Origin of the sequence: Pseudomonas sp. UMAB-08 (genome assembly GCF_900095225.1) — a bacterium.
Classification (GTDB): domain Bacteria; phylum Pseudomonadota; class Gammaproteobacteria; order Pseudomonadales; family Pseudomonadaceae; genus Aquipseudomonas.
This window is the reverse complement of sequence record NZ_LT607421.1, coordinates 211,055-251,881: the sequence shown is the minus strand read 5'-3', so window position 1 is coordinate 251,881 and position 40,827 is coordinate 211,055. Positions and strand designations below refer to the sequence as shown.

The window sequence follows — 40,827 nt, the reverse complement described above, 5'->3', positions numbered from 1 at the left end:
GTGAGAGTAGGTCATCGTCAAGATTAAATTCCGAAACCCCTGTCTGCTTATGCAGACAGGGGTTTTGTTTATGCGCTTGATAAACATTTTTCGTTTCTAGGCATTAGCGGGCCGGGTGGCTATTATGCGTGCCTCATTGTTAGGCGATATCCGCATGCTGACGTTATTGAAGCTTCTCAAGGATGGCAATTTTCATTCGGGGCAAGCCCTGGGCCATGCTCTTGGAGTCAGTCGTAGTGCTGTATGGAAGCAGCTGCAGCAGCTTGAAGCGGAGTTGAGTCTTGAGATCCATAAAGTAAGAGGTCGAGGCTACCGCCTGGCCGATCCGATATCTCTACTGGACCGGGATGAAATCTCAATCGCGGGCTCTTCTCCTGCGTGGCCAATCCTGACCTTCGACTCAATCGACTCAACCAATGCAGAGGCTCTGCGCGCAATTGAGCGCGGCCATGAGATGCCTGTGCTTGTACTCGCTGAGCGGCAAACTGCCGGTAGAGGGCGGCGCGGGCGTAAATGGGTAAGCCCATTTGCGGAGAATATCTACTACAGCCTGGTCTTGAGGGTTGAGGGCGGTATGCGCCAGCTTGAAGGCTTGAGCCTGCTTGTTGGGCTGGCGGTGATGCAGACCCTCCGTGGAGTAGGTGTCGAGAATGCCGGCCTGAAATGGCCGAACGATATCCTGGTCGGGCAGCGTAAAATTGCCGGCGTTCTATTAGAGTTGGTTGGAGATCCGGCTGATGTCTGTAACGTTGTAATAGGTATAGGCATCAACGTGAATATGCAGGCGGCGTCCGAAGTCGACCAGCTTTGGACTTCTGTTCGACTTGAAACCGGCGTCTTGTCAGATCGTAATGACTTGATCGCACGGCTGAATCGCACACTTGAGCGCTATTTAAGTATTCATCAGCAAAGTGGATTCCCCGCTTTTCAGGCTGAGTGGGAGCGGGGTCACTTGTGGCAAGGGCGAGCCGTGACGCTACTCGCGGGAGCCGGTAGCGTTGAAGGTGTCGTTTTGGGGGTTGATGCGCAAGGTGCACTGCGCCTGAAGGTGGGTGCGGAGGAGAAAATTTTTAGTGGTGGCGAGCTTAGTTTGAGGCTGCGTGATGATTCTTGAGCTTGATTGCGGTAATAGCTTCATCAAATGGCGGGTAACCCACGAGGATGCTCTGTCGGTAGTCGTGGGAGGTATTGTCGATTGTGATGAGGCGCTGCTACAGGCTCTTCATCAGGTACCTGGTCTGCGTTTGGCTCGCTGTAGATTGGTAAGCGTGCGTAGCAGCGAGGAAACTGCTCAGTTGGTCGCTGTTCTGGTCAAAGCCTTTTCTATAGATGTCATGTATGCAGCTCCTGCAAGGCACATGGCTGGTGTAACAAATGGTTATGACGAATATGAGCTTTTAGGTCTGGATCGGTGGCTTGCCATCGTGGGTGCGTATCATCTGGCGCGTGGCGCGTGCTTGGTGCTGGATCTGGGCACTGCTATCACGTCAGATTTTGTTGCGCCCGATGGGCAACACCTGGGAGGTTTTATCTGTCCGGGTATGCCCTTGATGCGCAATCAGCTGCGTACACATACACGACGGATACGCTACGACGATGCTGCTGCAGAGCGCGCACTGATCAGCTTCGCCCCGGGGCGTTCGACAGCTGAGGCGGTGGAGCGTGGGTGTTCGCTGATGGCGCGTGGTTTTGTACTTACTCAATTGAGTATGGCTCGCGACCATTGGAAGGACGATTTCACCGTTTTTGTTACGGGCGGCGACGCAGATTTGGTTGGGGAGATTTTGCCGGACGCGCGAATGATGCCTGATCTGGTTTTCGTGGGGCTGGCCCTGGCCTGTCCATTGCCTTGAGGTTGCTATGCGTTGGCTATTTCTTTTGCTGTTGATGCTTAATTCTTTCTATTACATATGGCATCAGCAGGAAGCTCCTCTGCGGGCCAAGGAAGTTATTTCCCTGTCGTTGTATCGAGGTTCGCAGCAGGATATTCATCTGCTGAGTGAGTCTGATGCGGCGCGGGAAAACCCTTCGGCTCCCCGTGAGGGGGAGGAGAAGTGCCTGTATCTGGGTGGTTTTGTTCGTCAGGAGGATGCGCGCCTGGTTGAGCAGCGGTTAACGAGCCTCGATATACAGGCGCAGTTTCAGCCTCTGGGTGCGGGTTCTACAGCTGCTTATTGGTTGAAGGTTGCCCCTTCGAGTCGGCGGCTTGTGGATGAAGGCCTGATTCGTGAGCTCACTCAGGACTTCTCGCAGCTAAAAAACAAAATAATGCCTTGTGAAGGCATTGCAACTGCGGATTAGTTTGCATAGAATGGCGCCCGCTTCGCAGCGTAGCGTTAATCGCGTCACCTGTAGAGTTGTTGTCAGCGGATGTAACCTCAGGTTTTTAATGAGAAAATAGTTGACAGAAGGGCAGCATGAGTTGAAAATGCTGCCTCGTTCAGGAGGGGTTCCCGAGCGGCCAAAGGGATCAGACTGTAAATCTGACGTCTACGACTTCGAAGGTTCGAATCCTTCCCCCTCCACCAAATTTAAGCGTTAGCAGCAAGCGCCGCGGGTATAGTTTAGCGGTAGAACCTCAGCCTTCCAAGCTGATGATGCGGGTTCGATTCCCGCTACCCGCTCCAGGTTTGCTGTTAGTGCAATGTGTTTCGCTCTTGTAGCTCAGTTGGTAGAGCACACCCTTGGTAAGGGTGAGGTCAGCAGTTCGAATCTGCTCAAGAGCTCCATTACCAAGGCAGATATGAAAATATCTGCCTTTGTTTTAAGCGGTCAAGATTCATTCTTCTATTGGAGATGGTGTCGATGGCTAAAGAAAAGTTCGAACGCAAGAAGCCGCACTTGAACGTTGGTACCATTGGTCACGTTGATCATGGAAAAACGACCTTGACTGCAGCTCTGACCAAAGTATGCGCTGAAGCATTCGGTGGTTCTGCTCGCGACTTCTCTCAAATCGACAATGCTCCTGAAGAAAGAGCGCGCGGCATTACAATTAACACGTCGCACGTTGAATATGATTCTGCGATCCGTCACTACGCTCACGTCGACTGTCCAGGTCACGCTGATTATGTGAAAAACATGATTACCGGTGCTGCACAGATGGATGGCGCGATCTTGGTGTGCTCTGCAGCTGATGGTCCTATGCCGCAGACTCGTGAACACATTTTGCTGTCTCGTCAGGTTGGGGTTCCATACATCGTTGTCTTCCTGAATAAGGCTGACATGGTCGACGATCAAGAGTTGCTTGAACTGGTCGAAATGGAAGTTCGTGATCTGCTGAGTGCGTACGGTTTTCCGGGGGATGAAACCCCGATCGTGATTGGTTCCGCCTTGATGGCGTTGAATGGTCAGGATGAAGGCGGAATGGGCACAACTGCCGTCCGTAAATTGGTTGATACTCTGGACAGTTATATTCCAGAGCCTGAGCGTGCAATCGACAAGCCATTCCTGATGCCGATCGAAGATGTTTTTTCGATCTCAGGTCGCGGTACGGTAGTAACGGGTCGGGTTGAGCGTGGCATCGTCAGGGTGCAGGAAGAGATCGAGATTATCGGTATCGTTCCCACCATAAAGACGACGTGTACGGGTGTTGAAATGTTTCGGAAGCTGCTCGATGAAGGTCGGGCGGGCGAGAACGTCGGAGTACTGTTGCGCGGCACCAAGCGTGATGATGTTCAGCGAGGTCAGGTTCTGGCCAAGCCGGGCTCTGTCAAGCCGCACACCAGGTTCGAAGGCGAAGTGTATATTCTGAGCAAGGAAGAGGGTGGTCGTCATACGCCATTCTTCAAAGGTTACCGTCCGCAGTTTTACTTCCGTACAACGGATGTGACCGGTAACTGTGAATTGCCAGAGGGCATTGAGATGGTAATGCCTGGTGACAACGTGAAAATGGTTGTCACCCTGATTCAACCGATTGCGATGGAAGATGGTCTTCGTTTCGCTATTCGTGAGGGCGGTCGTACCGTCGGCGCGGGTGTCGTGGCTAAAATCATCGAGTAAGTTGTTGAAAAACTCTTGTTGGGCCGGCATAATGGTCGGCCTAATTTTGCTTTTAGGTCAGTAGCTCAATTGGCAGAGCGACGGTCTCCAAAACCGTAGGTTGGGGGTTCGATTCCCTCCTGACCTGCCAGATTCACTCGGTGTTAATCTGGCTTTCTTTTCACAGGATCCTCGTAGATGACTCCCAAGGCTGAAGCCCAAGACTCTCGCTTTGACCTGCTTAAATGGCTCCTGGTAGCCGTTTTGGTGGTCGTAGGTGTTGTCGGCAATCAGTACTACTCAGCGGAACCGATCCTGTACCGCGTGCTTGTATTGCTTGCTATTGCTGCTGCTGCTGCGTTTGTTGGTTTGCAGACAGGAAAAGGTAAAGCTTTCTTCGTGTTGGCAAAGGAAGCTCGTACCGAGATTCGTAAAGTCGTTTGGCCTACTCGCCAAGAAACTACGCAGACCACATTGATTGTTGTGGCTGTTGTGTTGGTTATGGCGCTGCTGTTGTGGGGTTTAGATTCCCTGCTCGGTTGGCTTGTTTCTTTGATTGTCGGCTAAGGGTGTCCCGTGGCTAAGCGTTGGTACGTAGTGCATGCTTACTCCGGTTATGAGAAGCATGTCATGCGCTCTCTGCTTGAGCGTGTGAAGCTGGCTGGCATGGAAGAAGGCTTCGGCGAAATTCTGGTTCCCACTGAAGAAGTGGTTGAAATGCGTAATGGCCAGAAACGCAAAAGCGAGCGCAAATTCTTTCCAGGCTATGTGCTGGTACAGATGGATATGAATGAGGGTACTTGGCACTTGGTCAAGGACACTCCTCGTGTGATGGGTTTCATCGGCGGTACCGCTGATAAGCCTGCACCGATCACTGATAAAGAGGCAGAAGCGATTCTGCGTCGTGTCGCTGATGGTAGCGACAAGCCGAAGCCAAAAACACTGTTCGAGCCAGGTGAAGTTGTTCGTGTCACCGATGGTCCGTTCGCTGATTTTAACGGCACGGTTGAAGAAGTTAACTACGAAAAAAGCCGGATCCAAGTGGCTGTGCTTATTTTCGGTCGCTCTACTCCGGTAGAGTTAGAGTTCAGCCAGGTCGAAAAGGCATAGCTGAACGAAAATCCCAACCCCGCAGCCTTAGGCTGTGGGGTTTTGTCGTCACTGGGATAAACGCGCAAGTAACCGGGGAGCCTTTTTAGGCGTCTGAACCCGTAATTGGAGTGCCTCATGGCCAAGAAAATTACCGCTTACATCAAGCTGCAAGTGAAGGCCGCTCAGGCTAACCCAAGCCCACCTGTTGGTCCTGCACTGGGTCAGCATGGCGTGAACATCATGGAATTCTGCAAGGCTTTCAACGCCCGTACTCAGGGTCTTGAAGCAGGTCTGCCGACTCCAGTGATCATCACTGTCTACAGCGACCGTAGCTTCACTTTCGAAACCAAATCCACACCTGCTTCGGTTCTGCTGAAGAAAGCTGCTGGTCTGACTAGCGGTTCAGCTCGTCCGAACACCGTTAAGGTTGGCACCGTGACCCGTGCTCAGCTGGAAGAAATCGCGAAAACCAAAAACGCGGATCTGACAGCAAGTGATATGGACGCCGCTGTGCGTACCATCGCTGGCTCTGCTCGTAGCATGGGCCTTAACGTGGAGGGTGTGTAATGGCTAAGTTGACTAAGCGCCAAAAAGCTATCGCGGCTAAAATTGAGCCGGGCAAAGCTTATAACTTCGCAGACGCAGCTGCTCTGTTGACCGAGCTGTCCACGGTCAAGTTCAGCGAATCTGTTGACGTTGCGGTTAACCTTGGTGTTGACCCGCGTAAATCCGATCAGGTTGTTCGCAGTGCAACCGTGCTTCCGCACGGCACTGGCAAAACTGTTCGCGTTGCTGTGTTCACTCAGGGCCCTGCTGCTGAAGCTGCTCTGGCTGCTGGCGCTGATCGCGTTGGTATGGACGACCTGGCCGCCGAAATGAAAGCCGGCAACCTGAACTTCGACGTTGTTATCGCCTCCCCGGACGCGATGCGTGTTGTTGGTCAGTTGGGTCAGATCCTCGGCCCACGTGGCCTGATGCCTAACCCTAAAGTCGGCACCGTGACGCCAGACGTAGCCACAGCGGTTAAAAACGCCAAGGCTGGTCAGGTTCGTTATCGCACCGACAAAAACGGCATCATCCACACTTCCGTTGGCAAAGTCGGTTTCGACGCTGTCAAGTTGAAGGAAAACGTTGAAGCGCTGATCGCTGATTTGAAGCGTATCAAGCCAGCTTCTTCGAAAGGTATTTATGTCAAGCGCGTTACCCTGAGCACCACTATGGGCCCAGGTCTGGTCATCGACCAAGGCTCGCTGGACGCGTAAGACAAATGGGTGCAGGCGACTGCACCTATGAAAGATTGGGGTCCCTGCCTGGCGGGGGCTATCCAAGACCGTAGGCGGCGAAAGTCTTAAACCTCAAGCCTACGCAGATGGTGCTCCCGGTTCCTTACCGAATCAGACACCAAAACGACATCCGACCTCGGTTGGATGAAACGGTAACAAGCAGGAGTTAACCCGTGGCAATTAAACTCGAAGACAAGAAGGCCATCGTCGCTGAAGTCAACGAGGCTGCCAAAGTAGCTCTGTCCGCTGTCGTGGCTGATGCCCGCGGTGTGACAGTAAGCGCTATGACCGGACTCCGTAAAGAGGCCCGTGAAGCAGGCGTGTACGTACGTGTTGTACGTAACACCTTGCTGCGACGCGCCGTTGCAGGCACTCAATATGACGTGCTCAACGACGTGTTCACAGGCCCGACCTTGGTTGCGTTCTCCAACGAACATCCTGGCGCTGCTGCCCGTTTGTTCAAGGAATTCGCCAAAGGTCAGGATAAGTTCGAGATCAAGGCAGCTGCGTTCGAGGGCAAGTTCCTCGCAGCTAATCAGATCGACGTACTGGCAACTCTGCCGACCCGTAACGAAGCTATTTCTCAGCTGATGAGCGTGATTCAAGGCGCTACCAGCAAGTTGGCTCGTACTCTGGCGGCTGTTCGCGAACAAAAAGAAGCTGCCGCAGCTTAAGGCTGAGCACTTCTTCTCGCGTATTTTTGTTTATTTCGATGGCCGCGTAGGCCGTCCCCAAATCAGGAATTAGAGTCATGTCTATCTCTCAAGACGATATCCTCAACGCCGTAGCTGAAATGTCCGTTCTGCAGGTTGTTGAGCTGATCAAAGCTTTCGAAGAAAAATTCGGCGTTTCTGCTGCCGCTGCTTCGGCCGGCCCAGCTGCTGCTGCTGCTGTTGTTGAAGAACAGACTGAATTCAACGTTATGTTGACCGAAACTGGCGAGAAAAAAGTTAACGTGATCAAGGCTGTTCGTGAACTGACTGGCCTGGGCTTGAAAGAAGCCAAAGCTGTAGTTGACGGCGCTCCTGGCATCGTTCTGGAAGCTGTATCGAAAGATGCTGCTGACAAAGCCAAAGCTGTTCTGGAAGAAGCAGGCGCTAAAGTCGAGCTGAAATAAGCATCGACTTTGCGTATCCAGCCCAAGCGTTAAGCGAAAGGCTGATGGCTGGTGGCTCTTGCCACCGGCCTTTTTCCGTTATAGATGGCTGGCCTGGTCAGCATCTGTAACGTGTAAGAGCCACCCGATGCGGGTGGTGCAAACCAAGGGGTTTGCACGATTTTCTGGCTGCTCCCGTCGGGAGAAGCCAAACAAGCAGGTGACCAAGCTGGGGAACGCTGATGGCTTACTCATATACTGAGAAAAAACGTATCCGCAAGGACTTTAGCAAGTTGCCGGACGTAATGGATGTGCCGTATCTCCTGGCCATCCAGCTGGATTCGTATCGCGAATTCCTGCAAGCGGGAGCTACCAAAGATCAGTTCCGCGACGTCGGTCTGCATGCAGCCTTCAAATCCGTTTTCCCGATCATCAGCTACTCCGGCAATGCTGCGCTGGAGTATGTGGGTTATCGCTTGGGCGAACCGGCATTTGATGTCAAAGAGTGCGTGCTGCGCGGTGTGACTTACGCTGTGCCTTTGCGGGTCAAGGTCCGTTTGATCATTTTCGACAAAGAATCGTCGAACAAAGCGATCAAGGACATCAAAGAGCAAGAAGTCTACATGGGTGAAATTCCCCTGATGACTGAAAACGGTACCTTCGTAATCAACGGTACCGAGCGCGTAATCGTTTCCCAGTTGCACCGTTCCCCGGGCGTGTTCTTCGACCACGACCGCGGCAAGACGCACAGCTCCGGTAAGCTGCTTTATTCCGCGCGTATCATTCCGTACCGCGGCTCGTGGCTGGACTTCGAGTTCGACCCGAAAGACTGCGTGTTTGTTCGTATCGACCGTCGTCGTAAGCTGCCTGCGTCCGTATTGTTGCGCGCGCTCGGCTATACGACTGAGCAAGTGCTCGATGCGTTCTATACCACCAACATTTTCCATGTGCAGGGTGAAAACCTGAATCTGGAGCTGATTCCTCAGCGTCTTCGTGGCGAAATTGCGGCTATTGATATCCTTGACGACAAAGGCAAAGTCATTGTCGAGCAAGGCCGTCGGATTACCGCTCGCCATGTAAACCAGATGGAAAAAGCCGGGATCAAAGAGCTGGAAGTGCCTCTGGACTATGTCCTGGGTCGCACTACCGCCAAGATCATCGTGCATCCAGCTACCGGTGAAATCATTGCCGAATGCAATACAGAGCTGAACACCGAGATTCTGGCAAAAATCGCCAAGGCTCAGGTTGTCCGTGTCGAAACGTTGTACACCAACGATATCGATTGCGGTCCGTTTGTCTCTGACACGCTGAAGATCGACTCCACCAGCAACCAATTGGAAGCGCTGGTCGAGATCTATCGCATGATGCGTCCTGGTGAGCCACCGACCAAAGATGCAGCCGAAACGCTGTTCAACAACCTGTTCTTCAGCCCTGAGCGCTATGACCTGTCTGCGGTCGGCCGGATGAAGTTCAACCGTCGTATCGGTCGTACCGAGATCGAAGGTTCGGGTGTGTTGTGCAAAGAAGATATCGTTGCCGTCCTGAAGACGCTGGTTGATATCCGTAACGGTAAAGGCATCGTCGACGACATCGACCACTTGGGTAACCGTCGTGTTCGTTGTGTTGGCGAAATGGCTGAAAACCAGTTCCGCGTTGGCCTGGTACGTGTAGAGCGTGCGGTCAAAGAGCGTCTGTCGATGGCGGAAAGCGAAGGTCTGATGCCTCAAGACCTGATCAACGCCAAGCCAGTCGCGGCCGCGGTCAAAGAGTTCTTCGGTTCCAGCCAGCTTTCGCAGTTCATGGACCAGAACAACCCGCTGTCCGAGATCACCCACAAACGTCGTGTCTCTGCACTCGGCCCTGGTGGTTTGACTCGTGAACGTGCCGGCTTCGAAGTTCGTGACGTACACCCGACTCACTATGGTCGCGTATGCCCGATTGAAACGCCGGAAGGTCCGAACATCGGTCTGATCAACTCCTTGGCCGCCTATGCGCGTACCAACCAGTACGGCTTCCTCGAAAGCCCGTACCGTGTGGTTAAAGACGCACTGGTGACTAACGAGATCGTGTTCCTCTCGGCTATCGAAGAAGCGGATCACGTTATCGCTCAGGCTTCGGCCACGATGAACGACTCCGGTCACCTGATCGACGAATTGGTTGCGGTACGTCACCTCAACGAATTCACCGTCAAGGCGCCTGAAGACGTGACGCTGATGGACGTTTCGCCGAAACAGGTAGTTTCGGTAGCGGCCTCGCTGATCCCGTTCCTCGAGCACGACGACGCCAACCGTGCGTTGATGGGTTCGAACATGCAGCGTCAGGCGGTACCGACCCTGCGTTCCGACAAGCCGCTGGTCGGCACCGGGATGGAGCGTAACGTAGCCCGTGACTCCGGCGTTTGCGTCGTGGCTCGTCGTGGCGGCGTGATCGACTCGGTTGATGCCAGCCGTATCGTGGTTCGTGTTGCTGATGATGAAGTTGAAACCGGTGAAGCCGGTGTAGACATCTACAACCTGACCAAATACACCCGCTCCAACCAGAACACCTGCATCAACCAGCGTCCGCTGGTGAGCAAGGGTGATCGGGTTGAGCGCAGTGACATCATGGCTGACGGTCCGTCCACCGATATGGGTGAGCTGGCGCTGGGTCAGAACATGCGCATCGCATTCATGGCGTGGAACGGCTACAACTTCGAAGACTCCATCCTCCTTTCCGAGCGTGTTGTTCAAGAAGACCGTTTCACCACGATCCACATTCAGGAACTGACCTGTGTGGCTCGTGACACCAAGCTTGGGCCTGAAGAGATCACTGCAGACATCCCGAACGTGGGTGAAGCTGCACTGAACAAGCTTGATGAAGCCGGTATCGTTTATGTTGGTGCTGAAGTCGGCGCTGGCGACATTCTGGTCGGTAAAGTCACTCCGAAAGGCGAGACCCAGCTGACACCAGAAGAAAAACTGTTGCGTGCGATTTTCGGTGAGAAAGCGAGCGACGTTAAGGACACTTCCCTGCGCGTACCTACAGGTACCAAGGGCACTGTCATCGACGTTCAGGTCTTCACTCGTGACGGTGTTGAGCGTGATGCTCGTGCTCTGTCCATCGAGAAGATCCAGCTCGACGAAATCCGTAAGGACTTGAACGAAGAGTTCCGTATCGTCGAAGGCGCTACGTTCGAACGTCTGCGTTCCGCTTTGGTAGGCCGTACGGCTGAAGGCGGCGCAGGTCTGAAGAAAGGTCAGGACATCACCGACGAAATTCTCGACGGTCTTGAGCATGGTCAGTGGTTCAAACTGCGCATGGTTGAAGATGCTCTGAACGAGCAGCTCGAGAAAGCTCAGGCTTACATCGTTGATCGTCGCCGCCTTCTGGACGACAAGTTCGAAGACAAGAAACGCAAGCTGCAACAGGGCGATGACCTGGCACCTGGCGTTCTGAAGATCGTCAAGGTTTACCTGGCAATCCGTCGTCGCATCCAGCCGGGTGACAAGATGGCTGGTCGTCACGGTAACAAAGGTGTGGTCTCCGTGATCATGCCGGTTGAAGACATGCCGCACGATGCCAATGGCACGCCGGTCGATATCGTCCTCAACCCGCTGGGCGTACCTTCGCGTATGAACGTCGGTCAGATCCTCGAAACCCACCTGGGCCTTGCTGCCAAGGGCTTGGGTGAGAAGATCAACCGTATGCTTGAAGAGCAGCGTAAAGTCGCAGACTTGCGCAAGTTCCTCAACGAGATCTACAACGAAATCGGCGGTCGCCAGGAAAACCTGGAAGACTTCACCGACAAGGAAATCCTGGATCTCGCGAAGAACCTTCGTAACGGCGTGCCAATGGCAACTCCGGTGTTCGACGGTGCCAAGGAAAGCGAAATCAAGGCAATGCTTAAACTGGCTGATATGCCAGAAAGCGGCCAGATGCAGCTGTTCGACGGTCGTACCGGCAACAAATTCGAGCGCCCGGTAACCGTTGGCTACATGTACATGCTGAAGCTGAACCACTTGGTGGACGACAAGATGCACGCGCGTTCCACTGGTTCTTACAGCCTGGTTACCCAGCAGCCGCTGGGTGGTAAGGCACAGTTCGGTGGTCAGCGTTTCGGGGAGATGGAAGTGTGGGCGCTGGAAGCATACGGCGCGGCTTACACTCTGCAAGAAATGCTCACAGTGAAGTCGGACGATGTGAACGGTCGGACCAAGATGTACAAAAACATCGTGGACGGCGATCACCGTATGGAGCCGGGCATGCCCGAGTCCTTCAACGTGTTGATCAAAGAAATTCGTTCGCTCGGTATCGATATCGATCTGGAAACCGAATAACACGTGACGCGAATTGGGAGCGGGGCTGTATTGCCTGCTCCCTGCTCCGCCAGGAGGAAAGGCCTTGAAAGACCTACTGAATTTGCTGAAAAACCAGGGTCAAGTCGAAGAGTTCGACGCCATCCGTATTGGATTGGCATCGCCTGAGATGATCCGTTCGTGGTCGTTCGGTGAAGTTAAAAAGCCGGAAACCATCAACTACCGTACGTTCAAACCTGAGCGTGACGGCCTGTTCTGCGCCAAGATCTTTGGCCCGGTAAAGGATTACGAGTGCCTGTGCGGTAAGTACAAGCGCTTGAAGCATCGTGGTGTGATCTGCGAGAAGTGCGGCGTAGAAGTCGCGCTGGCAAAAGTTCGTCGCGAGCGTATGGCTCACATCGAACTGGCCTCGCCAGTTGCCCATATCTGGTTCCTGAAATCCCTGCCGTCCCGTATCGGCTTGCTGATGGACATGACCCTGCGTGATATCGAACGCGTTCTCTATTTCGAGAGCTATGTCGTTATCGATCCAGGCATGACCACCCTTGAAAAGGGTCAGCTGCTCAACGACGAGCAGTATTTTGAAGCGCTCGAAGAGTTCGGCGATGACTTCGACGCCCGTATGGGTGCTGAAGCTGTCCGCGAACTGCTGCACGCTATCGACCTGGAACACGAGATTGGCCGTCTGCGCGAAGAAATTCCGCAAACCAACTCCGAAACCAAAATCAAGAAGCTGTCCAAGCGCTTGAAGTTGATGGAGGCCTTCCAGGGTTCCGGCAACCTTCCTGAGTGGATGGTGCTGACCGTTCTGCCGGTTCTGCCGCCAGATCTGCGTCCGTTGGTTCCGCTTGACGGTGGTCGTTTCGCGACGTCCGACCTTAACGATCTGTATCGTCGAGTGATCAACCGTAACAACCGTTTGAAGCGCCTGCTTGATCTGTCCGCTCCGGACATCATCGTGCGCAACGAAAAGCGTATGTTGCAGGAAGCGGTCGATGCCTTGCTCGACAACGGCCGTCGTGGCCGTGCCATCACAGGTTCGAACAAGCGTCCTCTGAAGTCCCTGGCTGACATGATCAAGGGTAAGCAGGGTCGTTTCCGTCAGAACTTGCTCGGTAAGCGTGTTGACTACTCGGGTCGTTCGGTAATTACCGTAGGCCCGGCTCTGCGTCTGCATCAGTGCGGTCTGCCGAAGAAGATGGCTCTCGAGCTGTTCAAACCGTTCATTTTCGGCAAGTTGGAAATGCGTGGCCTCGCCACCACCATCAAAGCCGCTAAGAAAATGGTTGAGCGCGAGTTGCCAGAGGTTTGGGACGTTCTCGCTGAAGTGATTCGCGAACACCCGGTCCTCCTCAACCGTGCACCGACCCTTCACCGTCTGGGTATCCAGGCGTTTGAGCCGGTTCTGATCGAAGGTAAAGCTATTCAGCTTCACCCGCTGGTCTGCGCTGCGTACAACGCCGACTTCGACGGCGACCAAATGGCCGTTCACGTACCGCTGACGCTGGAAGCCCAGCTCGAAGCGCGTGCGCTGATGATGTCGACCAACAACATCCTGTCGCCAGCCAACGGTGAGCCAATCATCGTTCCGTCGCAGGACGTTGTATTGGGTCTGTACTACATGACGCGTGAAGCGATCAACGCCAAGGGCGAAGGTCGTGTGTTCGCGGATCTGCAGGAAGTTGACCGTGTATTCCGTGCCGGCGAAGCCGCGCTGCATGCCAAAGTCAAAGTCCGCATCCACGAAACCGTCAACGATCGTGATGGTGGCAGCGTCAAGAACACCCGTATCGTCGACACAACCGTCGGCCGTGCGCTGTTGTTCCAGGTGGTTCCGGCCGGCCTGTCGTACGACGTGGTCAACCAGCCGATGAAGAAAAAAGCGATCTCCAAACTGATCAACCAGTGCTACCGCGTGGTTGGTTTGAAAGAGACCGTTATTTTCGCTGACCAATTGATGTACACCGGTTTTGCCTACTCGACTATTTCGGGTGTTTCCATTGGTGTTAACGACTTCGTTATCCCTGATGAAAAAGCTCGCATCATCGACGCCGCTACCGAAGAAGTTAAAGAGATCGAAAGTCAGTACGCCTCAGGCCTGGTAACCCAGGGCGAGAAGTACAACAAGGTGATCGACCTCTGGTCCAAGGCCAACGACGAAGTCTCCAAGGCGATGATGTCGAACCTCTCGAAAGAGAAAGTCATCGACCGTCATGGCGTCGAAGTTGATCAGGAATCCTTCAACTCGATGTACATGATGGCTGACTCCGGCGCACGGGGTTCTGCTGCACAGATTCGTCAGCTCGCCGGTATGCGTGGTTTGATGGCCAAGCCGGATGGCTCGATCATCGAAACGCCGATCACTGCGAACTTCCGTGAAGGTTTGAGCGTACTTCAGTACTTCATCTCCACTCACGGTGCTCGTAAAGGTTTGGCGGATACCGCGTTGAAAACTGCGAACTCCGGTTATCTGACGCGTCGTCTGGTAGACGTGGCTCAGGATCTGGTGGTTACAGAAGTCGACTGCGGTACCGAGCACGGTCTGCTGATGACGCCGCACATTGAAGGCGGCGATGTTGTTGAGCCATTGGGTGAGCGCGTACTGGGTCGAGTTATCGCCCGTGACGTGTTCAAGCCGGGTACCGACGATGTCATCGTTCCTGCTGGCACCCTGGTTGACGAGAAGTGGGTTGAGTTCATCGAGCTGAACAGCATCGACGAAGTGATCGTGCGTTCGCCAATCAGCTGCGAAACCCGTTTCGGTATCTGCGCCAAGTGCTACGGTCGTGACCTGGCTCGCGGGCATCAGGTGAACATCGGTGAAGCTGTCGGCGTAATCGCTGCACAGTCGATCGGTGAGCCAGGTACTCAGCTGACCATGCGTACGTTCCACATCGGTGGTGCTGCAAGCCGGACCTCTGCTGCTGACAGCGTTCAGGTGAAGAATGGCGGTACTGTCCGCCTGCACAACCTGAAACACGTTGAGCGAGTTGATGGTTGCCTGGTGGCAGTGTCTCGTTCCGGTGAGCTGGCTATCGCGGATGACTACGGTCGTGAGCGTGAGCGTTACAAGCTGCCGTACGGTGCTGTGATTTCGGTGAAGGAAGGCGACAAGGTCGACGCTGGCGCAATCGTGGCCAAGTGGGATCCGCACACTCACCCAATCGTCACCGAGATGAAAGGTACCGTGACCTACGTGGGCATGGAAGAAGGCATCACGATCAAGCGTCAGACAGACGAATTGACCGGTATGACCAACATCGAAGTACTCGACGCCAAAGACCGTCCTGCAGCCGGTAAAGACATCCGTCCTGCCGTTAAGATGGTCGGTGTGGACGGCAAGGATCTGTTGCTGCCAGGTACAGACGTACCGGCTCAATACTTCTTGCCAGCCAACGCCCTCGTCGGTGTTGCGGATGGTGTGCAGGTTGCGATCGGTGATGTTATCGCCCGTATCCCGCAAGAGACTTCGAAGACCCGTGACATCACCGGTGGTCTGCCGCGTGTTGCCGACTTGTTCGAAGCGCGTCGTCCGAAAGAAGCCTCCATTCTGGCTGAAGTCAGCGGCACCATCGCGTTCGGTAAAGAGACCAAAGGCAAGCGCCGTCTGGTCATTACCCCGAACGATGGCAGCGATCTGTACGAAGAGCTGATTCCAAAGTGGCGTCACCTGAACGTCTTCGAAGGCGAACAAGTGAACCGCGGTGAAGTTATCTCCGACGGCCCGAGCGATCCACACGATATCCTGCGTCTGCTGGGTGTGAGTGCGCTGGCCAAGTACATCGTCAACGAGATTCAGGACGTTTACCGTCTGCAAGGCGTGAAGATCAACGATAAGCACATCGAAACGATTCTTCGTCAGATGCTGCGTAAAGTTGAGATCGCCGAGTCTGGCGATTCAACCTTCATCAAGGGCGACCAGATGGAGTTGACGCATGTGCTGGTCGAGAACGAGCGCCTGAGTGCAGACGAGAAATTCGTTTCCAAGTTCACTCGTGTGTTGCTGGGTATTACCAAGGCATCGTTGTCCACCGAGTCGTTCATCTCTGCAGCCTCCTTCCAGGAGACAACGCGGGTACTGACCGAAGCGGCTGTAACCGGCAAGCGCGACTACTTGCGCGGCCTGAAAGAAAACGTGGTCGTGGGTCGTTTGATCCCGGCCGGTACCGGTCTGGCTTATCACAGCGAGCGCAAACGTCGCCGTGAAGCAGACAAACCGTTGCGTGTTAGCGCCAGTGAAGTCGAAGCTGCACTGACCGAAGCGTTGAACTCAAGCGGTAATTGAGATTGAAGCCCTGGCCCTCCCGGCCAAAAGACAATAGCGTTATGCTGTTGTCTTCATGGTCGGGGAGGTTGGGGCTTTGTCTTGACTGGGGGCAGGATCCTCTTTAGACTCTTGTACCCCTAAATTTGGCGGGACTCGTGTCCTGCCATTTTGCTTTTCTTGTAAGACAATAGCGTCGCAAGACAACAGTGGAGCTAGTAGATGGCAACTATCAACCAGCTGGTACGTCAGCCGCGTAAGCGTATCGTCGAGAAATCCGACGTACCTGCGCTGCAGAACTGCCCGCAACGTCGTGGCGTATGCACTCGTGTGTATACAACTACGCCGAAAAAACCTAACTCGGCACTGCGTAAAGTATGCCGTGTGCGCCTGACCAACGGTTTCGAGGTTTCCTCGTACATCGGTGGTGAAGGTCACAACCTGCAAGAGCACAGCGTCGTACTGATTCGTGGCGGTCGTGTAAAAGACTTGCCAGGTGTTCGTTACCACACCGTTCGCGGCTCCCTGGATACTTCCGGCGTTAAAGGTCGTAACCAAGGTCGTTCGAAATACGGTACCAAGCGTCCGAAGTAATCGGCCGTTTTTTGCTATAAATTGCAGATTTCTATTTTTCTGAGTCGATAAGAGTAAGGTCGGGCGCACCTCGCAAGAGCGCTGTGGTCCCGAGCTAACCTGAAGACCGTTTGAGGGCTTATCCATGCCAAGAAGACGCGTAGCAGCCAAGCGCGATGTGCTTGACGATCCAAAATACGGCAGCCAGATTCTGGCCAAGTTCATGAACCACGTGATGGAAAGCGGCAAGAAAGCCGTTGCCGAACGTATCGTTTATGGCGCGCTGGAAAAAGTTAAAGAACGCAAGAACAGCGACCCCCTGGAAATCTTCGAGAAAGCTCTCGACGCCATCGCTCCGCTGGTCGAAGTGAAGTCGCGCCGTGTAGGCGGTGCTACTTACCAGGTTCCGGTCGAAGTTCGTCCGTCCCGTCGTAACGCCCTGGCAATGCGCTGGTTGGTAGACTTCGCGCGCAAGCGTGGCGAAAAGTCTATGGCCCTGCGTTTGGCTGGCGAATTGATGGACGCTGCTGAAGGTAAAGGTGCTGCAGTTAAGAAGCGTGAAGACGTGCACCGTATGGCTGAAGCCAACAAGGCTTTCTCGCACTACCGCTTCTAATTTCAGCGTCACTAATTTTGCGAGGGCTTTATGGCTCGTACTACTCCGATTAACCGCTACCGTAACATTGGTATCGTAGCTCACGTGGATGCTGGTAAAACCACCACCACCGAGCGCGTCCTTTTTTACACCGGCGTAAACCACAAAATGGGCGAGGTGCATGATGGCGCCGCGACCATGGACTGGATGGTGCAGGAGCAGGAGCGTGGTATCACTATCACCTCCGCTGCAACCACGGCCTTCTGGTCGGGTTCTGCCAAGCAATTCGACAAGTATCGCTTCAACATCATCGATACCCCAGGCCACGTTGACTTCACTATTGAAGTAGAGCGTTCGCTGCGCGTACTCGATGGCGCTGTCGTTGTGTTCTGTGGTACCTCGGGTGTTGAGCCTCAGTCGGAAACCGTATGGCGTCAAGCCAACAAATACGGCGTTCCGCGTCTTGTTTACGTAAACAAGATGGACCGTGCGGGTGCTAACTTCCTGCGCGTTGTCGCTCAGATCAAGCAGCGCCTGGGTCACACTCCAGTCCCTATTCAGCTCGCTATCGGCGCTGAAGATAACTTCCAGGGTCAGATCGATCTGATCAACATGGAAGCGGTCTACTGGGATGACGCTGACAAGGGCATGGCTCCTCGTCGCGAAGCAATTCCGGCGGACATGCTTGAGCTGGCTGAAGAGTGGCGCGGCAACATGGTAGAAGCTGCGGCCGAAGCCAACGAAGAGCTGATGAACAAGTACCTCGAAGGTGAAGAACTCACCATCGACGAAATCAAGTCTGCTCTGCGTCAGCGCACTATCGCTGGTGAGATCGTTCTTGCTGTCTGCGGTTCTTCGTTCAAGAACAAGGGCGTTCCCCTGGTTCTCGACGCCGTTATCGATTTCCTGCCGGCTCCAGCCGACATTCCAGCCATCAAGGGTTCTGACCCGGATGACGAAGAAGTCGCAATGGAACGTCATGCAAACGACGACGAACCGTTCTCGGCTCTGGCTTTCAAAATTGCTACCGACCCATTCGTGGGTACTCTGACTTTCGTGCGCGTTTACTCGGGCGTGTTGAGCTCCGGCGACGGCGTGATCAACTCGGTCAAGGGCAAGAAAGAGCGCGTTGGTCGTATGGTGCAAATGCATGCGAACACTCGTGAAGAGATCAAGGAAGTACGCGCTGGTGACATCGCGGCCTTGATCGGTATGAAGGACGTCACCACCGGTGACACCCTTTGCTCGAGCGACAAGCCGATCATCCTCGTTCGTATGGACTTCCCGGAACCCGTTATTTCGGTTGCCGTTGAGCCAAAGACCAAGGATGACCAGGAAAAAATGGGTATCGCTCTGGGCAAACTTGCTCAGGAAGATCCATCTTTCCGCGTCAAAACTGATGAAGAGACTGGTCAAACGATCATCTCTGGCATGGGCGAGTTGCACCTGGACATCCTGGTAGACCGGATGCGCCGTGAGTTCAACGTCGAAGCCAACATCGGTAAGCCACAGGTTTCCTATCGTGAAAAAATCACGAAGGCCTGTGAGATCGAGGGCAAGTTCGTTCGCCAGTCCGGCGGTCGTGGTCAGTTCGGCCACTGCTGGATTCGTTTTGCTCCTGCTGACGAAGGTCAGGAAGGTCTGCAATTCGTGAACGAAGTAGTGGGTGGTGTGGTTCCTAAGGAATTCATCCCGGCTATCCAGAAGGGTATCGAAGAGCAGATGAAGAACGGCGTTGTTGCCGGCTATCCGCTGATCGGCCTGAAGGCTACCGTGTTCGATGGTTCTTACCATGACGTCGACTCCAACGAGATGGCGTTTAAGGTGGCTGCTTCCATGGCGACCAAGCAGTTGGCCACTAAAGGTGGTGGTGTGCTGCTTGAGCCGGTCATGGCTGTAGAGGTTGTTACACCTGAGGACTATATGGGTGACGTGATGGGCGACTTGAATCGTCGTCGCGGCATGATCTTGGGTATGGAAGATACGGTTTCCGGCAAAGTGATTCGCGCCGAGGTTCCGTTGGGTGAGATGTTCGGTTATGCGACCGACGTCCGTTCCATGTCCCAGGGTCGCGCGAGCTACTCTATGGAATTCAAAAAATACGATGTAGCTCCGGCGCATATCGTCGAAGCTGTCACTAAAAAACAAGGCTGATTCAGCCCCTTTAGGCTAGGAGTTAATTGTCGTGGCTAAAGAAAAATTTGAACGTACCCTCCCGCACGTCAACGTTGGCACCATTGGTCACGTTGACCATGGCAAAACCACGCTGACTGCTGCTCTGACTCGAGTGGCTGCAGAAGCGTTTGGTGGTAAAGCAGCTGATTTCGGCAGCATCGATAGCGCGCCGGAAGAAAAGGCTCGTGGTATCACCATCAACACTGCTCACGTTGAATATCACACCAAGATCCGTCACTACGCTCACGTTGACTGCCCAGGTCACGCTGACTATGTGAAGAACATGATCACTGGTGCTGCGCAGATGGACGGCGCTATCCTGGTTTGCTCGGCTGCTGATGGTCCTATGCCTCAGACCCGCGAGCACATCCTGTTGTCCCGTCAGGTAGGTGTTCCGTACATCGTGGTTTACCTGAACAAGGCTGACCTGGTAGACGACGCTGAGCTGCTGGAACTGGTTGAGATGGAAGTGCGCGATCTGCTGAGCACTTACGACTTCCCGGGCGACGACACTCCAATCATTATCGGTTCCGCGCGTATGGCGCTGGAAGGTCTGGACGATAACGAAATGGGCACCACTTCGGTTCTTAAACTGCTTGAGACTCTGGACAGCTACATTCCAGATCCAGTACGTGCGATCGACAAGCCGTTCCTGATGCCAATCGAAGACGTGTTCTCGATCTCTGGTCGTGGCACCGTGGTAACAGGCCGTATCGAGCGTGGGATCATCAAGATCCAGGAATCGATCGAGATCGTTGGTCTGCGTGACACCGTCACCACTACCTGCACCGGCGTTGAAATGTTCCGTAAGCTGCTCGACGAAGGTCGTGCTGGCGAGAACTGCGGCGTGCTGTTGCGCGGTACCAAGCGTGAAGACGTTGAGCGTGGCCAGGTTCTGGTCAAGCCAGGTTCGGTTAAGCCGCACACTACGTTCACCGCAGAAGTTTACGTTCTGAGCAAGGAAGAAGGCGGTCGCCACACTCCGTTCTTCAAAGGCTACCGTCCACAGTTCTACTTCCGTACAACTGACGTGACCGGTAACTGCGAATTGCCAGAAGGCGTTGAAATGGTAATGCCAGGTGATAACATTCAAATGACTGTTACCCTGATCAAAACCATCGCGATGGAAGAAGGTCTGCGTTTCGCCATTCGTGAAGGCGGTCGTACCGTCGGCGCTGGCGTAGTAGCCAAGATCCTCGCGTAAGCGTTGATTGATAAAAGGGCCCCCGCTTGCGGGGGCTTTTTTATTGGGTTGACACTAGGTTGGGCCGTCTATAGAATTGCGCCTCCTTTTAACGGGCGTATTGCGTCCGGTGGGAATAGCAGCTGGGAGTCTGAAATCCAATGCAAAATCAGCAAATCCGTATCAGGTTGAAGGCTTTTGACCATCGTCTGATCGACCAATCCACCCAGGAAATCGTGGAAACCGCGAAACGTACTGGTGCACAAGTGCGTGGTCCGATTCCACTTCCTACCCGTAAAGAACGGTTCACTGTTCTGGTTTCTCCGCACGTCAACAAAGACGCGCGCGACCAGTATGAGATCCGTACTCACAAGCGCGTTCTGGACATCGTCCAGCCAACGGATAAAACCGTTGACGCACTTATGAAGCTTGATCTTGCGGCCGGTGTGGAAGTACAGATCAGCCTCGGCTAAGACTCGGGTCTTAGTCGTGTAACGCTCTGAAATGGGCGGCCATAGCGGGTGAAAGCCCCGTACACTCATGAGGTTTACAACATGACTATTGGTGTAGTCGGTCGTAAATGCGGTATGACCCGTATTTTCACCGAAGAAGGTGTCTCCATTCCGGTTACGGTCATTGAGATCGAGCCGAATCGCGTCACCCAGTTCAAAACCGAAGAAACTGATGGCTATCGTGCAGTGCAAGTCACTGTCGGTGTGCGTCGTGCTTCGCGTGTGACTGCTGCTCAAGCAGGTCACTTCGCAAAAGCGAACGTTGCTGCTGGTCGCGGTGTTTGGGAGTTCCGTCTTGAAGAAGGCGACTACCAGGCTGGCGACGTAATCAATGCAGAAATCTTCGCCGCTGGTCAGATGGTCGATGTGACCGGTCAGTCCAAAGGTAAAGGTTTCCAGGGTACGATCAAACGCCACAATTTCCGTGGCCAAGACAATACTCACGGCAACTCCGTATCCCACCGCGTCCCAGGCTCAATCGGCCAGTGCCAGACTCCTGGTCGTGTATTCAAGGGCAAAAAAATGTCCGGTCATATGGGCGCTGAGCGCGTGACCGTGCAGTCCCTGGAAGTGGTGCGCGTGGACGCTGAACGCAATCTGTTGTTGGTCAAGGGTGCTGTTCCTGGCGCTACTGGCGGCAACCTGGTTGTACGTCCGGCAGCCAAGGCTCGCGGTTAAGGGGAAGCTGACATGCAATTAAATGTAAATGACGCTCAGGCGATCGAAGTTTCCGAACTGACGTTCGGCGGCGAGTTCAACGAGACGCTGGTTCACCAAGCAGTCGTGGCCTACATGGCCGGCGGCCGTCAAGGTAGCAAGGCCCAGAAGACCCGTTCAGACGTTTCCGGTGGCGGTAAGCGCCCATGGCGTCAGAAAGGTACTGGTCGTGCTCGTGCCGGTACTATCCGTAGCCCAATCTGGCGTGGCGGCGGTACCACTTTCGCTGCTCGTCCTCAGGATCACTCCCAGAAACTCAACAAGAAGATGTATCGCGCAGCATTGCGCTCCATCCTTGCTGAGCTGGTACGTACTGATCGTCTGGTCGTGGTTCAGGACTTCGTAGTTGAAGCGCCGAAAACCAAAGACCTGCTGAACAAGCTGAATGGCATGGGTCTGACTGATGTCTTGATCGTGTCTGATGCTGTTGATCAGAACCTGTACCTGGCTGCTCGTAACCTGCCGCACGTTGATGTTCGTGACGTACAGGGTTCCGATCCAGTTAGTCTGATCGCATACGACAAGGTGTTGATCACCGTGTCGGCCGTGAAGAAATTCGAGGAGCTGCTGGGATGAACCAGGAACGCGTATTTAAAGTTCTACTCGGCCCGCACGTTTCCGAGAAGGCTACGGTTCTGGCTGACAAGAAAGGCCAGTTCGTTTTCAAGGTTGCTACAGACGCAACCAAGCTGGAAATCAAGAAGGCCGTCGAAAGCCTGTTCAGCGTGAAAGTAGAGCGTGTTACTACCCTGAATGTTCTGGGTAAGAGCAAACGTACTGCTCGCGGTCTGGGCAAGCGTAATGACTGGAAGAAGGCGATTATTTCCCTTCAACCGGGCCAAGATCTCGATTTCAGCAGCAGTGCTGAGTAAGGAAGGGGTGCATCATGGCAATCGTTAAATGCAAACCGACTTCCCCTGGCCGCCGTTTTGTGGTCAAGGTGGTCAACCAGGAGCTGCATAAAGGCGCTCCTCACGCACCGCTGCTCGAGAAGAAATCGAAGACTGGTGGTCGTAACAACAATGGCCGTATTACCACGCGTCACATCGGTGGTGGTCATAAGCAGCATTATCGTTTGGTCGATTTCCGTCGTAACGACAAAGATGGCATCACTGCCACCGTTGAGCGTATCGAATACGATCCAAACCGTACTGCTCACATCGCCCTGCTGTTGTACGCAGACGGCGAGCGCCGCTACATTATTGCCCCTAAAGGCATTAGTGCTGGCGACCAGCTGATCGCAGGTGCCTTGGCACCGATCAAGCCGGGCAACGCTCTTCAGTTGCGCAACATTCCAGTGGGTAGCACCGTACACGGCATCGAGTTGAAGCCGGGTAAAGGCGCGCAAATCGCTCGTTCCGCTGGTGCTTCTGCTCAGCTGATCGCTCGTGAAGGTGTCTACGTGACCCTGCGTCTGCGCTCTGGTGAAATGCGTAAAGTATTGGCTGAATGCCGTGCAACGCTTGGCGAAGTCTCGAACTCCGAGCACAGCCTGCGTTCGCTGGGTAAAGCTGGTGCCAAACGCTGGCGTGGCGTTCGCCCAACCGTTCGTGGTGTTGCCATGAACCCGGTTGACCACCCACATGGTGGTGGTGAAGGTCGTACCTCTGGTGGTCGTCATCCGGTATCGCCGTGGGGCTTCCCGACTAAGGGCGCGAAGACTCGTGGTAATAAGCGTACCGACAAAATGATCGTCCGTCGTCGCAAGTAAATAGAGGGATACGACAGTGCCACGTTCTCTGAAAAAAGGTCCTTTTATCGATCTTCACCTACTGAAGAAGATCGAAGTGGCGGCGGAAAAGAATGATCGCAAACCAGTTAAGACCTGGTCGCGCCGTTCTATGATCCTGCCGCAAATGGTCGGTTTGACCATTGCTGTGCATAACGGTCGTCAACATGTCCCAGTTCTTGTGAACGAAGACATGGTCGGCCATAAACTAGGCGAGTTTGCCGGTACCCGCACTTATCGTGGGCACGTGGCAGACAAGAAAGCCAAGCGTTAAGGGGTAAGGAACGATGGAAGTAGCCGCTAAGTTGTCGGGCGCTCGAATCTCCGCCCAGAAAGCCCGCTTGGTCGCCGACCAGATCCGCGGGAAGAAGGTGGGCGAAGCGCTCAACCTGTTGGCTTTCAGCAGTAAGAAAGCCGCCGAGATCCTGAAGAAAGTGCTGGAGTCGGCCGTAGCCAACGCCGAGCATAACGAAGGCGCAGACGTTGATGACCTTAAGGTCTCCACCGTTTTCGTCAACGAAGGGCGTTCGCTGAAGCGAATCATGCCGCGTGCCAAAGGCCGCGCTGATCGCATCGTCAAGCGGTCTTGCCATATCACTGTCAAGGTTGCTGACAAGTAACGGAGTCGAAGAGATGGGTCAGAAAGTACATCCCATTGGCATTCGCCTGGGAATCGTCAAGGAGCACACCTCCGTCTGGTACGCAGACGGTCGGACTTATGCGGACTATTTGTTCGCTGATCTGAAGGTGCGCGAGTATCTCCAAGACAAACTAAAAAGCGCGTCCGTAAGCCGTATCGATATCCATCGTCCGGCTCAGACTGCACGTATCACCATCCACACCGCTCGTCCCGGCATCGTGATCGGCAAGAAAGGTGAAGATGTTGAGAAACTGCGTCAGGACCTGACCAAGCAAATGGGTGTGCCTGTGCACATCAATATCGAAGAGATCCGCAAGCCGGAGCTCGACGGTATGCTGGTTGCGCAGAGCGTAGCTCAGCAGCTGGAGCGTCGCGTAATGTTCCGTCGCGCTATGAAGCGCGCTGTTCAGAACGCCATGCGCATTGGTGCCAAAGGCATCAAAATCCAAGTGAGCGGTCGTCTCGGCGGTGCTGAAATCGCACGTACTGAATGGTATCGCGAGGGTCGTGTGCCACTGCACACCCTGCGTGCTGACATCGACTATGCCAACTACGAAGCTCACACCACTTATGGTGTGATCGGTGTAAAGGTTTGGATCTTCAAAGGCGAAGTAATTGGTGGTCGCCAAGAAGAGCTGAAACCACAAGCACCAGCGCCTCGTAAAAAAGCTGCTAAGTAAGGGGTACGCCAAATGTTGCAACCAAAGCGTACGAAGTTCCGCAAGCAGATGACAGGCCACAACCGTGGCTTGGCTCAGCGCGGTAGCAAAGTCAGCTTCGGCGAATATGCGCTGAAGTCTGTTGCTCGTGGTCGTCTCACCGCTCGTCAGATTGAGTCAGCGCGTCGTGCTCTGACCCGTCACGTTAAACGTGGCGGCAAAATCTGGATCCGTGTATTCCCGGACAAACCTGTAACCAAAAAGCCACTCGAAGTTCGGATGGGTAAAGGTAAGGGTAACGTTGAGTACTGGGTTGCCCAGATTCAGCCAGGCAAAGTCCTGTATGAAATCGAGGGTGTTACTGAAGAGCTGGCGCGTGAGGCTTTCGCCCTGGCTGCTGCGAAGCTGCCACTCGCCACCTCCTTTGTTAAACGGACGGTGATGTGATGAAAGCGAATGAACTTCGTGAAAAATCAGCACAGCAGCTGAACGAGCAATTGCTCGGCCTGCTGCGCGACCAGTTCAATCTGCGTATGCAGAAAGCAACTGGCCAGTTGGGGCAGTCTCACCTGCTCTCGCAAGTTAAACGTGACATTGCTCGCGTGAAGACTGTGCTTAACCAGCAGGCAGGTAAGTGATCATGGCTGAAGCCGAAAAAACCGTCCGTACGCTGACTGGCCGTGTTGTCAGCGACAAGATGGACAAGACCATCACCGTTCTGATCGAGCGTCGCGTAAAGCACCCGATCTACGGTAAATATGTTAAGCGTTCGACTAAGCTGCACGCGCACGACGAAACCAATCAGTGCCACATCGGCGACAAAGTCACGATTCGTGAAACTCGTCCGCTGGCCAAGACCAAGTCTTGGGCGTTGGTTGATATTCTCGAACGCGCTGTGGAAGTCTAAGGACTAGGGGTCGGAGAAATTATATGATTCAGACTCAATCCATGCTCGATGTGGCCGATAACAGCGGCGCACGCCGCGTTATGTGCATCAAGGTGCTGGGTGGCTCCCATCGTCGTTACGCTGGTATCGGTGACATCATCAAAGTGACCGTCAAGGAAGCAATTCCGCGCGGCAAGGTGAAAAAAGGCCAAGTGATGACTGCAGTAGTAGTCCGCACTCGCCATGGTGTTCGTCGCGCTGACGGCTCCATCATCCGCTTTGATGGCAACGCTGCTGTTCTGTTGAACAACAAGCAAGAGCCGATCGGCACCCGTATCTTTGGGCCAGTGACCCGTGAACTTCGTACTGAGAAGTTCATGAAGATCGTCTCGCTCGCCCCAGAAGTGCTGTAAGGAGATCCGACATGCAAAAGATTCGTCGTGACGACGAGATCATCGTGATCGCCGGCAAAGACAAAGGTAAGCGCGGTAAGGTGCTTAAGGTTCTCGTTGACGACCGTCTGGTCGTTGGTGGGCTTAACCTGGTTAAGCGTCATACCAAGCCTAACCCGGCGTCGGGCGTTCAGGGCGGTATCGTCGAGAAAGAAGCGCCATTGCACGCTTCTAACGTCGCCATTTTCAACGGCGCAACCAACAAGGCTGACCGCGTTGGTTTCAAAGTTGAAGACGGCAAGAAAATTCGTGTCTTCAAGTCGACCCAAAAAGCGGTTGATGCTTGAACACTGCTAGGTAGAAGACCATGGCACGACTAAAAGAGATTTACCGGAAGGAAATCGCTCCGAAACTTAAGGAAGAACTTAAGCTTTCGAACGTGATGGAAGTTCCGCGCGTTACAAAGATCACCCTGAACATGGGTCTTGGCGAAGCGGTCGGTGACAAAAAAGTCATCGAGCACGCTGTTGCTGACCTGGAAAAGATCACCGGTCAGAAAGTCGTTGTGACTTACGCTCGGAAATCCATCGCTGGCTTTAAAGTCCGTGAAGGTTGGCCGATCGGCGTTAAAGTCACTCTGCGTCGCGATCGTATGTACGAATTCCTGGATCGTCTGCTGTCGATCTCCCTGCCTCGGGTCCGCGACTTTCGCGGCCTGAATGCCAAGTCCTTCGATGGTCGTGGTAACTACAGCATGGGCGTTAAAGAGCAGATCATTTTCCCGGAAATCGATTACGACAAGATCGATGCTCTTCGCGGTCTGGACATTACCCTGACCACCACTGCTCGTACGGATGACGAGGGTCGCGCATTGCTGCGTGCCTTCAAGTTCCCGTTCCGCAACTGATTGGAGTAGGACAATGGCCAAGATGAGCATGAAAAACCGCGAGCTGAAACGTCAGCTCACGGTTGCCAAGTACGCCAAGAAGCGTGCAGAACTGAAAGCTATCATCGTTGATCTGAACGCAAGTCCAGAAGCGCGTTGGGAAGCTCAAGTAGCTCTGCAGAAGCAGCCACGTGACGCAAGCGCTGCGCGCATGCGTAACCGCTGCCGCATCACTGGCCGTCCACACGGCGTCTATCGCAAGTTCGGCCTTGGCCGTAACAAGCTGCGTGAAGCAGCAATGCGTGGCGACGTTCCTGGTCTGGTCAAGGCTAGCTGGTAAGGCGTCCATCCCGTCTCGCACGGGTCAATCTTGTAAAAGATTGGTCTGTGTGAAGCGTGATTTTGAATCAAGCCCCTTTTGGGGCTTGATTCATTTCCGGGGTGTGTCTAGAATGATCGGCTCGCCTGAGCCCGTGCTTTCATTTGCCCGGAGTTTCTCGGCGACAAGCTGTAGCCGCAAGGCTAATTATTTTTGTAACAGGAGCGTCTAGCCCATGAGTATGCAGGACCCGTTAGCGGACATGCTAACTCGTATCCGTAATGCCCAGATGGCTGAAAAGCCCGTCGTAAGCATGCCATCTTCTACGTTGAAGGTAGCTGTAGCCAAAGTCCTGAAGGACGAAGGTTACATTGCGGGTTATCAGATCAGCAGCGAAATCAAACCGCTGCTATCCATCGAGCTGAAGTACTTCGAAGGCCGTCCAGTCATCGAAGAAGTGAAGCGCGTTAGCCGTCCAGGCCTGCGTCAGTACAAGTCCGTCGATGATCTGCCAAAAGTTCGTGGCGGTCTCGGTGTGTCTATCGTCTCCACCAACAAAGGTGTGATGACGGATCGTGCTGCGCGCGCTGCCGGTGTCGGCGGCGAAGTTCTTTGCACAGTGTTCTAAGGGGGGATAAGCATGTCACGCGTAGCTAAGAACCCCGTTAAGTTGCCAGCAGGCGTCGAAGTTAAACTCGTCGGCCAGCAGCTTTCGGTGAAGGGTGCCAAGGGCACTCTAGATCTGAACATCCATTCGTCCATTGAGATTGTTGAAGAAGCTGGTGAGCTGCGTTTCGCTGCTCGCAATGGCGATCAACAAACTCGCGCAATGGCCGGCACCACTCGTGCACTGGTTAACAACATGGTCCAAGGCGTAAGCCAAGGCTTCGAGCGTAAGCTCCAGCTGGTCGGTGTTGGTTATAAAGCGCAAGCAAAAGACAAAGTGCTGTCCCTGGCTCTCGGCTTTTCGCATCCAGTGGAATACGACCTGCCGAATGGCATCACCGCTGAGACTCCCAACCAGACCGATATCTTCATCCGAGGTATCGATAAGCAGTTGGTTGGTCAAGTGGCCGCTGAGATCCGCGACTTCCGCCGTCCTGAGCCATACAAAGGCAAAGGTGTGCGTTACGCGGACGAAGTCGTCCGCCGTAAAGAAGCCAAGAAGAAGTAGGGCATAGCAAATGACCGTCAAAAAAGTTACCCGACTGCGTCGCGCTCGCAAAGCACGCTTGAAAATGCACGAATTAGAAGTCGTGCGTCTCTGCGTGTTCCGCTCTTCGCAGCACATTTATGCCCAGGTCATCTCGGCCGACGGCAGCAAAGTCTTGGCGAGCGCCTCGACTTTGGACAAAGAACTGCGTGATGGAGCCACTGGCAACATCGACGCGGCCACTAAGGTTGGCCAGCTGGTCGCTGAGCGTGCGAAAGCCGTAGGCGTCTCGCAAGTGGCTTTTGACCGTTCTGGCTTCAAGTACCACGGCCGCGTCAAGGCGCTGGCTGATGCTGCTCGTGAAGGCGGGCTGGAGTTCTAAGTTATGTCAAATAACGACCAAAAACGCGACGAAGGCTACATTGAGAAGCTGGTTCAAGTGAACCGCGTTGCTAAAACCGTTAAAGGCGGCCGTATCTTCACTTTCACCGCGTTGACCGTGGTGGGTGATGGTAAGGGGCGTGTTGGTTTCGGCCGTGGCAAGTCACGTGAAGTGCCTGCTGCGATCCAGAAAGCAATGGAAGCTGCTCGTCGCAACATGATTCAGGTGGACCTTAACGGTACCACTCTGCAGTACGCAATGAAGTCTGCTCATGGCGCTTCTAAGGTGTACATGCAGCCTGCGTCTGAAGGTACCGGTATCATCGCTGGCGGCGCTATGCGCGCAGTGTTGGAAGTTGCTGGTGTTCAGAACGTACTGGCCAAGTGCTACGGCTCGACTAACCCGGTAAACGTGGTTCACGCCACTTTCAAAGGTTTGAAAGCTATGCAATCTCCTGAATCTATTGCTGCCAAGCGCGGCAAAAGTGTCAAGGAGATCTTCTGATCATGGCTACCGTTAAAGTAACGCTGATCAAAAGCATGACCGGTCGCATCCCTAACCACAAATTGTGCGTTAAGGGTTTGGGTCTGCGTCGCATCGGTCACACTGTAGAAGTGCTGGATACTCCCGAGAATCGCGGGATGATCAACAAGGCTTACTACATGCTGCGAGTCGAGGGTTAATCGATGAAACTCAATGATCTGAGTCCAGCGCCGGGTTCCCGTCGCGAAAAGCATCGTCCGGGCCGTGGTATCGGTAGTGGTTTGGGTAAGACCGGTGGCCGTGGCCACAAAGGTCAATCCTCCCGCTCCGGTGGCACTATTGCTCCGGGCTTTGAAGGCGGCCAACAGCCGTTGCATCGTCGTCTGCCGAAATTCGGTTTCGTCTCTCTGAAAGCTATGGATCGCGCAGAAGTGCGTTTGTCCGAACTGGCTAAAGTGGAAGGCGACATCGTCACCGTGCAGTCCCTGAAGGATGCCAACGTGATCAACCAAAACGTACAACGTGTGAAAATCATGTTGTCCGGTGAGGTTACTCGCGCTGTCACCATCAAAGGTATCGCTGCCACCAAAGGTGCGCGTGCGGCTATCGAAGCAGCTGGCGGCAAGTTCGAGGAATAAATGGCTAAGCAAGGTGCTCTCTCAGCGCTCAGCAAAGGCGGGTTATCCGAGCTCTGGGCTCGACTGCGTTTTCTACTCCTGGCGATTATCGTCTACCGGATAGGCGCGCACATCCCAGTTCCTGGTATCAACCCGGACCGGCTGGCGGACCTGTTTCGACAGAATGAGGGGACCATTCTTAGCTTGTTCAACATGTTTTCCGGCGGCGCGCTGGAACGGATGAGTATCTTTGCACTGGGGATCATGCCGTACATTTCGGCATCGATCATCATGCAGTTGATGACCGCCGTCAGCCCGCAGTTGGAGCAGTTGAAGAAGGAAGGTGAGGCTGGTCGTCGTAAGATCAGCCAATACACCCGCTATGGCACTGTCGTCCTCGCTCTTGTTCAGGCTATTGGCATGTCCATTGGTCTGGCAGGGCAGGGCGTTGCGTTCACTGGTGACTTTGGCTTCCATTTCGTTGCGGTATCCACGTTTGTGGCTGGCGCGATGTTCATGATGTGGCTGGGTGAGCAGATTACCGAGCGCGGTGTTGGTAACGGTATCTCGATGTTGATTTTTTCGGGTATCGTCGCCGGTCTTCCGAGAGCGATTGGGCAGTCTTTCGAGTCTGCACGTCAGGGTGATATCAACATTTTCGCCTTGGTTGCCATCGGTTTGCTGGCAGTAGCGATTATCGGTTTTGTGGTGTTCATTGAGCGTGGTCAGCGTCGTATTGCTGTTCACTACGCCAAGCGTCAGCAGGGCCGTAAGGTCTTCGCTGCGCAGACTAGCCACTTGCCGCTGAAAGTGAATATGGCCGGTGTAATTCCTGCTATTTTCGCGAGCAGCATTTTGCTGTTTCCGGCTTCGTTGGGTGCCTGGTTTGGCCAGTCTGAAGGTATGGGCTGGTTGCAGGACCTCTCGCAGTCGATCGCTCCTGGTCAGCCGTTGAATATTCTGCTGTTTAGTGCAGGGATTATTTTCTTCTGCTTCTTCTATACGGCGTTGATGTTCAATCCGAAAGACGTAGCGGAAAACCTGAAGAAGTCCGGTGCCTTTATTCCGGGCATCCGTCCAGGCGAGCAGTCTGCGCGCTATATTGATGGCGTTCTGACCCGCTTGACCATGTTCGGTGCTCTTTATATGACGGCCGTGTGTCTGCTCCCCCAGTTCCTGGTGGTTGCGGCAAACGTACCGTTCTACCTTGGCGGGACTTCGTTGCTGATCGTCGTAGTGGTTGTGATGGACTTCATGTCCCAAGTACAATCGCACCTCGTTTCGCACCAGTACGAATCCCTGATGAAGAAAGCCAACCTGAAGGGCTACGGTAGCGGCATGCTGCGCTGAAGCACCCATAAGGTTCGAGGAGTTGGTGATGAAAGTTCGTGCATCGGTGAAAAAGCTGTGCCGTAACTGCAAGATTATTCGCCGCGAAGGTGTTGTTCGAGTAATTTGCAGCGCGGAACCACGTCATAAACAGCGCCAAGGCTGATTGTGATTTGTGCTTAAAGCCCGGCAGCTAGTGCGCTGCTGGGTTGATTATTTGTTATTACAGCGATATTATCTCGCGCCCTATTTCTTGGCTTCCGGGGCGTAGGTAGCTGTCAATTGGAGTCCCACTGAATGGCCCGTATTGCAGGCGTTAACATTCCAGATAACAAGCATACTGTTATCTCGTTGACCTACATCTATGGTGTTGGTCGCACCACCGCACAGAAAATTTGTGCAACCACTGGGGTTAACCCAGCGGTGAAGATCAAAGATCTGAGCGACGAGCAGATTGAACAGCTGCGTGGCGAAGTGGCAAAGGTCACCACTGAAGGTGATCTGCGTCGCGAAATCAACATGAAAATCAAGCGCTTGATGGATTTGGGCTGCTACCGCGGCCTTCGCCATCGTCGTGGTCTTCCAGTACGCGGTCAGCGTACCAAGACCAACGCGCGTACTCGCAAAGGTCCGCGTAAGCCGATCCGCAAGTAATCGCACCAGCGCAACGACAGGAATTTAGTCATGGCAAAACCTGCTGCTCGTCCTCGTAAAAAAGTTAAAAAGACAGTGGTTGATGGCATCGCCCACATCCACGCGTCTTTTAACAACACAATCGTCACCATTACCGATCGTCAAGGTAACGCGCTTTCTTGGGCTACCTCAGGCGGCTCGGGTTTCCGCGGTTCTCGCAAGTCCACCCCGTTCGCTGCTCAAGTAGCTGCTGAACGTGCTGGTCAAGCTGCGCTGGAATACGGCCTGAAGAACCTCGACGTTAACGTCAAGGGTCCAGGTCCAGGTCGTGAGTCCGCTGTTCGTGCTTTGAACGGCTGTGGCTACAAGATCGCCAGTATCACCGACGTGACGCCAATCCCGCACAACGGGTGCCGTCCGCCGAAGAAGCGCCGCGTGTAATCCAGGAGACTGTAAGAAATGGCTCGTTACATTGGTCCAAAATGCAAACTTGCACGTCGTGAAGGCACCGATCTCTTCTTGAAGAGCGGCGTCCGCGCTATCGAATCCAAGTGCAACATCGAAGCAGCCCCAGGTATCCACGGCCAACGCCGCGGTCGCCAATCCGATTACGGCACCCAACTGCGTGAAAAGCAGAAGGTCCGTCGTATTTACGGCGTTCTCGAACGTCAATTCAGCGGTTATTACAAAGAAGCAGCCGGCAAGAAAGGCGCTACTGGTGAGAACCTGCTGCAATTGCTCGAATGCCGTTTGGATAACGTTGTATACCGTATGGGTTTTGGCTCTACTCGTGCCGAATCCCGTCAGCTGGTATCGCACAAATCGATCAGCATTAACGGCAAAACCGTTAACGTACCGTCCTATCAGGTTCGCCCTGGTGACGTGGTCGCTATTCGCGAGAAGGCAAAGAACCAACTGCGCATTGTCCAAGCTCTCGATCTGTGTGCCCAACGTGGCCGCGTAGAATGGGTAGAAGTAGACACTGAGAAAAAATCTGGCGTCTTCAAAAACGTTCCAGCTCGCAGTGATCTGTCCGCCGACATCAACGAAAGCCTGATTGTCGAGCTCTACTCCAAGTAAGGGCTAGAAAATAGGTGCATCCATGCAGATTTCGGTAAATGAGTTCCTGACACCCCGCCATATTGATGTGCAGGTTGTCAGTCCAACCCGCGCCAAGATCACTCTCGAGCCTCTCGAGCGTGGTTTCGGCCACACCCTGGGCAACGCGCTGCGACGCATCCTGTTGTCCTCAATGCCCGGCTGTGCAGTAGTCGAGGCCGAGATTGACGGTGTACTCCATGAGTACAGCGCCATCGAAGGTGTACAGGAAGACGTAATTGAAATCCTGTTGAACCTTAAAGGTCTGGCTATCAAGCTGCACGGTCGAGACGAAGTTACGCTGACCTTGTCGAAGAAGGGTTCGGGGGTGGTTACCGCTGCCGATATTCAGCTGGATCATGATGTCGAGATCGTTAATCCCGATCACGTAATCGCTAACCTGGCGTCTAACGGCGCCTTGAACATGAAGCTCACCGTAGCTCGTGGTCGTGGTTATGAACCGGCCGATTCGCGTCAGAGCGATGAAGACGAAAGCCGCAGCATTGGTCGCTTGCAGCTTGACTCTTCGTTCAGCCCGGTTCGCCGTATCGCATACGTGGTGGAAAACGCCCGTGTCGAACAGCGTACTAACCTGGACAAGCTGGTTATTGATCTGGAAACCAACGGTACCCTGGATCCTGAAGAGGCTATTCGCCGCGCTGCAACCATTCTGCAACAGCAGTTGGCTGCGTTCGTCGATCTCAAAGGTGACAGTGAGCCAGTGGTTATCGAACAGGAAGACGAGATCGATCCGATCCTTCTCCGTCCGGTTGACGATCTGGAACTGACTGTACGTTCGGCCAACTGCCTTAAGGCGGAGAACATTTACTACATCGGCGACCTGATTCAGCGTACCGAAGTAGAACTGTTGAAGACTCCGAACCTGGGTAAGAAATCCTTGACTGAAATCAAGGACGTTCTGGCCTCCCGTGGTCTGTCCCTCGGCATGCGCCTCGACAACTGGCCGCCTGCAAGTCTTAAGAAGGACGACAAGGCGACTGCCTGATCGTCGTAATCACCGAACGTTGTGTTTGGTAAGGAATGAACCATGCGTCATCGTAAAAGTGGTCGTCACCTGAGCCGCACCAGCTCACACCGTAAGGCCATGTTTCAAAACATGGCGGTGTCGCTGTTTGAGCACGAGCTGATCAAAACTACACTGCCGAAAGCCAAGGAACTGCGCCGCGTTGCCGAGCCGCTGATCACCCTGGCTAAGACAGACAGCTTGGCTAACCGCCGTCTGGCCTTCGACCGTACTCGTTCGAAAGCCATCGTTGGTAAGCTGTTCAACGACCTGGGCAAGCGTTATGCAACCCGTGAGGGTGGCTACCTGCGCATCCTCAAGTGCGGTTTCCGCACTGGCGACAACGCGCCTATGGCGTACGTCGAACTGGTTGATCGTCCGGTTGGTGGTGTTGTAGAAGCTGCTGAATAAGACGTCAGTCTGTACAAAAAACCGGGCCTAGTGCCCGGTTTTTTGTGTCTGGACTATTAGTAATAATCTATCGATGTTTATAATTTAATAAATTTGATGGTGTGATAAATTTGGCGAATACTCCTCTCAAGCCGTTTAGCCGGCTGGACACGTTAGAGAGGAAGATTTCGTATGAGCCAGAATAAAACGATTACGACTGCCAGTGGCGCTCCAGTCGCTGACAACCAGAACTCCCGGTCCGCGGGCCCGCGTGGCCCACTGTTACTCGACGATTTTCACCTGATCGAGAAACTCGCACACTTCAATCGCGAGAACATCCCGGAACGCCGCGTGCACGCGAAAGGCTCGGGCGCTCACGGTACATTCACGGTTAATCGCGATATCACGCAGTACACCAGCGCTAAATTGTTTGAGTCCGTGGGCAAGCAGACGCCCATTTTCATGCGTTTTTCCACCGTCGGTGGCGAACGAGGTTCGGCAGACACCGAGCGTGACCCGCGCGGCTTCTCGATCAAGTTCTATACCGAAGAAGGTAACTGGGACATCGTTGGGAACAACACGCCTGTTTTCTTTATCCGTGACCCGCTTAAATTCCCGGACTTCATTCACACCCAAAAACGTCTGCCCCAATCCAACCTGAAAAGCGCGCAAATGATGTGGGACTTCTGGTCGCACTCGCCTGAGGCGCTGCACCAGGTCACGATCCTGTTTTCGGACCGTGGCATTCCGGACGGCTACCGTCACATGCACGGCTTCGGCAGCCACACTTATAGCCTGATCAGCGCGACGGGTGAGCGTCATTGGGTCAAATGGCACTACAAGACCCAGCAAGGTATCAAGAACCTGGCCCCTGCCGACGCCGCTGGCCTGGCAGGTACTGACCCGGATTATTCCCAGCGCGATCTGTTTACCGCGATCGAGAAGGGTGACTTCCCGAAATGGCGGGTGTGCATCCAGATCATGACCGAGGCTCAGGCCGCTGCCCATCACGAGAACCCTTTTGACGTGACCAAAACCTGGTCGCAGAAGGAGTACCCGTTGATTGAGGTCGGTGAATTTGAGCTGAACCGCAACCCTCAAAACTACTTCGCCGAAGTCGAACAGGCTGCGTTTGCGCCAAGTAATATGGTGCCCGGTGTTGGCTTGTCGCCTGATCGCATGCTGCAAGGGCGTGTCTTTGCCTACGCCGATGCACAGCGCTATCGTGTCGGTACCAACCACCAGCAATTGCCGATCAACGCGCCAAAAAGCCCGGTTAACAGCTATCAGCGTGATGGCGCCATGAGCTTTGGAAGCAATGGTGGTGGAACGCCTAACTACGAACCCAACAGCTACGCTGACGCCCCTAAACAGGCGCCACGTTATGCTGAGCCAGGGTTGGCACTGACCGGTGAGGCCACACGTTACGATCATCGTCAGGACGGTGATTACTTCAGTCACGCGGGTGCGCTCTTTAACCTGATGGACGATGCACAGAAAGCACTCTTGATCGGCAACATCGCCGGTGCGATGGCCGGTGTGACGGCTGATGTCGTGCAACGTCAGCTCCAGTACTTCTACAAGGCTGATCCTGCGTACGGCGAAGGCGTCGCCAAAGCCCTCGACGTACAACTGAGCCAGGTCTAAGTCGAAGCGATAACCAGAACCGCCCTCATTGGGGCGGTTTTTCGTATTGGATTGTCCCGCTTTCGCCGTTTTTCACACTTTCTGGCTTTTTGTGAAGTGACCTCCTCGGCGGGTTGGTTCAAACTACGGACTTTCAAGCAGGGAGATGAGGGCGATGCAAGGTCACCCGGACGTAATCGATTACCTCAACACGCTGCTGACGGGGGAGCTGTCAGCCCGCGATCAATATTTTATTCATTCGCGGATGTACGAGGACTGGGGCTTCAGCAAGCTCTACGAGCGTATCAACCACGAAATGGAAGAAGAGACCCAGCACGCCGATGCCTTGATGCGCCGGATCCTGATGCTCGAAGGCACGCCGCGCATGCGCCCCGATGATCTGGACGTAGGCACCACGGTCCCTGAGATGCTCGCCAGCGATTTACGCCTGGAGTACAAGGTCCGTGCCGCGCTTTGCAAGGGCATCGAGCTCTGCGAGCTGCACAAGGATTACGTGACCCGTGAAATCCTGCGTATTCAGTTGGCCGACACCGAAGAAGATCACACGTACTGGCTGGAACAGCAGTTCGGCCTGATCAAGTTGATCGGTCTGGAGAATTACCTGCAATCGCAGTTCTGATTCCCGCACCGCACCCATAGAAAAGCCCTGCCACAGATGAACTGCGGCAGGGCTTTTTCGTTAGCGCACCGGCTAGACTGCGTCGGCTTTATCCCGAAGCAGCAGCGGTTTGAGGTAGTGGCCGGTGTAAGACTGCTTCATCTCTGCGACTTCCTCCGGGGTACCGCAGGCGATGATCTGACCGCCCTTGGAACCGCCTTCCGGACCCAGGTCCACCAACCAGTCAGCGGTCTTGATCACGTCCAGGTTGTGCTCGATCACCACCACGGTATTCCCGTGATCGCGCAAACGATGCAGTACGTCGAGCAACTGCTGAATATCGGCGAAGTGCAAACCGGTGGTCGGCTCATCGAGGATGTACAGCGTCTTGCCGGTATCGCGCTTGGACAGCTCGCGTGACAGCTTGACCCGCTGCGCCTCGCCGCCCGACAGCGTGGTCGCGGACTGCCCCAGCTTGATGTACGACAGCCCCACATCCATCAGCGTTTGCAGTTTGCGCGCCAGTGCAGGTACGGCATCGAAGAACACCCGAGCTTCCTCGATGGTCATCTCCAGCACTTCGTGGATGTTCTTGCTCTTGTATTTGATTTCCAGTGTTTCGCGGTTATAGCGCTTGCTCTTGCACACATCGCAAGGCACGTAGATGTCCGGCAGAAAGTGCATCTCGACCTTGATCAGGCCATCTCCCTGGCACGCCTCACAACGCCCGCCTTTCACGTTGAACGAGAAACGCCCCGGGCCGTACCCGCGCGAGCGCGACTCGGGAACACCGGAAAACAATTCGCGAATCGGTGTGAACAGCCCGGTATACGTCGCCGGGTTGGAGCGCGGCGTACGACCGATGGGGCTTTGGTCGATATCGACGACTTTATCCAGGTGCTGAAGGCCGTCGATGCTGTCGTGCGCCGCTGCCTCTAGCGTGGTTGCGCCATTGAGAGCAGTGGCGCTGAGCGGGAACAGGGTGTTGTTGATCAGCGTCGACTTGCCCGAGCCGGAAACACCGGTCACGCAGGTCAGCAGACCGATCGGGATTTCCAGATCGACATTGTGCAAGTTGTTGCCGCGCGCGCCCTTGAGGGTCAGGTTCAGTTTTTTGTCGCGTGGCGTGCGCTTGGCTGGCACTTCGATCTTCACCCGGCCTGACAAGTATTTGCCAGTCAGCGAATCAGGGTGCGCCATGACTTCGGCCGGAGTGCCTTGGGCAACGATGTGCCCGCCATGAATACCGGCCCCAGGGCCGATGTCCACCACGTAGTCAGCCAGACGAATAGCGTCTTCGTCATGCTCGACCACGATCACCGTATTGCCGATGTCACGCAGGTGCTTGAGCGTGCCCAACAGCCGGTCGTTGTCCCGTTGATGCAAGCCAATCGACGGTTCATCGAGGATATACAGGACCCCGACGAGGCCCGCGCCGATCTGGCTGGCCAGGCGAATACGTTGGGCTTCACCGCCAGACAAGGTATCGGCGCTGCGGTCCAGGGACAGATAATCCAGGCCGACGTTGACCAGGAACTGCAGGCGCTCGCGAATTTCCTTGAGGATCTTGTCGGCAATTTCGCCGCGCCGTCCGGTCAGTTTCAGCGTGCTGAAGTACTCGGTAGCATCGCCGATGGGCAGATTGGTCACGGCCGGCAGGGTTTTTTCGCCGACCCAGACATGCCGCGCCTCACGACGCAGACGGGTGCCACGGCAATCCGGGCAGGGCTGAGTGCTGAGGAACTTGGCCAGTTCTTCGCGCACCGTGGCCGACTCGGTCTCGCGATAACGCCGCTCGAGATTGGGCACGATGCCTTCGAACGGGTGCGCACGCTTGACGATGTCGCCGCGATCATTGAGATAGCGGAAGTCGACGTTCTGCGTGCCGCTGCCATTCAGAAGAATTTTCTGCTGATCGGCGGGCAATTCGTTGAACGGCACCTCGAGGCTGAACCCGTAGTGGTTGGCCAGGGAGCCGAGCATCTGGAAATAATAGACGTTGCGCCGGTCCCAGCCACGAATCGCGCCTTCGGCCAGCGTCAGCTCGCCATTGACCAGGCGCTTGATGTCGAAAAACTGCTTCACGCCCAGACCGTCGCAGGTCGGACATGCGCCAGCCGGGTTATTAAAGGAGAACAGCTTGGGTTCTAGCTCGCTGATGGCGTGCCCACAGATCGGGCAGGCAAAACGCGCGGAGAAAATCATTTCCTCGCCCGGCTCGTCATCCATCGGCGCGACCCAGGCGATACCGTCAGCCAGTTTCAGCGCGGTTTCGAAGGACTCCGCCAGACGCTGCTGCATGTCTTCACGAACCTTGAACCGGTCAACCACCACGTCGATGGAGTGCTTCTTCTGTTTATCCAGCTTGGGCAGTTCATCGAGTTCACATAGCCTGCCGTTGACCCGTGCGCGGACGAAGCCTTGAGCACGCAGCTCTTCGAAAATCGCCAGGTGCTCGCCCTTGCGCTCGCGAACCACAGGCGCCAGCAGCATCAGCTTGCTGCCTTCAGGCTGCGCCAGCACCAGGTCGACCATCTGGCTGACCGTCTGCGCTTCCAGTGGAATATCGTGGTCCGGGCAGCGAGGCTGGCCGACACGCGCATACAGCAGGCGCAGGTAATCGTAGATTTCGGTGATCGTGCCCACCGTCGAGCGCGGGTTGTGCGACGTGGATTTCTGTTCGATAGAAATCGCTGGCGACAGCCCTTCGATCGTATCGACGTCTGGCTTTTCCATCATCGACAGGAACTGACGAGCGTACGCGGAAAGCGACTCGACATAGCGCCGCTGCCCTTCGGCATACAGCGTATCGAAGGCTAGCGACGACTTGCCAGAACCGGAAAGACCGGTAATGACGATCAATTTGTCGCGTGGCAGGGTCAGGTCAATGTTCTTCAGGTTGTGGGTTCGCGCCCCACGTATCAGGATCTTGTCCACTGCGGCCTCGCTTGGCGGGCTTAAACACGGGAGTATACGGCTCCATGCCATTACGCGGCAAAGCGTCGCGTATGTGCTCTACATCGATGGGACTGGTAGAATCGCTGCCGGTTCACACGAGGTTTTTCCATGCACGATCCCCTTAGCGAACGCATGAGTGGCAGCGAGACCCGCGCAGCAAGCGGTCTGGCGCTGGTGTTCGCCTTCCGTATGCTTGGCATGTTTATGGTTTTGCCGGTGCTGGCCACCTACGGCATGGACCTGGCGGGCGCGTCTCCTGCGCTCATTGGCCTGGCTATCGGCGCTTATGGCCTGACCCAAGCGGTGCTGCAGATTCCATTCGGGATGATTTCCGACCGGATTGGCAGGCGGCCTGTCATTTATATCGGTTTGATCATCTTCGCCCTTGGCAGCTTGCTGGCGGCCAATGCGGACTCGATCTGGGGCGTGATCGCCGGACGTATCCTGCAAGGGGCTGGCGCCATCTCGGCGGCGGTGATGGCGTTGCTCTCGGACCTTACCCGCGAACAGCACCGCACCAAAGCCATGGCCATGATTGGCATGACCATCGGACTGTCTTTTGCGGTTGCGATGGTCGTCGGCCCCCTGCTGACCCGCGCGTTCGGCCTGTCGGGGCTGTTTCTGGCCACGGGCGGGATGGCGCTGGTGGGGATTCTGATCGTCGCCTTCATGGTGCCGAAGTCGACCGGGCCGCTGCAGCATCGCGAATCGGGCGTCGCGCGCCAGGCTTTAGGCCCGACCTTGCGTCATCCCGACTTGCTGCGCCTGGATTTAGGTATCTTCGTGTTGCACGCGATGCTCATGTCCAGCTTCGTCGCCTTGCCCTTGGCGTTGGTCGAAAAAGCCGGTTTGCCCAAGGAACAACACTGGTGGGTCTACCTGACCGCGTTGCTGATTTCGTTCTTCGCCATGATCCCGTTCATCATTTATGGCGAAAAGAAACGCCAGATGAAGCGTGTATTGCTCGGCGCTGTCAGCGTGCTGCTGCTGACTGAGCTATTCTTCTGGGCATTCGGCGATACGTTGCGGGCTTTGGTGATCGGGACGGTGGTGTTCTTCACCGCGTTCAACTTGCTTGAGGCTTCGCTGCCCTCGTTGATCAGCAAGGTGTCACCGGCAGGCGGCAAAGGCACGGCGATGGGGGTTTACTCCACCAGTCAGTTCCTCGGTTCGGCGGCTGGCGGCATCCTTGGCGGCTGGTTGTTTCAGCACGGAGGATTGAGCATTGTGTTCCTTGGCGG

47 protein-coding genes, 4 tRNA genes and 1 pseudogene are annotated in these 40,827 nt (G+C 54.7%); 51 read left to right on the top strand and 1 reads right to left on the bottom strand.

The genetic code is table 11. The features are described from left to right. Positions 1 to 154 precede the first annotated feature (154 nt). The 50 genes from birA to bfr all read left to right on the top strand — a co-directional run bounded on the left by birA (position 155) and on the right by bfr (position 36,649). The gene (gene birA, locus K0F75_RS15815) at positions 155 to 1,114 is read left to right on the top strand and encodes a bifunctional biotin--[acetyl-CoA-carboxylase] ligase/biotin operon repressor BirA (RefSeq protein ID WP_219062826.1); all 960 of its coding nucleotides are present in this window, start codon (positions 155 to 157) and stop codon (positions 1,112 to 1,114) included. Beyond that, complete coding sequence (locus K0F75_RS15810; protein WP_219062803.1) at positions 1,104 to 1,853, top strand: pantothenate kinase; 750 nt, start codon at positions 1,104 to 1,106, stop codon at positions 1,851 to 1,853. Before birA ends, K0F75_RS15810 begins: the two co-directional genes overlap by 11 nt. Positions 1,854 to 1,860: 7 nt before the next feature. Then, positions 1,861 to 2,301 (top strand): hypothetical protein, encoded by a 441-nt coding sequence (locus tag K0F75_RS15805; RefSeq protein ID WP_219062802.1) that lies wholly within the window; start codon positions 1,861 to 1,863, stop codon positions 2,299 to 2,301. A 142-nt stretch (positions 2,302 to 2,443) separates the two neighbouring features. Next, a tRNA-Tyr gene (locus K0F75_RS15800) sits at positions 2,444 to 2,528 on the top strand. 25 nt (positions 2,529 to 2,553) lie between these two features. Beyond that, positions 2,554 to 2,627 (top strand) — tRNA-Gly (locus tag K0F75_RS15795). A 26-nt stretch (positions 2,628 to 2,653) separates the two neighbouring features. After that, a tRNA-Thr gene (locus tag K0F75_RS15790) sits at positions 2,654 to 2,729 on the top strand. Positions 2,730 to 2,805: 76 nt separating this feature from the next. After that, positions 2,806 to 3,999: an elongation factor Tu gene (gene tuf, locus K0F75_RS15785; RefSeq protein WP_219062801.1), complete on the top strand. Its 1,194-nt coding sequence runs from the start codon at positions 2,806 to 2,808 to the stop codon at positions 3,997 to 3,999. 54 nt (positions 4,000 to 4,053) lie between these two features. Beyond that, a tRNA-Trp gene (locus K0F75_RS15780) sits at positions 4,054 to 4,129 on the top strand. A gap of 47 nt (positions 4,130 to 4,176) precedes the next feature. Continuing rightward, positions 4,177 to 4,545 (top strand): preprotein translocase subunit SecE, encoded by a 369-nt coding sequence (gene secE / locus K0F75_RS15775; protein WP_219062800.1) that lies wholly within the window; start codon positions 4,177 to 4,179, stop codon positions 4,543 to 4,545. 9 nt (positions 4,546 to 4,554) lie between these two features. Next, on the top strand, positions 4,555 to 5,088 hold the full coding sequence (nusG, locus tag K0F75_RS15770) for a transcription termination/antitermination protein NusG (protein ID WP_219062798.1): 534 nt from the start codon (positions 4,555 to 4,557) through the stop codon (positions 5,086 to 5,088). A 117-nt stretch (positions 5,089 to 5,205) separates the two neighbouring features. After that, a complete protein-coding gene (gene rplK, locus K0F75_RS15765) occupies positions 5,206 to 5,637 on the top strand; it encodes a 50S ribosomal protein L11 (protein ID WP_219062797.1) in 432 nt (143 codons plus the stop codon). After that, positions 5,637 to 6,332, top strand: coding sequence for a 50S ribosomal protein L1 (gene rplA / locus K0F75_RS15760; RefSeq protein WP_219062796.1), 696 nt, complete (start codon positions 5,637 to 5,639; stop codon positions 6,330 to 6,332). Before rplK ends, rplA begins: the two co-directional genes overlap by 1 nt. Positions 6,333 to 6,526: 194 nt before the next feature. Further along, positions 6,527 to 7,027: a 50S ribosomal protein L10 gene (gene rplJ, locus K0F75_RS15755; RefSeq protein ID WP_219062794.1), complete on the top strand. Its 501-nt coding sequence runs from the start codon at positions 6,527 to 6,529 to the stop codon at positions 7,025 to 7,027. 77 nt (positions 7,028 to 7,104) lie between these two features. Further along, entirely contained in the window at positions 7,105 to 7,470 is a 366-nt protein-coding gene (gene rplL, locus K0F75_RS15750; protein WP_219062792.1) for a 50S ribosomal protein L7/L12, read from the top strand. A 221-nt stretch (positions 7,471 to 7,691) separates the two neighbouring features. Beyond that, positions 7,692 to 11,765, top strand: a complete 4,074-nt coding sequence (rpoB, locus tag K0F75_RS15745; RefSeq protein ID WP_219062791.1) for a DNA-directed RNA polymerase subunit beta — start codon at positions 7,692 to 7,694, stop codon at positions 11,763 to 11,765. Between the two features lie 64 nt (positions 11,766 to 11,829). Next, complete coding sequence (gene rpoC, locus K0F75_RS15740; RefSeq protein ID WP_219062790.1) at positions 11,830 to 16,029, top strand: DNA-directed RNA polymerase subunit beta'; 4,200 nt, start codon at positions 11,830 to 11,832, stop codon at positions 16,027 to 16,029. 201 nt (positions 16,030 to 16,230) lie between these two features. Further along, positions 16,231 to 16,602, top strand: coding sequence for a 30S ribosomal protein S12 (gene rpsL / locus K0F75_RS15735; RefSeq protein ID WP_003186084.1), 372 nt, complete (start codon positions 16,231 to 16,233; stop codon positions 16,600 to 16,602). Between the two features lie 124 nt (positions 16,603 to 16,726). Next, positions 16,727 to 17,197: a 30S ribosomal protein S7 gene (gene rpsG, locus K0F75_RS15730; RefSeq protein ID WP_003400433.1), complete on the top strand. Its 471-nt coding sequence runs from the start codon at positions 16,727 to 16,729 to the stop codon at positions 17,195 to 17,197. Between the two features lie 30 nt (positions 17,198 to 17,227). Continuing rightward, entirely contained in the window at positions 17,228 to 19,330 is a 2,103-nt protein-coding gene (gene fusA, locus K0F75_RS15725) for an elongation factor G (protein ID WP_219062789.1), read from the top strand. 31 nt (positions 19,331 to 19,361) lie between these two features. Next, a complete protein-coding gene (gene tuf, locus K0F75_RS15720; protein ID WP_219062788.1) occupies positions 19,362 to 20,555 on the top strand; it encodes an elongation factor Tu in 1,194 nt (397 codons plus the stop codon). A 140-nt stretch (positions 20,556 to 20,695) separates the two neighbouring features. Next, a complete protein-coding gene (gene rpsJ / locus K0F75_RS15715; RefSeq protein ID WP_003186070.1) occupies positions 20,696 to 21,007 on the top strand; it encodes a 30S ribosomal protein S10 in 312 nt (103 codons plus the stop codon). A gap of 81 nt (positions 21,008 to 21,088) precedes the next feature. Next, complete coding sequence (gene rplC / locus K0F75_RS15710) at positions 21,089 to 21,724, top strand: 50S ribosomal protein L3 (protein WP_219062787.1); 636 nt, start codon at positions 21,089 to 21,091, stop codon at positions 21,722 to 21,724. 12 nt (positions 21,725 to 21,736) lie between these two features. Further along, a complete protein-coding gene (gene rplD / locus K0F75_RS15705) occupies positions 21,737 to 22,339 on the top strand; it encodes a 50S ribosomal protein L4 (RefSeq protein WP_219062785.1) in 603 nt (200 codons plus the stop codon). Further along, complete coding sequence (rplW, locus tag K0F75_RS15700) at positions 22,336 to 22,635, top strand: 50S ribosomal protein L23 (protein ID WP_017129879.1); 300 nt, start codon at positions 22,336 to 22,338, stop codon at positions 22,633 to 22,635. Before rplD ends, rplW begins: the two co-directional genes overlap by 4 nt. A gap of 14 nt (positions 22,636 to 22,649) precedes the next feature. Further along, positions 22,650 to 23,474 (top strand): 50S ribosomal protein L2, encoded by an 825-nt coding sequence (gene rplB / locus K0F75_RS15695; RefSeq protein WP_219062784.1) that lies wholly within the window; start codon positions 22,650 to 22,652, stop codon positions 23,472 to 23,474. A 16-nt stretch (positions 23,475 to 23,490) separates the two neighbouring features. Continuing rightward, a complete protein-coding gene (rpsS, locus tag K0F75_RS15690) occupies positions 23,491 to 23,766 on the top strand; it encodes a 30S ribosomal protein S19 (protein ID WP_002555486.1) in 276 nt (91 codons plus the stop codon). A 13-nt stretch (positions 23,767 to 23,779) separates the two neighbouring features. Next, positions 23,780 to 24,112 carry a 50S ribosomal protein L22 gene (gene rplV / locus K0F75_RS15685; protein WP_002555485.1) on the top strand — a complete coding sequence of 111 codons (333 nt, stop codon included), beginning with the start codon at positions 23,780 to 23,782 and terminating at the stop codon, positions 24,110 to 24,112. 13 nt (positions 24,113 to 24,125) lie between these two features. Continuing rightward, complete coding sequence (rpsC, locus tag K0F75_RS15680; protein ID WP_003176422.1) at positions 24,126 to 24,812, top strand: 30S ribosomal protein S3; 687 nt, start codon at positions 24,126 to 24,128, stop codon at positions 24,810 to 24,812. A gap of 12 nt (positions 24,813 to 24,824) precedes the next feature. Further along, complete coding sequence (rplP, locus tag K0F75_RS15675; RefSeq protein ID WP_095080428.1) at positions 24,825 to 25,238, top strand: 50S ribosomal protein L16; 414 nt, start codon at positions 24,825 to 24,827, stop codon at positions 25,236 to 25,238. After that, complete coding sequence (rpmC, locus tag K0F75_RS15670) at positions 25,238 to 25,429, top strand: 50S ribosomal protein L29 (RefSeq protein ID WP_002555481.1); 192 nt, start codon at positions 25,238 to 25,240, stop codon at positions 25,427 to 25,429. Before rplP ends, rpmC begins: the two co-directional genes overlap by 1 nt. 2 nt (positions 25,430 to 25,431) lie before the next feature. After that, positions 25,432 to 25,698: a 30S ribosomal protein S17 gene (rpsQ, locus tag K0F75_RS15665; RefSeq protein ID WP_003444370.1), complete on the top strand. Its 267-nt coding sequence runs from the start codon at positions 25,432 to 25,434 to the stop codon at positions 25,696 to 25,698. Positions 25,699 to 25,721: 23 nt separating this feature from the next. Beyond that, positions 25,722 to 26,090, top strand: a complete 369-nt coding sequence (gene rplN, locus K0F75_RS15660) for a 50S ribosomal protein L14 (protein WP_002555479.1) — start codon at positions 25,722 to 25,724, stop codon at positions 26,088 to 26,090. An 11-nt stretch (positions 26,091 to 26,101) separates the two neighbouring features. Next, positions 26,102 to 26,416: a 50S ribosomal protein L24 gene (gene rplX / locus K0F75_RS15655; protein ID WP_219062783.1), complete on the top strand. Its 315-nt coding sequence runs from the start codon at positions 26,102 to 26,104 to the stop codon at positions 26,414 to 26,416. A 20-nt stretch (positions 26,417 to 26,436) separates the two neighbouring features. Further along, the gene (gene rplE, locus K0F75_RS15650) at positions 26,437 to 26,976 is read left to right on the top strand and encodes a 50S ribosomal protein L5 (RefSeq protein ID WP_219062782.1); all 540 of its coding nucleotides are present in this window, start codon (positions 26,437 to 26,439) and stop codon (positions 26,974 to 26,976) included. A gap of 13 nt (positions 26,977 to 26,989) precedes the next feature. Continuing rightward, positions 26,990 to 27,295, top strand: coding sequence for a 30S ribosomal protein S14 (gene rpsN / locus K0F75_RS15645; protein WP_219062780.1), 306 nt, complete (start codon positions 26,990 to 26,992; stop codon positions 27,293 to 27,295). 214 nt (positions 27,296 to 27,509) lie between these two features. After that, positions 27,510 to 27,902 carry a 30S ribosomal protein S8 gene (gene rpsH / locus K0F75_RS15640; protein WP_065833640.1) on the top strand — a complete coding sequence of 131 codons (393 nt, stop codon included), beginning with the start codon at positions 27,510 to 27,512 and terminating at the stop codon, positions 27,900 to 27,902. Positions 27,903 to 27,914: 12 nt separating this feature from the next. After that, complete coding sequence (gene rplF, locus K0F75_RS15635; RefSeq protein ID WP_219062778.1) at positions 27,915 to 28,448, top strand: 50S ribosomal protein L6; 534 nt, start codon at positions 27,915 to 27,917, stop codon at positions 28,446 to 28,448. Positions 28,449 to 28,458: 10 nt separating this feature from the next. Beyond that, positions 28,459 to 28,809: a 50S ribosomal protein L18 gene (gene rplR / locus K0F75_RS15630; RefSeq protein WP_219062777.1), complete on the top strand. Its 351-nt coding sequence runs from the start codon at positions 28,459 to 28,461 to the stop codon at positions 28,807 to 28,809. 3 nt (positions 28,810 to 28,812) lie between these two features. Next, entirely contained in the window at positions 28,813 to 29,313 is a 501-nt protein-coding gene (rpsE, locus tag K0F75_RS15625; RefSeq protein ID WP_003186035.1) for a 30S ribosomal protein S5, read from the top strand. 2 nt (positions 29,314 to 29,315) lie between these two features. Next, on the top strand, positions 29,316 to 29,492 hold the full coding sequence (gene rpmD / locus K0F75_RS15620) for a 50S ribosomal protein L30 (protein ID WP_003186033.1): 177 nt from the start codon (positions 29,316 to 29,318) through the stop codon (positions 29,490 to 29,492). 3 nt (positions 29,493 to 29,495) lie between these two features. After that, positions 29,496 to 29,930, top strand: a complete 435-nt coding sequence (gene rplO, locus K0F75_RS15615; protein ID WP_002555470.1) for a 50S ribosomal protein L15 — start codon at positions 29,496 to 29,498, stop codon at positions 29,928 to 29,930. Beyond that, positions 29,931 to 31,259, top strand: coding sequence for a preprotein translocase subunit SecY (gene secY / locus K0F75_RS15610; protein ID WP_219062775.1), 1,329 nt, complete (start codon positions 29,931 to 29,933; stop codon positions 31,257 to 31,259). A 28-nt stretch (positions 31,260 to 31,287) separates the two neighbouring features. Further along, positions 31,288 to 31,404, top strand: coding sequence for a 50S ribosomal protein L36 (gene rpmJ / locus K0F75_RS15605; protein ID WP_002555468.1), 117 nt, complete (start codon positions 31,288 to 31,290; stop codon positions 31,402 to 31,404). Between the two features lie 131 nt (positions 31,405 to 31,535). Next, entirely contained in the window at positions 31,536 to 31,892 is a 357-nt protein-coding gene (rpsM, locus tag K0F75_RS15600) for a 30S ribosomal protein S13 (protein WP_219062774.1), read from the top strand. Between the two features lie 30 nt (positions 31,893 to 31,922). Then, positions 31,923 to 32,312 carry a 30S ribosomal protein S11 gene (rpsK, locus tag K0F75_RS15595; RefSeq protein ID WP_002555466.1) on the top strand — a complete coding sequence of 130 codons (390 nt, stop codon included), beginning with the start codon at positions 31,923 to 31,925 and terminating at the stop codon, positions 32,310 to 32,312. A gap of 18 nt (positions 32,313 to 32,330) precedes the next feature. Next, positions 32,331 to 32,951 (top strand): 30S ribosomal protein S4, encoded by a 621-nt coding sequence (rpsD, locus tag K0F75_RS15590; RefSeq protein WP_219062773.1) that lies wholly within the window; start codon positions 32,331 to 32,333, stop codon positions 32,949 to 32,951. A 22-nt stretch (positions 32,952 to 32,973) separates the two neighbouring features. Beyond that, positions 32,974 to 33,975, top strand: coding sequence for a DNA-directed RNA polymerase subunit alpha (locus K0F75_RS15585; RefSeq protein WP_003176403.1), 1,002 nt, complete (start codon positions 32,974 to 32,976; stop codon positions 33,973 to 33,975). A gap of 42 nt (positions 33,976 to 34,017) precedes the next feature. Next, entirely contained in the window at positions 34,018 to 34,404 is a 387-nt protein-coding gene (rplQ, locus tag K0F75_RS15580; protein WP_219062771.1) for a 50S ribosomal protein L17, read from the top strand. 171 nt (positions 34,405 to 34,575) lie between these two features. Continuing rightward, complete coding sequence (locus K0F75_RS15575) at positions 34,576 to 36,030, top strand: catalase (protein ID WP_219062770.1); 1,455 nt, start codon at positions 34,576 to 34,578, stop codon at positions 36,028 to 36,030. A 154-nt stretch (positions 36,031 to 36,184) separates the two neighbouring features. Next, the gene (gene bfr / locus K0F75_RS15570; protein ID WP_219062769.1) at positions 36,185 to 36,649 is read left to right on the top strand and encodes a bacterioferritin; all 465 of its coding nucleotides are present in this window, start codon (positions 36,185 to 36,187) and stop codon (positions 36,647 to 36,649) included. Between the two features lie 72 nt (positions 36,650 to 36,721). Here the strand turns inward: bfr and uvrA are convergent, their stop codons facing one another. Beyond that, positions 36,722 to 39,565 carry an excinuclease ABC subunit UvrA gene (gene uvrA / locus K0F75_RS15565; RefSeq protein WP_219062768.1) on the bottom strand — a complete coding sequence of 948 codons (2,844 nt, stop codon included), beginning with the start codon at positions 39,563 to 39,565 and terminating at the stop codon, positions 36,722 to 36,724. Positions 39,566 to 39,694: 129 nt separating this feature from the next. Between uvrA and K0F75_RS15560 the strand changes: the two are divergent. Further along, a pseudogene (locus K0F75_RS15560) lies at positions 39,695 to 40,827 on the top strand (MFS transporter); the annotation flags it as partial.

What these genes read in the sequence shown, in the direction of transcription:
- birA (WP_219062826.1), top strand. Translation starts at nt 155, where the DNA reads ATGCTGACGTTATTGAAGCTTCTCAAGGATGGCAATTTTCATTCGGGG.
- K0F75_RS15810 (WP_219062803.1), top strand. Translation starts at nt 1,104, where the DNA reads ATGATTCTTGAGCTTGATTGCGGTAATAGCTTCATCAAATGGCGGGTA.
- K0F75_RS15805 (WP_219062802.1), top strand. Translation starts at nt 1,861, where the DNA reads ATGCGTTGGCTATTTCTTTTGCTGTTGATGCTTAATTCTTTCTATTAC.
- tuf (WP_219062801.1), top strand. Translation starts at nt 2,806, where the DNA reads ATGGCTAAAGAAAAGTTCGAACGCAAGAAGCCGCACTTGAACGTTGGT.
- secE (WP_219062800.1), top strand. Translation starts at nt 4,177, where the DNA reads ATGACTCCCAAGGCTGAAGCCCAAGACTCTCGCTTTGACCTGCTTAAA.
- rplK (WP_219062797.1), top strand. Translation starts at nt 5,206, where the DNA reads ATGGCCAAGAAAATTACCGCTTACATCAAGCTGCAAGTGAAGGCCGCT.
- rplA (WP_219062796.1), top strand. Translation starts at nt 5,637, where the DNA reads ATGGCTAAGTTGACTAAGCGCCAAAAAGCTATCGCGGCTAAAATTGAG.
- rplL (WP_219062792.1), top strand. Translation starts at nt 7,105, where the DNA reads ATGTCTATCTCTCAAGACGATATCCTCAACGCCGTAGCTGAAATGTCC.
- rpoB (WP_219062791.1), top strand. Translation starts at nt 7,692, where the DNA reads ATGGCTTACTCATATACTGAGAAAAAACGTATCCGCAAGGACTTTAGC.
- rpsL (WP_003186084.1), top strand. Translation starts at nt 16,231, where the DNA reads ATGGCAACTATCAACCAGCTGGTACGTCAGCCGCGTAAGCGTATCGTC.
- rpsG (WP_003400433.1), top strand. Translation starts at nt 16,727, where the DNA reads ATGCCAAGAAGACGCGTAGCAGCCAAGCGCGATGTGCTTGACGATCCA.
- fusA (WP_219062789.1), top strand. Translation starts at nt 17,228, where the DNA reads ATGGCTCGTACTACTCCGATTAACCGCTACCGTAACATTGGTATCGTA.
- rpsJ (WP_003186070.1), top strand. Translation starts at nt 20,696, where the DNA reads ATGCAAAATCAGCAAATCCGTATCAGGTTGAAGGCTTTTGACCATCGT.
- rplC (WP_219062787.1), top strand. Translation starts at nt 21,089, where the DNA reads ATGACTATTGGTGTAGTCGGTCGTAAATGCGGTATGACCCGTATTTTC.
- rplD (WP_219062785.1), top strand. Translation starts at nt 21,737, where the DNA reads ATGCAATTAAATGTAAATGACGCTCAGGCGATCGAAGTTTCCGAACTG.
- rplW (WP_017129879.1), top strand. Translation starts at nt 22,336, where the DNA reads ATGAACCAGGAACGCGTATTTAAAGTTCTACTCGGCCCGCACGTTTCC.
- rplB (WP_219062784.1), top strand. Translation starts at nt 22,650, where the DNA reads ATGGCAATCGTTAAATGCAAACCGACTTCCCCTGGCCGCCGTTTTGTG.
- rplV (WP_002555485.1), top strand. Translation starts at nt 23,780, where the DNA reads ATGGAAGTAGCCGCTAAGTTGTCGGGCGCTCGAATCTCCGCCCAGAAA.
- rpsC (WP_003176422.1), top strand. Translation starts at nt 24,126, where the DNA reads ATGGGTCAGAAAGTACATCCCATTGGCATTCGCCTGGGAATCGTCAAG.
- rplP (WP_095080428.1), top strand. Translation starts at nt 24,825, where the DNA reads ATGTTGCAACCAAAGCGTACGAAGTTCCGCAAGCAGATGACAGGCCAC.
- rpmC (WP_002555481.1), top strand. Translation starts at nt 25,238, where the DNA reads ATGAAAGCGAATGAACTTCGTGAAAAATCAGCACAGCAGCTGAACGAG.
- rpsQ (WP_003444370.1), top strand. Translation starts at nt 25,432, where the DNA reads ATGGCTGAAGCCGAAAAAACCGTCCGTACGCTGACTGGCCGTGTTGTC.
- rplN (WP_002555479.1), top strand. Translation starts at nt 25,722, where the DNA reads ATGATTCAGACTCAATCCATGCTCGATGTGGCCGATAACAGCGGCGCA.
- rplX (WP_219062783.1), top strand. Translation starts at nt 26,102, where the DNA reads ATGCAAAAGATTCGTCGTGACGACGAGATCATCGTGATCGCCGGCAAA.
- rplE (WP_219062782.1), top strand. Translation starts at nt 26,437, where the DNA reads ATGGCACGACTAAAAGAGATTTACCGGAAGGAAATCGCTCCGAAACTT.
- rpsN (WP_219062780.1), top strand. Translation starts at nt 26,990, where the DNA reads ATGGCCAAGATGAGCATGAAAAACCGCGAGCTGAAACGTCAGCTCACG.
- rpsH (WP_065833640.1), top strand. Translation starts at nt 27,510, where the DNA reads ATGAGTATGCAGGACCCGTTAGCGGACATGCTAACTCGTATCCGTAAT.
- rplF (WP_219062778.1), top strand. Translation starts at nt 27,915, where the DNA reads ATGTCACGCGTAGCTAAGAACCCCGTTAAGTTGCCAGCAGGCGTCGAA.
- rplR (WP_219062777.1), top strand. Translation starts at nt 28,459, where the DNA reads ATGACCGTCAAAAAAGTTACCCGACTGCGTCGCGCTCGCAAAGCACGC.
- rpsE (WP_003186035.1), top strand. Translation starts at nt 28,813, where the DNA reads ATGTCAAATAACGACCAAAAACGCGACGAAGGCTACATTGAGAAGCTG.
- rpmD (WP_003186033.1), top strand. Translation starts at nt 29,316, where the DNA reads ATGGCTACCGTTAAAGTAACGCTGATCAAAAGCATGACCGGTCGCATC.
- rplO (WP_002555470.1), top strand. Translation starts at nt 29,496, where the DNA reads ATGAAACTCAATGATCTGAGTCCAGCGCCGGGTTCCCGTCGCGAAAAG.
- secY (WP_219062775.1), top strand. Translation starts at nt 29,931, where the DNA reads ATGGCTAAGCAAGGTGCTCTCTCAGCGCTCAGCAAAGGCGGGTTATCC.
- rpmJ (WP_002555468.1), top strand. Translation starts at nt 31,288, where the DNA reads ATGAAAGTTCGTGCATCGGTGAAAAAGCTGTGCCGTAACTGCAAGATT.
- rpsM (WP_219062774.1), top strand. Translation starts at nt 31,536, where the DNA reads ATGGCCCGTATTGCAGGCGTTAACATTCCAGATAACAAGCATACTGTT.
- rpsK (WP_002555466.1), top strand. Translation starts at nt 31,923, where the DNA reads ATGGCAAAACCTGCTGCTCGTCCTCGTAAAAAAGTTAAAAAGACAGTG.
- rpsD (WP_219062773.1), top strand. Translation starts at nt 32,331, where the DNA reads ATGGCTCGTTACATTGGTCCAAAATGCAAACTTGCACGTCGTGAAGGC.
- K0F75_RS15585 (WP_003176403.1), top strand. Translation starts at nt 32,974, where the DNA reads ATGCAGATTTCGGTAAATGAGTTCCTGACACCCCGCCATATTGATGTG.
- rplQ (WP_219062771.1), top strand. Translation starts at nt 34,018, where the DNA reads ATGCGTCATCGTAAAAGTGGTCGTCACCTGAGCCGCACCAGCTCACAC.
- K0F75_RS15575 (WP_219062770.1), top strand. Translation starts at nt 34,576, where the DNA reads ATGAGCCAGAATAAAACGATTACGACTGCCAGTGGCGCTCCAGTCGCT.
- bfr (WP_219062769.1), top strand. Translation starts at nt 36,185, where the DNA reads ATGCAAGGTCACCCGGACGTAATCGATTACCTCAACACGCTGCTGACG.